At 51.3% G+C, this 57,671-nt stretch carries 51 protein-coding genes and 1 other RNA gene (2 of these 52 running past the window's edge); 47 read left to right on the forward strand and 5 right to left on the reverse strand.

Features of this window, described 5'->3' with window-relative positions; all coding sequences use genetic code 11:
- From glyQ to MHH82_RS09270, 9 genes are all read left to right on the forward strand, one after another.
- A protein-coding gene (gene glyQ, locus MHH82_RS09230) for a glycine--tRNA ligase subunit alpha (RefSeq protein WP_015734204.1) crosses the window boundary here: on the forward strand, window positions 1-770 show its 3' portion. The gene continues 118 nt to the left of window position 1, outside the view; the window shows 770 of its 888 coding nt (coding positions 119-888); its start codon lies beyond the left edge, outside the window; the stop codon is at window positions 768-770.
- Complete coding sequence (gene glyS / locus MHH82_RS09235) at window positions 763-2,838, forward strand: glycine--tRNA ligase subunit beta (protein WP_340965352.1); 2,076 nt, start codon at window positions 763-765, stop codon at window positions 2,836-2,838. The genes glyQ and glyS overlap by 8 nt, the downstream gene beginning before the upstream one ends.
- A gap of 213 nt (window positions 2,839-3,051) precedes the next feature.
- The gene (locus MHH82_RS09240) at window positions 3,052-3,528 is read left to right on the forward strand and encodes a YaiI/YqxD family protein (protein WP_096773049.1); all 477 of its coding nucleotides are present in this window, start codon (window positions 3,052-3,054) and stop codon (window positions 3,526-3,528) included.
- 41 nt (window positions 3,529-3,569) lie between these two features.
- Window positions 3,570-5,387: a DNA primase gene (gene dnaG, locus MHH82_RS09245; RefSeq protein ID WP_015734206.1), complete on the forward strand. Its 1,818-nt coding sequence runs from the start codon at window positions 3,570-3,572 to the stop codon at window positions 5,385-5,387.
- Window positions 5,388-5,429: 42 nt separating this feature from the next.
- Window positions 5,430-6,560, forward strand: a complete 1,131-nt coding sequence (gene rpoD / locus MHH82_RS09250; RefSeq protein ID WP_036666181.1) for an RNA polymerase sigma factor RpoD — start codon at window positions 5,430-5,432, stop codon at window positions 6,558-6,560.
- A gap of 262 nt (window positions 6,561-6,822) precedes the next feature.
- Window positions 6,823-7,581: a tRNA (adenine(22)-N(1))-methyltransferase gene (locus MHH82_RS09255; protein ID WP_340965356.1), complete on the forward strand. Its 759-nt coding sequence runs from the start codon at window positions 6,823-6,825 to the stop codon at window positions 7,579-7,581.
- Window positions 7,557-8,672: a Nif3-like dinuclear metal center hexameric protein gene (locus MHH82_RS09260; protein ID WP_340965358.1), complete on the forward strand. Its 1,116-nt coding sequence runs from the start codon at window positions 7,557-7,559 to the stop codon at window positions 8,670-8,672. The genes MHH82_RS09255 and MHH82_RS09260 overlap by 25 nt, the downstream gene beginning before the upstream one ends.
- Before the next feature lie 88 nt (window positions 8,673-8,760).
- An RNA gene (rnpB, locus tag MHH82_RS09265) (RNase P RNA component class A) lies at window positions 8,761-9,167 on the forward strand.
- A 313-nt stretch (window positions 9,168-9,480) separates the two neighbouring features.
- Complete coding sequence (locus MHH82_RS09270; RefSeq protein ID WP_015734209.1) at window positions 9,481-9,759, forward strand: hypothetical protein; 279 nt, start codon at window positions 9,481-9,483, stop codon at window positions 9,757-9,759.
- 74 nt (window positions 9,760-9,833) lie between these two features.
- On the opposite strand, the gene MHH82_RS09275 is transcribed toward MHH82_RS09270, so the two are convergent.
- A complete protein-coding gene (locus tag MHH82_RS09275) occupies window positions 9,834-11,756 on the reverse strand; it encodes a S8 family peptidase (protein ID WP_015734210.1) in 1,923 nt (640 codons plus the stop codon).
- A 255-nt stretch (window positions 11,757-12,011) separates the two neighbouring features.
- Between MHH82_RS09275 and MHH82_RS09280 the strand changes: the two genes are divergently transcribed.
- From MHH82_RS09280 to thiI, 6 genes are all read left to right on the forward strand, one after another.
- Window positions 12,012-12,518, forward strand: a complete 507-nt coding sequence (locus tag MHH82_RS09280; protein ID WP_009592128.1) for a YpuI family protein — start codon at window positions 12,012-12,014, stop codon at window positions 12,516-12,518.
- Between the two features lie 138 nt (window positions 12,519-12,656).
- Window positions 12,657-12,881, forward strand: a complete 225-nt coding sequence (locus MHH82_RS09285; protein ID WP_006209042.1) for a DUF1540 domain-containing protein — start codon at window positions 12,657-12,659, stop codon at window positions 12,879-12,881.
- 69 nt (window positions 12,882-12,950) lie between these two features.
- A complete protein-coding gene (locus MHH82_RS09290; RefSeq protein WP_009592139.1) occupies window positions 12,951-13,313 on the forward strand; it encodes a hypothetical protein in 363 nt (120 codons plus the stop codon).
- 153 nt (window positions 13,314-13,466) lie between these two features.
- Window positions 13,467-14,156, forward strand: a complete 690-nt coding sequence (locus MHH82_RS09295) for a lytic transglycosylase domain-containing protein (protein ID WP_041621954.1) — start codon at window positions 13,467-13,469, stop codon at window positions 14,154-14,156.
- Window positions 14,157-14,324: 168 nt separating this feature from the next.
- Entirely contained in the window at window positions 14,325-15,485 is a 1,161-nt protein-coding gene (locus tag MHH82_RS09300; protein WP_340965364.1) for a cysteine desulfurase family protein, read from the forward strand.
- Complete coding sequence (gene thiI, locus MHH82_RS09305) at window positions 15,482-16,720, forward strand: tRNA uracil 4-sulfurtransferase ThiI (RefSeq protein ID WP_251493640.1); 1,239 nt, start codon at window positions 15,482-15,484, stop codon at window positions 16,718-16,720. Before MHH82_RS09300 ends, thiI begins: the two co-directional genes overlap by 4 nt.
- A gap of 130 nt (window positions 16,721-16,850) precedes the next feature.
- Here thiI and MHH82_RS09310 read toward each other — a convergent pair whose 3' ends face one another.
- Window positions 16,851-17,543, reverse strand: a complete 693-nt coding sequence (locus MHH82_RS09310; protein ID WP_251493642.1) for a TerC family protein — start codon at window positions 17,541-17,543, stop codon at window positions 16,851-16,853.
- Between the two features lie 128 nt (window positions 17,544-17,671).
- Between MHH82_RS09310 and MHH82_RS09315 the strand changes: the two genes are divergently transcribed.
- From MHH82_RS09315 to MHH82_RS09335, 5 genes are all read left to right on the forward strand, one after another.
- Window positions 17,672-18,334: a TerC family protein gene (locus tag MHH82_RS09315; RefSeq protein WP_036666043.1), complete on the forward strand. Its 663-nt coding sequence runs from the start codon at window positions 17,672-17,674 to the stop codon at window positions 18,332-18,334.
- Between the two features lie 258 nt (window positions 18,335-18,592).
- Window positions 18,593-19,105: a hypothetical protein gene (locus MHH82_RS09320; protein WP_015734216.1), complete on the forward strand. Its 513-nt coding sequence runs from the start codon at window positions 18,593-18,595 to the stop codon at window positions 19,103-19,105.
- Between the two features lie 152 nt (window positions 19,106-19,257).
- Window positions 19,258-21,099: a translational GTPase TypA gene (gene typA / locus MHH82_RS09325; protein WP_009592389.1), complete on the forward strand. Its 1,842-nt coding sequence runs from the start codon at window positions 19,258-19,260 to the stop codon at window positions 21,097-21,099.
- Window positions 21,100-21,138: 39 nt separating this feature from the next.
- Complete coding sequence (locus tag MHH82_RS09330; protein WP_009592386.1) at window positions 21,139-21,432, forward strand: YlaH-like family protein; 294 nt, start codon at window positions 21,139-21,141, stop codon at window positions 21,430-21,432.
- 163 nt (window positions 21,433-21,595) lie between these two features.
- A complete protein-coding gene (locus MHH82_RS09335; protein ID WP_015734217.1) occupies window positions 21,596-22,699 on the forward strand; it encodes an LCP family protein in 1,104 nt (367 codons plus the stop codon).
- 456 nt (window positions 22,700-23,155) lie between these two features.
- On the opposite strand, the gene MHH82_RS09340 is transcribed toward MHH82_RS09335, so the two are convergent.
- Window positions 23,156-23,854 carry a YhcN/YlaJ family sporulation lipoprotein gene (locus MHH82_RS09340; RefSeq protein ID WP_340965371.1) on the reverse strand — a complete coding sequence of 233 codons (699 nt, stop codon included), beginning with the start codon at window positions 23,852-23,854 and terminating at the stop codon, window positions 23,156-23,158.
- A 117-nt stretch (window positions 23,855-23,971) separates the two neighbouring features.
- Here MHH82_RS09340 and MHH82_RS09345 point away from each other — a divergent pair, with 117 nt between their 5' ends.
- Both MHH82_RS09345 and MHH82_RS09350 read left to right on the forward strand, forming a co-directional pair.
- Complete coding sequence (locus MHH82_RS09345) at window positions 23,972-25,303, forward strand: PhoH family protein (RefSeq protein ID WP_036666031.1); 1,332 nt, start codon at window positions 23,972-23,974, stop codon at window positions 25,301-25,303.
- 198 nt (window positions 25,304-25,501) lie between these two features.
- The gene (locus MHH82_RS09350; RefSeq protein ID WP_340965372.1) at window positions 25,502-26,752 is read left to right on the forward strand and encodes an extracellular solute-binding protein; all 1,251 of its coding nucleotides are present in this window, start codon (window positions 25,502-25,504) and stop codon (window positions 26,750-26,752) included.
- Window positions 26,753-26,785: 33 nt separating this feature from the next.
- Here MHH82_RS09350 and MHH82_RS09355 read toward each other — a convergent pair whose 3' ends face one another.
- Together MHH82_RS09355 and MHH82_RS09360 are read right to left on the reverse strand one after the other, a co-directional pair.
- Window positions 26,786-27,898 carry a coiled-coil domain-containing protein gene (locus MHH82_RS09355; protein ID WP_145035305.1) on the reverse strand — a complete coding sequence of 371 codons (1,113 nt, stop codon included), beginning with the start codon at window positions 27,896-27,898 and terminating at the stop codon, window positions 26,786-26,788.
- A 253-nt stretch (window positions 27,899-28,151) separates the two neighbouring features.
- Window positions 28,152-28,388 (reverse strand): DUF2626 domain-containing protein, encoded by a 237-nt coding sequence (locus tag MHH82_RS09360; protein WP_006209059.1) that lies wholly within the window; start codon window positions 28,386-28,388, stop codon window positions 28,152-28,154.
- A gap of 341 nt (window positions 28,389-28,729) precedes the next feature.
- Between MHH82_RS09360 and MHH82_RS09365 the strand changes: the two genes are divergently transcribed.
- The 25 genes from MHH82_RS09365 to ftsA all read left to right on the forward strand — a co-directional run.
- Window positions 28,730-29,380, forward strand: a complete 651-nt coding sequence (locus MHH82_RS09365) for an RsfA family transcriptional regulator (protein ID WP_015734223.1) — start codon at window positions 28,730-28,732, stop codon at window positions 29,378-29,380.
- Between the two features lie 139 nt (window positions 29,381-29,519).
- The gene (locus tag MHH82_RS09370) at window positions 29,520-30,479 is read left to right on the forward strand and encodes a ketopantoate reductase family protein (protein WP_036666025.1); all 960 of its coding nucleotides are present in this window, start codon (window positions 29,520-29,522) and stop codon (window positions 30,477-30,479) included.
- An 11-nt stretch (window positions 30,480-30,490) separates the two neighbouring features.
- A complete protein-coding gene (locus MHH82_RS09375; RefSeq protein ID WP_015734225.1) occupies window positions 30,491-30,877 on the forward strand; it encodes a DUF3397 domain-containing protein in 387 nt (128 codons plus the stop codon).
- Window positions 30,878-31,026: 149 nt separating this feature from the next.
- Window positions 31,027-32,691 carry a peptide ABC transporter substrate-binding protein gene (locus MHH82_RS09380; RefSeq protein WP_015734226.1) on the forward strand — a complete coding sequence of 555 codons (1,665 nt, stop codon included), beginning with the start codon at window positions 31,027-31,029 and terminating at the stop codon, window positions 32,689-32,691.
- 207 nt (window positions 32,692-32,898) lie between these two features.
- A complete protein-coding gene (locus MHH82_RS09385; protein WP_009590847.1) occupies window positions 32,899-33,831 on the forward strand; it encodes an ABC transporter permease in 933 nt (310 codons plus the stop codon).
- 2 nt (window positions 33,832-33,833) lie between these two features.
- On the forward strand, window positions 33,834-34,784 hold the full coding sequence (locus MHH82_RS09390; protein WP_009590830.1) for an ABC transporter permease: 951 nt from the start codon (window positions 33,834-33,836) through the stop codon (window positions 34,782-34,784).
- A 13-nt stretch (window positions 34,785-34,797) separates the two neighbouring features.
- On the forward strand, window positions 34,798-35,793 hold the full coding sequence (locus tag MHH82_RS09395) for an ABC transporter ATP-binding protein (protein ID WP_009590828.1): 996 nt from the start codon (window positions 34,798-34,800) through the stop codon (window positions 35,791-35,793).
- Window positions 35,790-36,728: an ABC transporter ATP-binding protein gene (locus MHH82_RS09400; RefSeq protein WP_009590843.1), complete on the forward strand. Its 939-nt coding sequence runs from the start codon at window positions 35,790-35,792 to the stop codon at window positions 36,726-36,728. Before MHH82_RS09395 ends, MHH82_RS09400 begins: the two co-directional genes overlap by 4 nt.
- A gap of 188 nt (window positions 36,729-36,916) precedes the next feature.
- Window positions 36,917-38,548: a bacillithiol biosynthesis cysteine-adding enzyme BshC gene (gene bshC, locus MHH82_RS09405; RefSeq protein ID WP_340965380.1), complete on the forward strand. Its 1,632-nt coding sequence runs from the start codon at window positions 36,917-36,919 to the stop codon at window positions 38,546-38,548.
- A 40-nt stretch (window positions 38,549-38,588) separates the two neighbouring features.
- Window positions 38,589-39,857: an adenosylhomocysteinase gene (locus MHH82_RS09410; RefSeq protein ID WP_015734228.1), complete on the forward strand. Its 1,269-nt coding sequence runs from the start codon at window positions 38,589-38,591 to the stop codon at window positions 39,855-39,857.
- 207 nt (window positions 39,858-40,064) lie between these two features.
- Entirely contained in the window at window positions 40,065-40,502 is a 438-nt protein-coding gene (mraZ, locus tag MHH82_RS09415; protein WP_009590832.1) for a division/cell wall cluster transcriptional repressor MraZ, read from the forward strand.
- Window positions 40,503-40,581: 79 nt separating this feature from the next.
- Window positions 40,582-41,535 (forward strand): 16S rRNA (cytosine(1402)-N(4))-methyltransferase RsmH, encoded by a 954-nt coding sequence (gene rsmH / locus MHH82_RS09420; protein ID WP_036666015.1) that lies wholly within the window; start codon window positions 40,582-40,584, stop codon window positions 41,533-41,535.
- Between the two features lie 33 nt (window positions 41,536-41,568).
- Window positions 41,569-41,982, forward strand: coding sequence for a hypothetical protein (locus MHH82_RS09425; protein ID WP_036666013.1), 414 nt, complete (start codon window positions 41,569-41,571; stop codon window positions 41,980-41,982).
- A gap of 18 nt (window positions 41,983-42,000) precedes the next feature.
- Window positions 42,001-44,307: a penicillin-binding transpeptidase domain-containing protein gene (locus tag MHH82_RS09430; protein ID WP_145035315.1), complete on the forward strand. Its 2,307-nt coding sequence runs from the start codon at window positions 42,001-42,003 to the stop codon at window positions 44,305-44,307.
- A gap of 86 nt (window positions 44,308-44,393) precedes the next feature.
- Window positions 44,394-46,337: a stage V sporulation protein D gene (locus MHH82_RS09435; RefSeq protein ID WP_015734232.1), complete on the forward strand. Its 1,944-nt coding sequence runs from the start codon at window positions 44,394-44,396 to the stop codon at window positions 46,335-46,337.
- 61 nt (window positions 46,338-46,398) lie between these two features.
- Window positions 46,399-47,883, forward strand: coding sequence for a UDP-N-acetylmuramoyl-L-alanyl-D-glutamate--2,6-diaminopimelate ligase (locus MHH82_RS09440; protein ID WP_145035317.1), 1,485 nt, complete (start codon window positions 46,399-46,401; stop codon window positions 47,881-47,883).
- Complete coding sequence (locus MHH82_RS09445) at window positions 47,883-49,304, forward strand: UDP-N-acetylmuramoyl-tripeptide--D-alanyl-D-alanine ligase (protein WP_036666008.1); 1,422 nt, start codon at window positions 47,883-47,885, stop codon at window positions 49,302-49,304. Before MHH82_RS09440 ends, MHH82_RS09445 begins: the two co-directional genes overlap by 1 nt.
- Before the next feature lie 4 nt (window positions 49,305-49,308).
- The gene (gene mraY / locus MHH82_RS09450) at window positions 49,309-50,274 is read left to right on the forward strand and encodes a phospho-N-acetylmuramoyl-pentapeptide-transferase (RefSeq protein WP_009590845.1); all 966 of its coding nucleotides are present in this window, start codon (window positions 49,309-49,311) and stop codon (window positions 50,272-50,274) included.
- Between the two features lie 3 nt (window positions 50,275-50,277).
- Window positions 50,278-51,711: a UDP-N-acetylmuramoyl-L-alanine--D-glutamate ligase gene (gene murD, locus MHH82_RS09455; RefSeq protein WP_036666006.1), complete on the forward strand. Its 1,434-nt coding sequence runs from the start codon at window positions 50,278-50,280 to the stop codon at window positions 51,709-51,711.
- 49 nt (window positions 51,712-51,760) lie between these two features.
- Complete coding sequence (gene spoVE / locus MHH82_RS09460) at window positions 51,761-52,858, forward strand: stage V sporulation protein E (protein ID WP_009589659.1); 1,098 nt, start codon at window positions 51,761-51,763, stop codon at window positions 52,856-52,858.
- A 5-nt stretch (window positions 52,859-52,863) separates the two neighbouring features.
- The gene (murG, locus tag MHH82_RS09465) at window positions 52,864-53,973 is read left to right on the forward strand and encodes an undecaprenyldiphospho-muramoylpentapeptide beta-N-acetylglucosaminyltransferase (protein ID WP_145035319.1); all 1,110 of its coding nucleotides are present in this window, start codon (window positions 52,864-52,866) and stop codon (window positions 53,971-53,973) included.
- A 157-nt stretch (window positions 53,974-54,130) separates the two neighbouring features.
- Entirely contained in the window at window positions 54,131-55,036 is a 906-nt protein-coding gene (gene murB, locus MHH82_RS09470; protein WP_015734237.1) for a UDP-N-acetylmuramate dehydrogenase, read from the forward strand.
- Between the two features lie 16 nt (window positions 55,037-55,052).
- Window positions 55,053-56,336, forward strand: a complete 1,284-nt coding sequence (murA, locus tag MHH82_RS09475; RefSeq protein ID WP_015734238.1) for a UDP-N-acetylglucosamine 1-carboxyvinyltransferase — start codon at window positions 55,053-55,055, stop codon at window positions 56,334-56,336.
- A gap of 58 nt (window positions 56,337-56,394) precedes the next feature.
- Window positions 56,395-57,150, forward strand: coding sequence for a cell division protein FtsQ/DivIB (locus MHH82_RS09480; protein ID WP_015734239.1), 756 nt, complete (start codon window positions 56,395-56,397; stop codon window positions 57,148-57,150).
- 215 nt (window positions 57,151-57,365) lie between these two features.
- Window positions 57,366-57,671: the beginning of a cell division protein FtsA gene (gene ftsA, locus MHH82_RS09485; protein ID WP_009589690.1), read on the forward strand. 978 nt of this gene lie beyond the right edge of the window; the window shows 306 of its 1,284 coding nt (coding positions 1-306); its start codon is at window positions 57,366-57,368; its stop codon lies beyond the right edge, outside the window.

Genomic DNA, 57,671 nt, shown 5'->3' on the forward strand with positions numbered 1-57,671 from the left:
TGCGTTCGATCGGACCTGAGCCGTGGAACGTGGCTTATGTTGAGCCTTCCCGTCGCCCGGCCGACGGCCGCTATGGGGAGAACCCGAACCGTTTATATCAGCATCACCAATTCCAGGTCATTCTCAAACCTTCGCCTGACAATATCCAGGAGCTGTATTTGGAAAGCCTGAAGCGTCTTGGCATCAATCCGCTTGATCATGACATCCGTTTTGTCGAGGACAACTGGGAAGCGCCAACGCTCGGTGCATGGGGCTTGGGCTGGGAAGTATGGCTCGATGGTATGGAGATCACGCAGTTTACGTATTTCCAGCAGGTTGGCGGCATTGACGCCAATCCGGTGGCTGTGGAGATTACCTACGGCATGGAGCGCCTTGCATCCTACATCCAGGATAAAGAGAACGTGTTCGATCTGGAGTGGGTAGACGGCATTACCTACGGAGACGTGTTCCATCAGCCGGAATTCGAGCATTCGAAGTATACCTTTGAAGTGTCCGACGTGAAGATGCTGTTTACGCTGTTTAACATGTACGAGGAAGAAGCGAATAAAGCGATGAACCAGCATCTGGTGTTCCCCGCTTATGACTATGTTCTGAAATGCTCGCACACGTTCAACCTTCTGGATGCCAGAGGCGCGATCAGCGTAACGGAGAGAACGGGATACATCATGCGCGTGCGCAACCTGGCTCGTCAGGTAGCTGCCACGTATTTGGAGGAGCGCGAGAAGCTGGGCTTCCCGCTGATTAAGAAAGGGGGCGCAGAGCATGTCTAAGGATTTATTGTTTGAAATCGGTCTGGAAGAAGTGCCGGCGAGATTTCTGCGCGCCGCGATGGAGCAGCTTCAGGACAAGTTGGTCAAATGGCTGGATGCTTCCAGAATCGCGCATGGCGAAGTCACGGCATTTGCTACCCCGCGCCGCTTGGCGGTATGGGTTCAGAACGTTGCGGATAAGCAAGAGGACGTCAGCGAGGAAGTGAAAGGGCCTTCCCGCAAGATCGCTCTTGATGACAGCGGGCAGTGGAGCAAGGCGGCTCTTGGTTTTGCCAAAAGCCAGGGCGTTGATCCCGAGAGCTTTATGTTTAAGGAGCTCGGCGGAGTCGAGTATATTTACGTGACGAAGAATAGCGTCGGCGTGGATACGAAGTCCATCCTGTCCGAAGGGTTGCTTGGCATACTGACTTCGATGACATTCCCGAAAAACATGCGCTGGGGAGCGCACGAATTCAAATTCGTTCGTCCGATTAAGTGGATGGTCGCGATGCTGGGCAGCGAGACGGTAGATCTGGAAATTACGGGCGTGAAGGCCGGTAACGTAACTCGCGGGCATCGTTTCCTTGGCGGAGAAGCCGTAATTCCGGAAGCATCTGCTTACCGCGACGTACTTCGCGAACAGCATGTTATCGTCGATGTGAATGAGCGCCAGGAGATGATCGTTTCGCAAATCCAGGCGCTGGCCCAGGAGAAGGACTGGAATATCGCGATCAAGGATGACCTGCTAGAAGAGGTATTGTTCCTGGTTGAGACTCCAACCGTGCTGTACGGATCGTTCGACTCCTCATTCCTTCATATTCCGCAGGAAGTATTGATTACGTCCATGCGTGAGCATCAGCGGTATTTCCCGGTGCTGGATAAGCAGGGACAATTGCTTCCGTATTTCGTAACGGTTCGCAGCGGGGACAGCCGCTCCCTCGACGTGATTGCGAGAGGAAACGAGAAGGTGCTGCGGGCCCGGTTATCGGATGCGAAATTCTTCTATGAGGAAGACCAGAAGCTTCAGATCAAGGATGCCCTGTCGAAGCTGGAGAGCATCGTTTTCCATGAAGAGCTGGGGACGATCGGCGATAAAGTCCGCAGAATCCGACGGATTTCGGATCAGTTGTCCGCGAAGCTTAACGTTTCTGCAGACGCAGCGGATTCCGTGAGCCGTGCGGCCGATATTTGCAAATTCGATCTGGTGACGCAGATGGTCTATGAATTCCCTGAATTGCAAGGGGTTATGGGAGAGGATTACGCAAGAAAAGCCGGTGAGAAGGAGCATGTGGCCAAAGCGGTGTTCGAGCATTACCAGCCTCGCTTTGCCGGCGATTCGGTGCCTTCCACGACGGTGGGTTCCATCGTGAGCATCGCGGATAAAATCGACACCATCGTGGGATGCTTCTCCATCGGCATTATTCCGACTGGCTCCCAGGATCCTTACGCACTCCGGCGTCAGGCTGCGGGCATCGTTCAGATCATCTTGGAGCACAAACTTCCGGTGACTTTATCCGACGTGTTCGGCGTGGCGCTCGAGGTTCACGAGAACATTCGCGTATTGAAGCGATCGACGGACGAAATCCGCAAAGACCTTAAGGAGTTCTTCGGGCTTCGCGTGAAGAAGCTGTTGTCCGAAGACCAGCGTTATGATGTGGTGGATGCGGTCATTACGGCCGGATTCGATCATGTGGTGTCCGTCGTATCCCGCGGCCATGCGCTGATGAATGCCGTGGAGAGCGTCCAGGATTTCAAAACGACGGTAGAGTCCTTCAACCGGGTCAGCAATTTGGCTGCCAAGGCGGGCAAGGCCGCTGTCAACGCCGAACTGTTCACGGAATCGGAAGAAAACAAGCTTTATGAAGCTTGGAACGCGATTCGCGCAGATTACCATGCCGCGCTGCAGGCAGCGGACGGCGAACGTTCGCTGTCCTTGCTGAGTGGACTAAGGGAGCCGATTACCGGGTTCTTTGATTCGGTGATGGTGATGGCTGAAGACGAAGCGGTTCGGGCCAATCGCCTCGCGCTGCTCTCTGGAATCGACGGTGATCTGAAGCGGTATGCCGATTTCACGAAATTGGTGTGGTAGTAGTGACAGCATGATTTTGCAAATGGTATAATGTATTGTTCAGTGAAAGCGACAGCCCGCGGTTCAGCGCGGGATGGCGCTTTCGCTATGAACGGACGGATTCAAGCATGGGCAAGGTCATTGTTTATTTGGGCAGCAGGATTTTAATCGGCCAAAGACGTATATAATAATATACAGCATAATAAGGACCCAAGATTAAGATAAGAGCCGGTGATGCGTATGAACGAAAGCTCCATTTCGATCGTGGTTGACGGGGATGCTTGTCCAGTCAAGAAGGAAATCGCAGAGACTGCTCGTACATTCCGTGTGCCGGTGCTGCTTGTTTCTTCCTATGATCATCTGCTGCAAGCCGAAGAAGGGGTTACGACGATCCAGGTGGACCGGAGTGATCAAAGTGCGGACCTCTACATCGCCAACCACATATCCAGGGGGGATATCGTGGTGACGCAGGATTATGGACTGGCTGCGCTTGCGCTTGCCAAATCATGCCACGTGATCTCCTTTCGCGGCCGTATTTTCCATAATACGGATATCGATTTCATGCTGGATTCCCGTCACCATCAGGCGAAGGCGAGGAAACAAGGAAGGTATGGCAAAGGGCCCAAGAAACTGCTTGACGAAGACCGGAGGTTTTTTCAACATAAACTGACAAAACTTTTGCGTGAATTGCAGGAGAATGTCCACCCGTAGCGAATACTATTTACGTGCCAAAAGAGATGAAGGTGGTTTGGATGAGTACCGGACAAGGCAATATTCCGGATGATGTCATTGAGGAAGTACTGGCCAAAAGCGATATTGTGGATACGGTCAGCAAATACGTGCATCTTACGAAACAGGGGAAATACCTGAAGGGCTTATGCCCGTTTCACTCAGAGAAGACTCCTTCCTTTACGGTTACACCGGAACGCCAAATCTTTTACTGCTATGGCTGCGGTAAGGGCGGAAACGCCATTAAGTTTAGAATGGAAATCGAAGGATTTTCTTTTCCCGAAGCCGTCAAGACAATGGCAGAAGAGAATGATATCTCGTTGCCGGAAGGTCAAGGAGTTCCCGTAATTCCTCGTAATCCGGAAAAAGAACGTTTGATTGAAGCGTATGAGCTTAGCGCCAAGCTGTACCATTTCCTGCTGAAGAATACGGAACATGGTACGGAAGCCATGAAGTATTTAAGAGCCCGCGGAATGAACGACAAGATGATTGATCAGTTTCAAATCGGTTATGCGCCAGATCGTTGGGACACGCTGGTTCAGTTCCTGACCAAACGCTCCTTTGACTTGAAAGAGATGGAAAGAGGCGGTTTATTATCCGCAAGACATGAACAAGAAGGCTATCTCGACCGTTTTCGCGGACGAATCATGTTTCCGATACATGACCGCAGCGGCAAGGTCATCGCGTTTGCTGGCAGAATACTGGGGGACGGTCAACCGAAGTACCTGAATTCCCCGGAGACACTTCTATTTAATAAGAGCCGCACATTGTACAACCTGCACCAGGCCAAAACATCCATACGCAAATTGCGTCAAATCCTGTTATTCGAAGGATACGGCGATGTCATTTCGTCATGGGAAGCAGGACTGCACAACGGCGTGGCAACGATGGGAACCTCTCTAACGGAAAACCAAGTGGCAATCATGAAATCGGTGGCTGAAGAAGTTGTTGTTGTCTATGATGGCGATAAAGCCGGCATGGCCGCCGCGTCAAAAGTCATTCCAATGCTGGAAGGCGTTGGTCTCAAGGTACGAATCGCTTTGGTGAACGAAGGAATGGACCCGGATGATTATATCCGCAAGTTCGGTCCCGAGCGTTTCAGGCATGTGGTAGAAACAGCCGTTTCAACAACAAAATTTAAACTTATATATCTGAAGAAAAACCATATACTGCTAGAAGAAGATGGTAAAATTGCGTACGCCAAAGAGGCACTGCCCATTATCGCCGTACTGGATTCCTCAACCGAACGGGAGGTTTATTTGAGGGAATTATCCTCCGAGCTTCATCTTTCCTACGAAAGTCTTAAGCAGGATTGCAATCTGCTTCGGCAATCGATGCAAAAAAAGATGGGCGATGGGGATAATAAGGAAAAAAGGTGGAATAATGGTAGGCATAAAAAAGGGCGCCAGCCCGCCCCGGCACTTCTGCCTGCTTACCATGCTGCAGAACGGCGGCTGCTGTCGCTGATGCTGCAGGATGCGGAGGCCGCGCGATACGTTGGCGATCGCCTGGGAGAAGCGTTTAATATTGAAGATCATGCGGCAATCGCTGCTTATCTATATGCTTTTTACGCACAGGGCAAATCTCCGGATATCAGCCGTTTCATGTCATCGCTCCAAGACGATCGTTTGGAAATGACGGTCAGCTCGATCATGATGATGGAAGCACCCGCCGAGTGGAACGTTCAAGTGCTCGATGATTGCATACGCGAGGTGCTGAAATTTCCGCAGCAGAGAGAGATCGACCAGAAAAAAGAAGAAATGATAAAAGCGGAGCGCTCTGGTGATTTTTTGCGAGCCGCGCAAATTGCAAGTGAGATTATCGCCCTAGAAAGACAATGAAGCCCCGCGCATTGCTGTTTCTAGGGAGGAGGGAGTCGAATGATGGCGAATGATCAGCATACTGAACTAGAAACGGAATTTACGCTGGATCAAGTCAAGGATCAGTTGATTGAACAGGGTAAAAAGAGATCCGTATTAAGCTATAAAGATATTATGGAGAAATTGTCGCCATTTGATCAGGACACGGAGCAGATGGAAGAGTTCTATGAGCAGCTGGCCGACCTGGGCATCGATGTGGTAAATGAAAATGACGAAGAGGGCCCTCACCGGCAATCGGGAGATTCCGAATCCCATGATAATGAGGATTTTGGATTTGACGACGATCTTTCACTGCCTCCAGGGATCAAAATTAACGACCCGGTTCGGATGTACCTGAAGGAAATTGGACGGGTTCCGCTGTTGTCCGCGGATGATGAGATTGAGCTTGCCAACCGGATTGAACAGGGAGATGAAGAAGCCAAGCGCCGTCTGGCCGAAGCCAACCTGCGTCTCGTTGTAAGTATTGCGAAGCGTTATGTGGGTCGTGGAATGCTGTTCCTGGATTTGATTCAGGAGGGCAACATGGGTTTGATCAAAGCCGTGGAGAAATTCGATTACAAAAAAGGCTTCAAATTCAGTACGTATGCGACTTGGTGGATTCGCCAAGCGATCACGCGCGCGATCGCGGACCAGGCCCGTACCATCCGTATTCCCGTGCATATGGTAGAGACCATCAACAAGCTGATTCGTGTATCCAGACAGCTTCTGCAGGAGCTTGGGCGCGAGCCTTCGCCGGAGGAAATTGCTGCAGAGATGGAACTCAGCGTTGAGAAAGTCCGGGAGATCATGAAGATTGCCCAGGAGCCGGTTTCGCTGGAAACGCCGATCGGCGAAGAGGACGATTCCCATCTTGGGGATTTCATCGAGGATCAGGAAGCACTCGCTCCTGCTGACGCGGCTGCCTACGAGCTCCTGAAGGAACAGCTCGAGGATGTGCTGGATACGCTGACAGAGCGCGAGGAGAATGTCCTTCGCCTTCGTTTCGGACTCGATGACGGCCGCACAAGAACGCTGGAAGAGGTCGGCAAAGTATTCGGCGTTACGCGTGAGCGGATACGGCAGATCGAAGCCAAAGCGCTCCGTAAGCTTCGTCACCCGAGCCGCAGCAAGCGGTTAAAGGATTTTCTCGAATAGCTTAATCCACGGACCTTCTGCAGTAACGCAGCAGGTCCTTTTTTTCGAATGCAAGCAGGGCGAATGAAGTTTCTTGGTTCTGGAATTTCTTCCTGCATTTGTTGTATTGGTCTTTATTTTAGCTCTTTTCCAGACCCATTGCAAATGACCTGGCACCAGGTTGGATTGCCGGATTTGCGGGTTTGCAGTTTGGTATTGTGTCTGTTAGGGTAATGAATAGATCGTGGATTGAACGAAAATATGGAATGTAAGGGTGTCAGCATTGAAATTATCAAGAAGATTAACGAAAATTCTGGAGAAGATTCCGCGCGGCAGCAAACTTGCAGATATCGGTTCGGATCATGCCCTGCTGCCCGTGGCTGCCGTGGAGTGCGGAGCTGCGGTTCAAGCCGTCGCCGGTGAGGTAAATCCAGGACCTTACGATGCTGCTGTCAAGCAGGTCATCGAATCAGGGATGACCGATGTCATCAGCGTGCGAAAAGGGGACGGATTGAATGTGCTCTCGGCCGGTGAGGCGGACGTGATTACCATTGCCGGCATGGGCGGCAGCCTGATTGCAGCGATTCTGGATCGCGGGATCGAGAAGCTGGCCGGCGTTCGCAGGCTTGTTTTACAGCCGAACGTGGGAGAGGACATTTTGCGCAGATGGCTGCATTCCCATGGCTGGGTGCTGATCGAGGAATGGATCCTGGAGGAAGACGGGAAAATTTACGAGGTGCTGGTCGCCGAGCCTTCGGACGGAACGGACCTGACGAATGAACAGGTATACAAGGAAAGGACCATCGGAGATGGTGTCCGGCTTTCCGCTGACTGGCTGTTCCGCATGGGGCCTTGGTTGACGCAATTCCCGAATCCGGTTTTCCACGATAAGTGGACGTCGGAGATGGAGAAGATGGGGCATATACTTCAGTCGTTATCGCGTTCGGATCTGCCCACGGCGGCCGATAAGGCGAGTGAGATTCGATCGGATATCGAGTTTATTCAGGAGGTGCTGGCATGCTTGCCAAAGGACAAACCGTAATTCAATACATGGAGCAATTGGCCCCGAAGCACGTAGCCGAACCCGATGACCGAATCGGGCTCCAGCTTGGAACCTTGCAAAAGGACATTCGGACGGTGCTGGTTGCACTGGACGTGAATGATGAAGTGGTGGATGAAGCCATTGAGCTTGGGGCTGATCTGATTATCGCGCATCATGCGATTATCTACCGTCCGCTGAAGCAGCTGCAGACGGATACGCCGATGGGCAAGGTATACGAGAAGCTGATCAAACACGACATCGCGGTCTATGTAAGCCATACCAATCTGGACGTAACCGAGGGCGGCATGAACGATTGGATGGCGGAGGCGTTGGGCATCGAGGATACGTCGCCCATCCATGACATGCATAACGAGCAGCTGTCCAAGCTGGTGGTGTTTGTTCCGAAGAGCCATCATCAAGAGGTGCTGGATGCCGTGCTCGGGGCCGGCGCAGGCTGGATTGGAAATTACAGCCACTGCAGCTTCAATATCGAGGGTTTCGGTACCTTCGTTCCAAGAGAAGGCAGCACCCCTTTTCAAGGTAAAGAAGGAAAGATGGAACGGGCAGACGAGGTCCGGATCGAAACGATCGTTCCCCACACGATTAAGAACAAGGTCATCCAGGCCATGCTGAAGGCGCATCCTTATGAAGAGGTTGCCTACGATCTGTATAACATGGACCTGAAGGGAAGATCCCTCGGTCTTGGACGTGTCGGGAAGCTGAAGGAGCCCCTGACGCTGGCTGAGCTGGTCGATGTGGTAAAAGAGAAGCTGGAGGTCCCTCATGTTCGCGTCGTAGGAGAACTCGACCGTACCATACGCAAGGCAGCCGTTATCGGCGGCTCCGGAGGACGCTATATGATGAAGGCGCTGTTCCGGGGAGCAGACGTGCTGGTAACGGGTGATGTGGATTATCATACGGCACAAGATGCGCTGGCTGCAGGACTTACCATCATTGATCCGGGCCACAATGCCGAGAAGATCATGAAGGTCAAAGTTGCCGAGTGGATGGAGCAGAAGCTGCAAGAGCATAAGTACGAAACCCGGGTCGTGGCTTCCCGCATCAACACGGAGCCGTTCCAGTTTGTTTGATTTCGGAATGGGAAAATAATCAGCTGTTGTTAATGTTTAATGGTTGTGTACCGCATGGAATCACGATATAATATGTAATGTTGTCCGGAAAGTTTGACAGACAATCGCTGGCGGCCTCAAAGCCGCGAGAGGAAAGTCCGGGCTCCATAGGGCAGGGTGCTGGATAACGTCCAGTCAGCGCGAGTTGAAGGATAGTGCCACAGAAATGGACCGCCGATGGCCGCCTTATGGCGGCACAGGCAAGGATGGAACCGAGGTGTAAGAGACCCCGAGGAACGCTGGTGACTTCGTTCCTGGTAAACCCCACCTGGAGCAAGACCTAATGGGACGCAGTCTCCTTCGAGGAGACAGCCTTAGCCCGAGGCGCGTCCGGGTTGGTCGCTTGAGCCGATTAGTAATGATCGGCCTAGATAGATGATTGTCGCTTATGGTGGCAGGGTAGTTCCCGCTATGACCACGAAGAGCACAGAACCCGGCTTACGGAAAACTTTCCCAACTGCACAACGTTTATGAATATGCTAAGGTACAAACGCGTATTTTCTTTTCACTCCTTGTAGGGGGTGTATAGGAAATACGCGTTTTTTCAAGATATCAGAAAGTTAAACTTCGAAGCTTGGGTCTTCCTGATATCGCAAGAAAAACTTCCTCTAACCGCGGTCTGTCTTCCGAGAAAGTACGTCGATAGACGTTTTTCTTCTGGATTTGTGAAAATATTGGGAGATCATGTGCCCTGTACGGATAATCGTCCATACCAAATAGCCCTTGGGATAATAAGCTATAATCATCAACGGAAAGGAGATGCAAACACATGTCTTGTCATAACGATTATCCATGTCCTCCGGTGTCCCCGATTGTGTGCGATCCGATTGTAGTCGTGAGAGACCACTATGTACCGCAAATCGTACCGGTTATTCATCCTATAAAAGTGGTGGATAAGATTCACTGCGTCCCGGTAGAAAAACATCTGTACACGTACAGCGAAGAAGAAGTCGTAACCGAAAATGGAGGCTACGGCGGCGTTACGGTATCCGGCAAGCGTTCCAAGAAAGCTACAGTGCGTACCAGCCGTACCCGCCGGAAGAAATAAATGTGACGGCATTGTCTCGGATCATGAATAGAGCAGCCAACGCGAGAGGCGGAAGCTGCTTTATTCTTTATCTTTTATTCGTTTGAGCCGTTTAATTTGCGGAGCTCTTGCTCCAGATTGCGAAGGGTATGGCCGGGCCACATTTGAAGAGGCACTTCAGGCGCGCCAACCGCTTTCAAGGACTGGAAGATATCGATCTGACCATGACCGTAATATTTATCCCTTCCCTTGTCGCCGAGATCCACCGCTTGGTTGATCATGACGTCCATGACTTCTTGATTGGTCAGGTCAGGATTAAGGGAACGGATGAGCCCCGCCATGGCGGCTGCATGGGGACTGGCCATGGAGGTCCCGGATAGAGCAGCATATTGATTTCCCGGGAAGGTGCTTGCGATATTGGTCCCTGGAGCGGCCACATCGATGTAATCGCCGTAGTTGGAATATTCGGCCCGCTTCTGATTGGAATCCGTTGCGGCGACAGCCAGCACCTCCGGATAGGCGGCAGGATAGCCTGGGCGCTCCGTGTTGTCGTTGCCTGATGCGGCAACAAGCACAACGTCGCGATCATAGGCGTATTTAACGGCATCATGCAGGAACTGGGAGTCGGCATAGTTGCCAAGACTCATATTGATTACCTTGGCTCCGTGATCCGTGGCCCAAATAATGCCTTCCGCGACAGCATAGGTTGTTCCCGATCCGGATCCGTCGAGCGCTTTGACCGGCATGATTTTGTTGTACCAGCTAACGCCCGCAACGCCTTCGCCGTTGTTGACCAGGGCACCGATGATCCCGGCTACGTGCGTCCCGTGACCCACATCATCCAGCGGCTGTTTGTCTTTCTGGACAATGTTGTATCCTTCTACCAGTTGTCCGTCCAAATCGGAATGCTGAAGATCCACCCCTGTGTCAATTACGGCGATGATGACATCTTCGCTGCCTTTGGACAGATCCCAGCCCCGGTTTGTCTCGATGACGGGCAGATTCCATTGATATTCCGAAAACAGGAGATCATTCGGAATATTGACTTGGGCATTCGTCCCATCCGGGAAATCCGAGTTAACCCGGGATTGAGGGCTGCGATCATTGGTTAAATAAATGTAGTGAGGCTCCGTGTATTTGATTTTCCACTTCTGCTGGAAATAGGAGCGAAGCTTCTGGTAATCCATATCTTTGGAACGGAAAACATAGGCATAACCCAGTTTCCTTGGCGTTTCGCATGATATTTCCTTGGAGATATCCAACAGCTGCTGCTTTGACGGTTCATTTTGAAAGGACACCACGATTTCATTTTCGTAAAAATGACTGGCCTTTTCATTATCATGGCCGGTTTTGACGGTGATGTCGGAGAGGGTATCCGCATGGATGGACTCGACCCGGAATTTTCCTTCCTTCGGATACGGAATTAAGCGGAGATTCCGCTTCTGGTGATTGCTTACCTCTTGGAGCACGGCTTGATTGACCAGGGCGGCAGCGCCATATCTGCCATCCTTGGACGGTTCGGCCACAACAAAATAAGGCTGCCCCGCCGCGTTGAATTTGGGGGAATCATAAGGCTCCCCGCGTTTCAATTTCTGCTGCGCCAGTTGAAAATGATGAGCGATCCGATTTTTGTCGGTTTTGCTCATTTTGGGAAGCTGGCCTTGAATGTCCGCCATCTTGTTTTCCTTGAGGTTATACCAGCGTACTTGCTGAAAATGCTTGTGCATCTTTTGCTCTTTCTGCGTATACGCCTTGACTTGCCCCGCGCTGCGCAAAGAATCATTGTTCAGCATTTTACGGAGGTGTCCCCTGGCATCGAGACGGTTTAATTGATCCGTTGCCTGGATATCGCCCAGCATGGTAAAATGCTTGGCCTTGTTCTCCTGCTGGGGTTTTAAGGGCCGTGACGGTTCAGCCGTTGGAGCAGGCTGTTTCGAGCCGGGGATGAACAGCAAGATCAAAAGCGCGCCAATCACTGACGCTGCCCCTATAATGCTCCAAAAGGTACGAGATTTCACATATTTTCCTCCTCGCCGCATTTCAGGATTGTAAGTAGTCTTAGCGTGGGAAGAGTGTATCCTTTTTATGCGTGCAAGAAATCTTTAGTCAATAAGAGTGAATACGCCAAAAAAATGTACTAAAAATAACCTTGTAAGTGTATTCATGATAGGGATTTCGTTATCCCAAAATTTGTGTTAGGATAGTACATATTAGCATGACCGTCAGGCCATTTTGGCCTGCAGGTCACGACCATTTAAGGGGGATCTATCGTAATGCCAGCAGACAATCTTCAGAAATTATGCTCAGAATCCAGAGAAAAGTTGAAATCTGCTATTTCGATTATGGAAACGTTTTTGAATGAACATGCTTTATCTCAATTGGTAACGGAACAGGACGAGGAAACCGTTCACTTTTACAAAGGATTTCTGTCGGATGTTCGCCATTTGCTCGTATTTTCTGAAGTTTCCTATGAGAAGCTAGGCGTTGTACAGCGTCGCCCTAATTTTGATATCGATTTTGCCGAGAAGGCTTTGTATAATTTGTATCATCGCTGCGTGAACAGCTTCTTCTATCCCAAAAATGAAAGTTATTCCGAAGATGGCCGTTACGCCTACACCGGACAGGATGCCATCCGTTTCCGGAAGAAGCCGGTACGTCCCGCACGTGACGTCATCATGAACATTACCAAGATTTATGAAGAGCTTCGCGACGATCTTGCTTATTACGAGAGCGATTATTTGACGGAGCGCCGGATGCAATCCGAGAGAAGCCACGCTTAGTATAATTATGGAAGATTCAAGAGATGCCAGTCGTTGGCATCTCTTTTTTGCGTTCCGCGCCTAAGGCACCAACTGACAATCGTTATCGTGCATACCGGCCCTAAACATAGGAAAAAATGTTGACGAGGTGATGCTAAAATGGCCAACGAAGCCAAACCATTAGTGAAGTGCAGTGTCAGCAATTGCCATTACTGGGGAGAACAAAATTTATGTCATGCCGAGATGATTATGATCGAGATTGACCGTCATGCGAATGTGAAACTTAACGAAGAGTATGGGGCAGAGCCTTACGTAGACGATCATCAGGATGTTGCTGACAAGTCTTCCGAGACCTGCTGTCTGACCTTCAAGCCGAAGGGCTGACGGGCACAAGCTCCGGATAAAGTCCGCGTGCCGGGCACTTTAGGATGATGGAAATGGAGGAAGCGAGCTATGGATAAAAAACATCGCAAAAATAAAATGAAGGTTGTTCAAGGCAAGCGAAATCGGGTAGACTTCCCGCGGAAGGATCACCGCGAGGAATATGCTGCCGAGGTGGCTCCGCCGATGGAAACTTCGGTACGGCATGCAGACGAGGATAAGACGGATCTCTCCACCGGCCGGGCGGTCGGATACGTAGGCCTGGTATTAGGGATTGCTTCCTTGTTCATGTGGTCGGTCATTCTCGGACCTATCGCGGCTGTCGTGGGTTATTACGCATACAGCAAAGGTAGCAGAACGACAGGTGCTTGGTCCATAGGACTCGGCATTCTGGCGACGCTCAGTTATTTTATCTTGATTCCTTTCAGCAGATAATGATTGATTTATTTATCATCGTTTAATATGGGCGGGTCAACCGGGAAGGGTTGGTCCGCCTATTTTTTTGTCGAATAGGTATAGCAGATTGTTCCAGTTCCGTGATAAAATAAGGACAAGTTTGAAATTTAACGGCAGAAAGTGAGTTAAACGATGCAAATAGATCCGATATCATGGAAGCAAATGACGGATGTATCACAGATGAATACGAATTCCACCGAATCGTCAGCCGGATTTGTCAATGTGCTGAGCAGCCTGCTTAACGAAGAATCCACTTCCAAACCGGTTGAACGTTCCATGACACAGCTGGCGCCCGGCGTCACCTTTAAGGACGGGCTGTTGTGGCAGCAGTTAGGCGTTGTGAATGAATCCGTTTCGTCGAGCACCTCGATAGAAGCAGTGGTCAACGACACCGGGGGAACAAAGCCTACGACTTTTGAGGATTTAATCACGGCGGCAGGGGAACGCTATGGCGTGCCGGTATCGTTGATCAAAGCGGTGATCGACGCGGAATCCTCGTTTAATCCGCATGCGGTCTCGTCTGCAGGTGCCAAGGGACTGATGCAGCTCATGGACGGTACGGCGAGAGGACTCGGGGTAAGCAACCCTTTTGATCCGGCTCAGAACATCGAGGGCGGCACCAAATATTTGTCCAATCTGATCCAACGGTTTGGCGGAGAGATAGCCATGGTGCTTGCTGCCTATAATGCAGGACCGACACGCGTCGCGGGTTTGGGTGTATCCAGCGATGAAGAGCTGATGTCCGTGGCTCATGAATTGCCCAAGGAAACCCAGGCATACATTAGCAAAGTCATGAACGCCCAGTCGAAATACGCATTGTAGTCCGATTGGGGCGAATAGTAATCTGATAGAGGATCAAACGATAAGCGCCGCTTTGTCCAAGGCAAGATGGAGTGCGGCTTTACCGTTTGGTCTTTTTGTGTAAATATAAAGGTCTGGAATCATAAGCTATGCAATCTGCGATGCGTAAGATGGAAAGGGGAAATTACCTTGATATATTGGGATCACGCTGCAACGACCCCTCCTTTTGATGAAGTGGTGGACACGATGGCGGAAGTCATGAAGCTTCATTATGCTAACCCGTCAGCCCTTCACCGTTCAGGCGAAGCGGCCGCCAAATTGCAGAAAAGGGCAAGAGAGGTGTGCGCAGCCGCGCTGGACGTTAAGCCGGATGAGATCGTATTTACGTCCGGGGCAACCGAGGGCAATAACATGGCGATAAAAGGGGCTGCGATGCAGTACAGCAGCCGGGGCAAGCATATCATCACGACGGGAACCGAGCATCCGTCCGTATATGAATGCTGCAGACAGCTGGAAACGCTGGGGTGGGAAGTGACGTACCTTCCCGTGGATGCCGAAGGCATGGTGGATCTGGCTGCCTTGAGCCAAGCGGTCCGTAAAGATACGGTGCTGGTCAGCATCATGCATGTGAATAATGAAACGGGGGCCGTACAGCCGCTGGCGGAAGTGGGGCGTATCGTGAAGGAGCGGAACCCACGCACGCTGCTGCACGTCGATGGCGTACAGGGATTCGGCAAGCTCCCGGTCTCGCTATCCGGGTGGCAGGCCGATTTGTACAGCTTGTCCGCACATAAGTTCAACGGTCCAAGGGGAATGGGGGTGCTGTACATCAGGCAAGGCGTGCAGCTCTTTCCCTTGATATCCGGCGGATCCCAGGAGAGTGGGCATCGGGCGGGCACGGAGAATGTTGCCGGAGCGGTAGCGATGTCGAAGGCCATGCGATTGTCCAGGGAAAATCAGCCTGAGCTTTATGCCAGGATGACGGAGATCAGGGAGCTGCTGTTTCAGGGCATCCGCAAAATTCCGGGCTTGGTGTTAAACAGCAGCGAGCAGAGCGCACCGCACATCATTCATTTTTCGTATCCGGGATTAAAACCCGAGGTGATGGTCCATGCTCTGGAAGAGATGGGCATGCTCGTATCGACCAAATCGGCTTGTTCGTCCAAATTAAGCGAGCCCAGCCGGGTGCTGTTGGCGATGGGAAAAGACATGGAGGCAGCTTCCTCCGGAATTCGTATCAGTCTTGGCAAGGAGCATCAGCTGGGCGATGCAGCGCGGCTGGTCGAGGTATTGGCGAAAGTTTGCGGGAACCTGCGTCCCGTCATAGAAAGAGAGGGTAATCGGAGATGACTTACGATAAACTGCTGCTTCGCTTTGGCGAGTTTACCCTGAAAGGCAAAAACCGCAACCGGTTCGAGAGATCGGTGCTGAATCATATTCGAAGCGTGCTCAGACCGTATCCGGGCGCGAAAATCATCAAGGAATACGGCCGCCTGTACGTCGAGCTTAACGGAGAGTCTCCCGAGGCGCTGATTCAAGTGCTGAAGAAGGTATTTGGCCTGGTTTCGATCAGTCCGGTTCGCGTTTGTTCTTCGGAACCTGAACGCATTATCGAAACAGCGGTTGAATTTGTGGGGCAGAAGGAACTGGAAGGCACGGTAACCTTCAAGGTCAATGCCAGAAGAGTATGGAAGCAATTCCCTCATTCCTCGCAAGAGATGAATCATTTGGTCGGATCGCCATTGCTGCGGACCTATCCCCAGCTCAAAGTGAAAGTGAAGCAGCCCGATATGGAGCTGCGCGTGGAAATTCGGGAGAACGAGACGTATTTGTACTATGAAGTGATTCCCGGCGCCGGCGGTTACCCCCTTGGTACGAACGGGAAGGCGATGCTGCTCCTCTCCGGAGGAATTGACAGTCCTGTAGCGGGCTGGTCAGCGATGCGCAGGGGACTTGAAATTGAGTGCGTCCATTTCTACAGCTTCCCCTACACCAGCCAGCTTGCGAAGGAAAAGGTCATGGAGTTAACGAGGCTGTTATCGGGCTATACAGGAAAAATCAAGCTTCACCTGGTGCCGTTTACCGATGTGCAGACCTCCTTTGTCGGCATCGGCCAGGATAATCTGATCATTACTTTTATGCGCAGAGCCATGTTACGGATTGCTTCCTTGCTTGCTGAGCGGGAAGGGGCACTGGCGATCGTGACCGGGGATAGCCTGGGACAAGTGGCCAGCCAAACGCTGCCGAGCATGAATGTGATCGGAAGAGCTACCGAACTGCCGCTGCTCCGGCCGCTCGTCATGATGGATAAGAACGACATCATCAACATTGCAATGGACATCGGCACATTTGACACGTCGATTCTGCCGTATGAGGATTGCTGCACGTTGTTTGTTCCTAAATCGCCGACCACCAATCCGAATCTGAAGATTATCGAGAAGGTGGAGGCTTCGCTTACCGAGCTGCCTGTCTTGATTCAAGCGGCGGTTGAAGGCACGGAGACCGTGATCATCACGCCGGACAGTAAGATCGGCGAGCTTGGCGAGAAGCGTGAGGAGCCCGTAGTCAACGAAGACTGGTTCTAAATCGTATGAAGCGGCGGCTGCCATGGCGCCGCCGACAGAGCGTCTTATGCTATTCGATTAGATAAAAACCATAAAAACGCCCCGAGGCTTATCATAAGCCTCGGGGCGTTTTTATGATATGTTGAGACCGTTAGGACAGGGTGGACGACTGACGGCGAGCGGCTGATTTTTTTTTCAGATGTCCTGCCGTCAGCACGCCGACGATGATGGCGGCAATGAACAGATACTTTATAATCTGGTGCCCTTCAAAGTACCCCGTAAAATGCTTCTCCTCGGTAATCATGGAGGATGCCGTATATGCAAGCACCGCTGAACCTACATAGATAATCCATGGGAAGCGGTTGATCAGCTTGATGAACAGGGTGCTGCCCCATACCACGATGGGAACGCTGATGAGCAGGCCCAGGGTTACAAGGATCATGTTATGTTTGGCCGCGCCGGCAACGGCAATGACGTTGTCCAGGCCCATGGCGGCATCGGCTACAATGATGGTGCGGATGGCCGCGCCCAGGTTGTTGCCAGCCTTGATATTGCCGTGATCATTATTGTCGTCGGTCAACAGCTTGTAAGCAATGCCGATCAGGAGCACGCCTCCCACAAGCAGAAGCCAAGGGATGTTGAGCAGCCAAACGACAAGGATGGTGGCTATGATGCGGAGAATTACAGCACCTGCCGTACCGTAGATAATGGCTTTTTTCTGGGTTTCCTTCGGAAGATTGCGTGCCGCAAGGCCGATCACGATGGCGTTGTCCCCGGCCAATATCAAATCCAAAAACACAATGTTGATTAGTGCAAGAAAAAATTCAGCGGCTGTGGTTTCCATGAATGTCACTCCTCTTAGAATACGTTCCACCATTAAACAAAGTGGATTTATTATAGGCCTATTTTTCCTGATGTGCAAGCATAGCCTGGACAAAAACCACATATGTGTAGAGTGGGGGTGTTGTTCTGGTGGAGACGATTTTTTTGTTGGGACAAATATTAGTGATCAATCTTGTACTCAGCGGCGACAATGCCTTGGTCATTGCTATGGCCAGCAAGGATCTTCCGGAAATACACCGCAAACGGGCCGTTTGGATCGGGACGGCGGGGGCTGTACTTTTGCGCTGCATTCTGACTTTTGTGGCCGTTCTGCTGTTGAAAATTCCGTTTCTGCAGGCTGGCGGCGCATTGCTGCTCATCTGGATCGCGGTCAAACTGATGATGCAAAAGGAACATGATCCTGCGAGCATGGCCAGGGCTTCCACGATATGGGGCGCGGTCAATACGATTCTGATCGCCGATTTTGTCATGAGCCTGGACAATGTCTTGGCAATCGCGGGGCTTGCCAATGGCGATCTCTCCCTGATTGTCATCGGGATTATATTAAGCATTCCAATTGTTGTATGGGGAAGCGGGATGATCTCCAGGCTGCTTCAAAAGTTTCCCGTACTGCTCTATATAGGTGCCGGTATTCTAGCTTTTACAGCAGGCGAAATGCTCATACAGGATTCTCGCGTCGGCTTGTTGCTGGCTTATTGGATGCCCTATGCGCACAGCTTGCTGCCGATTATCGTTGCGGGTTTCGTTGTTCTCATCGGCGGATTGCAGACGGTAAGACGGACCGGCGCGTAAACGGGGACATTTCTGCAGGCTGCGGTGTTGGACATACTCATGCGGTAGCTGAAACCGGATAGATGGACGACTGTCTCGCGCAGTCGTCCATTTTTTTGTGATGCTAGGCCGATGCCTCGTTGACCGGGCGGGGTAATTTTTAAGCGGAACAAGCTCGGGATATGGTTTTTTTTGTCGGTTTGGGCTAAAATTAACGTAACTGCTTCTGTTAGAAACCGCTGTTTATGGTGATACATATATTGAAGAGAGGGTGATCAAATGTCCTCCAGAAAAGATTTGGCATTGGGTATTTTCATCGTTGTCGCTGGAGTCGTTATTTTGCTCGGCAAGCTTGGCGTGTTCGGATTTCTGGGCAGAACGTTATGGCCGCTCGTCCTGCTGCTGCCGGGTATTTTTTTGCATATCCTGTTTTTTGGTCGCCGGGCTTCTGCCGCCGTTCTGATTCCGGGCGGTATTCTGACGGTATACGGGCTTCTGTTCTTCATATGCAATATGGGCGGCTGGGGACTAATGGCTTCATTATGGCCTGTTCTCATTCTCGGTGTGGCCGTAGGCCTGTTTGAGTATTATCTGTACGAGAGCCCGCGTCCCGGCGCTGCACTGCCGATTGCGCTTGGTTTGACGGCGCTTTCCGTTGTGATATTCATCTTCACCTGGCTTCAGACAGGAGCGTTCTACATTATTGCGCTGATCTTGATCGCTGCGGGCGCTTGGATGATCTTCGGCCGCAATCGTCCGAGACGCAATAATAAATGGAGCCGAGGCTGGTAATCGGGAAGAGGTAAAAGTTGCTGGAAGTTTTCTGAAAAGACTTGATTTTCCCGCTCGTTTACCTATATTATAGGATGTATGTTGAAGCGTCGGCATGTCGTCCGGCGCTTTCTTTGTGGCTCATTCGAATAGAAGGGATTTGAGATATATTTATGCAATCAAGAGATCAGATTCGCAACATTGCCATTATTGCTCACGTTGACCATGGCAAAACAACACTTGTAGACCAACTGCTGCAGCAGTCCGGTATTTTCCGGGAGCATGAGACCCTGCAGGAGCGCGCGATGGACTCCAATGATTTGGAGCGCGAACGCGGTATTACCATCCTAGCCAAAAATACGGCTATTACGTATAAAGATTTCTTGATCAACATCGTGGATACGCCTGGACACGCCGATTTCGGCGGTGAAGTCGAACGTATCATGAAAATGGTCGACGGCGTTCTGCTCGTTGTTGACGCATACGAAGGCTGCATGCCTCAGACCAAGTTCGTTCTGGGCAAAGCGCTTGCCCATAACTTGACGCCGATCGTCGTTGTAAACAAGATCGACCGTCCGGCTGCTCGCCCAGCTGAAGTGATCGATGAAGTGCTTGACCTGTTCATTGAGCTTGGAGCGAACGACGACCAGTTGGATTTCCCCGTAGTATATGCATCTGCCCTAAACGGTACTTCTAGCATGGATCCGGAGAAGCAAGACGATAACATGCTTGCTCTTTACGAAACCATTATCGACCATATCCCTTCCCCTACCGAGAAAGTGGACGAGCCTCTGCAGTTCCTCGTTACCTTGATGGATTACAATGAATATCTGGGCCGTATCGCCGTCGGCCGCGTGAATCGCGGGGTCATTAAGCAAGGCCAACCGGTTGCCGTTATGCTTAGAGACGGTTCCACCAAGAATGCCCGTATCGAGAAGCTGTTCGGTTTCCAGGGACTGAAGCGGATCGAGGTTGCCGAAGCAGGCGCTGGCGACATCGTGGCGATCGCAGGCATCAAAGACATCAACATCGGAGAAACCATTGCGGATCCGCAGCATCCGGAAGCCCTCCCGGTTCTCAAAATTGACGAGCCTACCCTGCAAATGACGTTCCTGGTGAACAACAGTCCTTTTGCCGGACGCGAAGGCAAATGGGTGACATCCCGCAAGCTTCGTGACCGTCTCTTCAAAGAACTGGAAACGGACGTCAGCTTGCGAGTGGATGAGACGGACAGCCCGGATGCCTATATCGTTTCGGGACGCGGCGAGCTTCACCTCAGTATCCTGATTGAGAATATGCGTCGTGAAGGCTATGAGCTTCAAGTATCCAAGCCTGAAGTTATCGTAAGGGAAATCGATGGCGTCAAAATGGAACCGATCGAACGCCTCCTGATTGACGTGCCGGAAGAGAGCATGGGCGCCGTTATGGAAAGCCTTGGAACACGCAAGGCCGAAATGGTGAACATGGTGAACAACGGAAACGGTCAAGTCCGTCTGGAATTCCTGATTCCGGCTCGCGGGCTTATCGGCTACCGCACCCATTTCTTGACGCTGACACGCGGCTACGGCATTATGAACCACGCGTTCGACAGCTATGGCCCGCTGGTTGGCGGCCAAGTGGGCGGACGCCATCAAGGCGTGCTGGTTTCCACGGAAAACGGATCTTCGACGTTCTACGGCATGATGTCGGTTGAAGACCGCGGAACCCTGTTCCTGGAACCGGGGACCGAGATTTATGAAGGCATGATCGTCGGGGAGCATACCCGCGACAACGATATCGTCGTCAATATTTGTAAAGAGAAGCAATTGACTAACGTTCGTTCGGCAACGAAGGACGATACGGTGAAATTGAAAACACCGGTCATCTTCTCGCTTGAGCAAGCTCTGGAATACTTGAACGACGACGAGTATTGCGAGATTACGCCGAAGTCCGTCCGTCTCCGCAAGAAGATTTTGAACAAGAGTGAGCGCGAACGCGCAGAAAAACATCGTAAAATGGCGCAAGCAAATCTATAATAGATAGAGATCTACTTGCCCAAAAGGAGTGAACCTATCATGCAGGAATGGTTTGCCGCGCACCCGCTCGTTTCGTATATCGTCATTTTTGTGCTGATCACCTACGTTTACAACAAGGTATTCCGAGTGAAGCAGAAACTTCCTCTCTTGAAGGAGATTCTCCTGTATATCTTGATGGCCCTGGGTTCGGCGATACTGCTTGTGTTTCAGATCGATAAGCTGCCGATTATCCAATGTTTGTTGGTCGCTGTGGCGTTGATGCTGATGGTGCGTATTCGATACTTTGTTGAAGATCGTCAGAAGAAGAAGGCTCAAGCCGAGCCGAAGTCATAAGGTTTGTAGAAATTTAGCAATTCAGGCAACAACCATACGGCAACTTTTTGTCAGTCCCCATCGTTTATAAGAGAGAGAAGTCAACCATGGTCCGGTAAATGCTTCGAAATGTGAAGCGTTTATCGGACATTCATCTAATTTGAATGAAATCAGGTGTTATGATATGAATCCTACTCATACCAATCTCCCTCCAAGAGCCAAAAGTGGGGGGAAGGGCAAGAAACAGCCAGTTCCTAAAAAGAAAAAAAGTCCATGGAAATCATTTTTTAAATTTATTCTGATCGTACTGCTAATCGCGGTTTTGGCTGCAGCAGGTTATGCCGGATATCTCTTCTTCAAGGGGAATCAGGTCATCGAGAAAAGCGGGATCGACAAGCCGGTAGCTCCGGGCCATTCCGCGAAAGAAAAACCGATTACCGTGCTGCTCTTGGGAACCGATCATCGTCCGGAAACAGGGACGTACCTGACGGACGTGGTGATGGTCGCCTCCATGCATCCGGAAACCAATACGTCGACGCTGGTATCCCTGCCGCGGGATACGCTGATTGAACTTGAAGGATACAAGGCGACGAAGCTGAACGCCTACTACCCAAGATTTAAAGCAGCTTACAAAGCAGCCGAGAAAAAGGAGCCGGGCAGCGGCATTCCGGCAGAAGAAGAAATGAAAGTCATGATGAGCAAGTATCTTGGCGTTAATATCGATTATGTAACGGTCATCGATTTTCAGGGTTTCCGCGACGTCGTGGATACCTTCGGCGGGGTGGATGTTAACGTACAATACAACATGTGCCACCGGGATTCCGTGGATGGAACCGACATCAACCTGACGGTGGGTCCGCAAAAGCTGGATGGCAAGAAGGCGCTAGACTATGTGCGTTACCGCAAATCAATGAACTGTAATCCGAAAACCAAGGAGTCCAACGACTTTGATCGCAATGCCCGCCAAAGCGAAGTGTTGCATTCCTTGCTGGACAAGATGAAATCGTTCGGCGGCGTTACGAAGGTCGGCAATGCGCTGGATGCGGTCAGCGACAATATGACCACCGATTTCGAGCAGGAGCAAATCCGGAACTTGCTCGCGACTTATTATGATATTGGCAAAGAAGACGTTAAATTTATGCCGATTACCGGTGAGTGGAGAAGTCCTAACGTTTACATTAATGCAAATGAACTCAATGCAGCCAAACAAGCGCTGCAAGATGAGCTTGCAGGGAAACACAACGCCGGCGATCAGGGAACAGAAGCGGATTCTGCAACGGCTCCGTGACAATTGAAGGCAAGTTTTATCGTATGTTATAATACAATGTATCAGATGGAGATCATTGTACAGGAGGCCGAAGGAATGTCCTACCTCATGATGCATACGACACACCCATTGATCCATAGTCGGCAGACGGGTTGCCCTGCCCCTGCATTGGTGCGGGCGGATTCCATTAGGGAACGGGGATCCTTCGGATGTCGTCCTTCTGATTCCATGTCGCTCATGACGGGTTCTTTCGACATGGGTGTCCATGTTGCACCGAATAAGCAGTCATACTCCAAATATGTTAACGGTCATGTCCCTAGCGAAGCAGCTATGCCGGTTAGTGGCGTTGTTATGACCTTAAAAAAAGCCCAGTGAGTTTCACTGGGCTTTTTTTGTATGAAATTTGGAGACTTGTGACGGACAAACTCGGGTCATGACGAGATATGTCCGCGCGTAAGACCGAAATCATCCTCAAGTTTATTTCCCGTTTTGTGGATGGGCCGGTGCATGACCGCGATAATTTGGTTTTACCGTTTTAGCACCGTTTTGCTGCACATTTCCGTTTTGCTGCCCATTCCCGTTTCGCTGTGCATTCCCGTCTCGCGGCGTTACGTCTTTCGGCAATTGAGGGATGATACGGCCAACGATGTCTGCAAGTTCACTGGCAAGTCCGGAAACAGGATGTCCCTCCTGAATGTGCCGACCAAGCTCGGCAATCCGGTTGGCTACGTCCAAATCGGCCGTAACCAGTGCATTGGCGCCTGCCGGATCGGTTTGAAGGGCTTCCGCGACCGTGTATTTAATGGTTCCAACTTCTGCACGATCTAAATTTCCATCTACATTCAGCCCGACGACAGCCGTTTTGCCCATGACAACACAGTTCGCGTTTTTAACGCCAGGCACGCTCTCAGCCAGTGATTTCAGGTGATTTGCGGTTGTGGCGTCAACTCGTCCGTTGTTATCATTTACGTTACCGACACGCCCCGTATTGGGGTTATCCGGTGTCCAACCGTCTACATTGTTGGTGGTATAACCTCTGTTCCCGTTCATGTTGCGAACACTGTTAGCAGTGGTTCCATCGGTTTGATTACGAGGAGAGGGTGATGCATTGTTATTGGCGGTTCCGCAGCCTGCGAGCAACAACACCGCCAGCATGATGGATAGAGCAGCTCTCATGGATTGATCTGTCCTTTCGTAATAGAATTCGCTAAATTACTCCAGTCGCTACGCTTATTATGTCCGGGACGGAAAGGTTTATGTGTGTACCTGATGAAGAAGCAGTGGAGGGATAAGATGAAAAAAATATTTGTACTGGATACGAACGTACTGCTGCATGATCCTCAATCGATTTATGCATTCGAGGAGCATGAAGTCATCATTCCTGCGGTGGTTCTTGAAGAGATTGATTCCAAGAAGCGAAATGCCGATGAAATCGGCCGCAATGCCCGTATGGTCTCCCGATTGCTTGATGGGATTAGAGAACAAGGTCATCTTCACGACGGAGTTCTTCTGGAGAACGGCGGGACGTTGAAGGTTGAGCTAAATCATCGCAGCTTCGTCAAGGTACAGGAGTTATTTAGCGAAGCATCGAACGACAATCGTATTTTGGCTGTCGCGTTAAATTATAAATTGGAGGAGGAGCCGAAGGAGGACGGAAGACCCGTTGTTCTTGTCAGCAAGGATGTCCTCGTTCGAATAAAAGCGGATGTGCTTGGGCTAACGACACAGGATTATCTAACTGACCGCACGGCGGATCCAAGCGAATTATATCCGGGATTCTCAACGATCAAGGTGCATCCTTCCGTGATCGATGAATTCTACAGCTATCGTTATTTGCCGATTAAACCACTTCAACTCTCTTATCCGCTTTATCCGCACGAATTCGTTATTCTGAAGGACGAGATGGGATCCGGCAAGTCTGCCCTGCTTCATGTGAATGAAGATGCAACCCGACTAGAGCCGCTTCATCTAAGCAACGAGCCCGTATGGGGCATCAGTGCCCGGAATGCTCAACAGCGCATGGCGATTGAGCTTCTCCTGAATGACGACATTCCGCTGGTTACCATTACGGGAAAAGCCGGAACGGGCAAAACCTTGCTGGCATTGGCAGCAGGACTATCCAAGGTGGAGGATGAACACAAATACAAAAAACTGCTCATTGCGCGTCCGGTCGTTCCGATGGGGAAAGATATCGGATATTTGCCGGGAGAAAAGGAAGAGAAGCTGAGACCGTGGATGCAGCCGATCTATGACAACCTGGAGTATTTGTTCGACACCAAGAAATCCGGCGATATCGATAAAATATTGATGGGTCTGGGAAGCATCCAGGTAGAAGCACTGACTTACATCCGCGGTCGCTCCATTCCAGGTCAGTTCATCATCGTTGATGAGGCTCAGAACTTATCCCGCCATGAGGTCAAAACGATTGTTTCCCGGGCGGGAGAAGGGAGCAAGGTGATACTGATGGGGGACCCGGAACAGATTGACCATCCCTACCTGGATGCCGTTAGCAATGGGCTGACTTATGTGGTTGAACGATTTAAGCAGGAAGGTTTAAGCGGACATATTACGCTAACTAAAGGGGAGCGTTCCAAGCTGGCACAGCTGGCGGCCGATTTGCTGTAGCGTTATATTTCCCGAGAAATGATTTCACAAAGTAACTTGTACGAGAAGGACTGTCCGGAATTCATATGGACAGTCCTTTTAGCGATCGGGTCCTATTAGTAAAATATGGACTGGTAAATTATAAAAAAAGATAGGACAAGAGCACTATAAGTTTGGTAAAATAAGGGCATGCGACTATGGGAGGAGTGAAGAGGGGATATGAAGCGGAAGAAATATTGGTTCTTATTCGCCATTTTATTATTATCCTTATCCAGTTTATCTCCCAGCTTTGACTTCACTCATCATACGAGACGGGAACCGCCCGGGGATGAACCGATTCCTCCGCAGCAGAGGCCGGAGGTGCCAGAGAGCGACCTGGGCCCCATCAAGGTCGGCGTCCAATTGAATCCGGACGAGCTGAGGCACCTGAAAGCGCTCAACGAACGCTTTATGGAAGAGACCGGAGCCGAGATCGAAATCACGCCTCTGGAAACAGCCGGTACGGAGAAAGAATCGTTTTTGCTTCATATGTCCCTTGGCGAAGGACCGGACATTATATTAACGGATTCCCATTACATTAAAGTGCTTGCAATGACGGGATATCTTCTGCCCGTCGATGCATCACAGACAACGGTGACCGGCGAGGATACCCTGAATGGTCTTCTGCCGCAGCTGCAATGGAACGGGTATCAATGGGGAATGCCTTTTGATATAGATCCCTATATCGTGACCTGGCAGACCGAAGGGAAAGACGGCGCCTCATTTAACATGCCGGAGAGCCGTCAGGCTTGGAAGGAATATATGGAGCTTCATAAGACGAGCCCTGTCCTCTCATTTGATCCGAAGGATCCTTACGCATTCGGCGCGGCGGTGCATTTGCTTGAAGGCGATCCTTCCAAGCCGGATCAAGAAGTACTTGAAATGTTAATCCGCAATCACCTTCGAACGCTGGAATCGTCCCAAGGCGCAGCAGATACGATAGAAACGGGGCAGGAACCTTCCTCTGGCATAGAGGAGGCTTCCGTGGCCGTTGAGCCGTATTCGAGCTTCGCGGACCGAGAGGTAAGCGGATTGTCTTCCGCATTGGCCATGGGAAAGAGCCATTTGAATACGCCGGTTGTGCGAGCGAGAAGTTTTGCGGTAGCCGCACAGACGGAGTCGTCCGCGCTTGCCATGAAATGGATTACGTATATGACAAGCAAAGAGATGCAGCAGGAATGGAGCAAAACGTCAGGAACACTCCCCGTTATATCCGAAATGTATGTCACGGGCACGAACCTGAAGGATCGGGGCATTTGGCAAAAAGCAGCGGTTCCCGCCCAGGTGCTGCTCTCTCGGAATGAGCCGGCCGCCTTGGATTTTGGCGATTCGGAAGGTTTCCAGACTTATAGCGAATCAGCATATCGATTGCTGCATGGCGAAATAACGATTGAAGAATATATGAAATTGTACACGCCTGCTCAACCATAACAAGAAAAAAGCTGCCCTCGCGGGCAGCTTTTTCTATAGATCCAGCTCCATTTTGACCACTAATCGTTGATCGTCGCTTGCGACCTCCGTCGCTTTCAAGAAAGAAACCAGCTGCTTGGGATAAAAGTTCATGTCGAATTCTTCCTGCAGCGCTCTGCGCGTTGTGTCGGGCAATTCCAGCCGGTTGAACACAAGTTTGTCGACTTCAAACATAATGGCATTCTCCGGTTCGTTAATGACGGTGTATTTCCCTTCAATCAGCAGCGACAAATTTCCGCTTTCGCCGGAAGCTATTACTTTTCCATCGTCAAAATGAAACGCAAAGCTATTAAAGATTTCGTCTTCGGATCTTAAAAACGTGTTGAGATCATCTTCATGGATGTCGATGGTGTATACCTTGCCGTTGGTCTTCAGTATATTCTTGCTGCCTTGGACGAACGACGGCAGATTTTCCATGGCGCTAGCCAGGGCCTGGAAATGACGCTTCACCTCGTACAGCCCTACATTCTCCCAATAGAGGGTAAACTCCTCGATCAACCTCTTCATGGCATCCGGATTGCCGCTGGCTGTGAGTGCTCCATCTACCTGCTGCTCAAGCGCAAGCACCCGTTCGCGCTGCTCAACCAGGCTGTCCTTTACTTCGGCGAGCCGGGACGCATTCCGTGCTGCTTCAGCCTGAGCGGAAGCAAGGGAGCGGTACTGATTGTTATACACGGTAAGCGTATCCCGGTCGTTCTGAATAATAATATCGTAAAAGTCCATGACGCGGAAAAAGCCGGCTAAGTCTTTTGCAGACAGCAGCATGAAAAATAAGTTATCCCGCTCACCCATATAATATGACCGAAGGACGGCGGCTGCCCGAGCTCGCCGGTCTTCAATGCGCAAGCCCATATCCTGGATTTGGGTTTGCAGCTCATTCTGAAGAGTCTGCAATTCCTCCATGCGTTTGGTTATCCGTTCGATTTCATGATCGATTTCCACGATGGAGAGGCTGTCCTCCAGAAGCTTGCGCGCCTCTTCCGAGTCAGGCATGACGGGGCTGACATCCTGCTGGGAATAAACCGCAGCGGGAGCGCCGATGAAGCAGAAGAATAGGGTTAAACACAGCAAGACCGGGAGGAGTGGGTATTTTATTCGTACTTTCAAACGGGAGTCCTCCTTGCATGGTTGTTAGTCGAAAGGATACCAACCATGGTCTGTCCCTTCATTTTAACCAATATATGACGCGTACGACTCAATTATCAACCTTTAGGCACTAAAAAAGCGATCCGGCAGCTAAAGCACCTGATCGCTCTTTTAAGTACTTGTTCTCTAATCGCAAGGAAAATCCACCAGCGCAGCCTCAGGTTGTCCAGGTTGACCGCCGGCGGATCTCGTTATCGCTTGCATGGTTTACATATTAGAGTGGTTTGCCCATAATGAAGACCGTCCAGTAGCTAAAGCCTGTGAAGGTCACGATCATATAAGCCCAGAAGAGAAGAATATAGGTTCTCTCCGTGAATTTCAAATATCCCAGGATCACGAAAAATGCGGTCTGCAGGAAGAAAAGCAGTGCCATTTCAATATGATCTCCGGCAAAGGCCATCAACCCGATGGTCAGGGTGAAAAAGCCAAGGACTCGAAACATCCGTGCCACGATTATATCCTCCTCTCGTATGTACGCACATAATGCTGCTATGAACATTATAGCGTTATGGGAAAAACGTGTAAACGCCTAACTCAAGAAAACCCTTTATTTTTTATTATTAACCAGAAGCAGGACATTGAATTCGGGAACAATTTGGGTGAAACGCCCCTTTTCCCTCCGTAAGAGTATGATCTGTAATCAAAATGGAAATACATTTTAGTATCAAATAGATTCTATGAACTCTATGAGAGGCATAGAAATGAACTAAGCAGTTTTTATACCCTATTCAGCAGCCGATTTACGGTATTGAAGACGGTTATTTTAGGATGTCGTTAGGAGGGTTTTATGGTATGTCAGCAGTGAGACAGGATGCATGGAGCGCAGAGGACGACCTAATACTGGCGGAGGTAACCCTGCGTCATATTCGTGAGGGCAGCACCCAATTGGCTGCCTTTGAGGAAGTCGGAGAAAGAATAGGCCGGACATCGGCGGCTTGCGGATTTCGTTGGAACAGCTGTGTTCGCAAGAAATATGAGGATGCTATCAGCTTGGCGAAATCTCAGCGTCAAAAGAGAAGTTATTATAAAAAACAGCCTTCCGCCAGCGGACCACAAGTTGCAGGATTGGCAGCTCCGGAAATGGAGCACGATGTTTATAGAAATGATGGCGCAAGCGAAGAGACGCTGTCCATCGATGCGGTGATCCGTTTCCTTCGTCAGTGGAAGGGCGGGCTGCAGGAAAGTTCACGCCAGTACAAACTGCTTGAGAAGAATTTGCGTGAAAAAGAGGATGAGCTTGCAAGGCTCCGCAGCGAGAATCAACGGTTGTTGAAGGAAGTAAGCGAAGTGAAAACCGATTACCATGTGGTCAATGACGATTATAAGGCACTGATTCAGATTATGGATCGGGCACGGAGACTGGCTTTTTTGAATGAAGAGGACGAGGAACTGAAGACCCGCTTCAAAATGGATGCCAACGGTAATCTGGAACGAATCGAATAGATAAAGGTTATCCTGATCCGCCGTAACCCGCACTAGTGCATTTCATGCGCTTTGGCGGGTTATTTGTGCGTATTGAAGATTATTCTGATATATACTAAGACTAGCACATCATGTTTAAAGACAGTAATGGGGGATGATCATGAATATACATATCATCGGGGCCGGCTCTTTGGGCCTGTTGTATGCCGGCAAACTTGCGGCTTCAGGCTGCGGCGTCACGGTATGGTGCCGCAGCGAGGAGCAGGCGAGCAAACTCCGGACTACCGGCATCACGATCGAGAAGACGGAGGGGAAGCCTCAGACCGTTGCCCCCCATGCTTTTTCGGTCCGTGCATGGAATGCCTTTGCCGAGTCGGGAGCGGCAGCGGATGCGGATTATCTCTTTCTCATGTTGAAGCAGCAAGGGATCGAAGAGATGGCCAGGGAAGTGCTGGCACCATTCGGACACCATCGCCGCAATCTCATATGCTTTCAGAACGGTACAGGCCATTTGGAACGGCTTCGGGAGCTGCTGCCCATGTGGAAGCTCTATGCAGCGATTACCACGGAAGGGGCCAAGCGTACAAGCAGTTCCTCGGTTCTGCACGCCGGCCACGGAACGACGACAATCGGCAAAATGATGCCTGCTGCGAGCTTTATAGGGGCAACATCCCGCGAAGATCATGAAATTGAGCTGGTTAAAGAGCTGAATAGAGCAGGATTTGAAGCTTTATTGTCGAATGAGATGGATGAGATGATTTATCGTAAACTGCTGATGAATGCGGTCATTAACCCTTTGACTGCATTGTGGCGGATTCCTAACGGAGCGCTGTTATCCTCCCCTGAACGGGCCGGGCTTATGAAGCAGCTGTATCATGAAGGAATCCTTGTATATGAAGCTGCCGGAATTCCGTATGGAAACAAGCTGTGGGAATGGATTGTAAGCGTCTGTCAATCCACTTCAGGTAACACGTCCTCCATGCTAAAGGACGTGATGGACGGCCGAACGACGGAAGTTGCCTGGATTAACGGAAGCATTGTCCAGCTTGGACACAAATATGGCGTTTCAGTGCCAAAACACGAGCTGATCACGCAGCTCATCGAGGGGATGAATCTATAGGGGGTCTTAGCATGGGGTTTTTGCAGGGTCTGTTTAACACATTGAGTCTTTTTCCGTTCATTCCGTTTCTGATCGTGTATATCATAGTGCTCCAAAGAAATAAGAATCGAAAACAAGCGCTGGAGCTGGCCATGGATATCACCACCTTTTTTATGCTGTTCTCGGTTTCCGCCTTGTTTAATAATACGTTCCAGACCAAATTCGGATTTTATCTGATACTCTTGATGCTGCTGATCGCGGCGGGGCTGATCGGGAGTGCGCAAAACCGCTGGAAAGGCAAGGTAAACGGAAAAAGGCTGCTGCGGGCCGTGTGGAGGCTCGGCTTTGTGACAATGAGTTTTGGTTACATAGTTTTTACATTTTTTGGTCTACTCTCCTACATAATTAAGATGATGTAAGTACAATCTAATAACTAGTATTATATGAGAAATCTGTTTGATCATTGGGTCAGGCAGATTTTTCAATTTATTGATTTCTGGATTTTTTTGACCACTGGTTGTATAATCGATAAGCATATACCTAAAATCTATGAGGGGGATACCGCAAGATGAAGAAACAAAAGAAACTACTGCTTCTCATGACGCTGATTCTTGCCTTCAGTTCAGTGCTGGCAGCATGTGGAGCTAACAAGAATGATCAAAGTGCCAACAATGGGGAAGCGGGTAACAAACCGAAAGAGCAAGTCTTTCGCATGAACCTTGCTTCCGACCCTCCAACATTGGATCCGGGGTTGTCTCAAGACAATACATCGAATACGGTAATCAATGCTGTGTTTGAAGGTCTGGTTCGTAAAGGTGCAGAAGGCACTGAAGAGCCGGGCGTGGCTGAAAAATGGGATATTTCGGAAGATGGACTGAAATATGTCTTCACCCTTCGCCAAGATGCCAAATGGAGCAACGGCGATCCTGTAACGGCCAAGGACTTTGAATACGCATGGAAACGCGTACTTGATCCAAACTTTACTCCTGCATCACCGTACGCATATCAGCTGTACTATATCAAGAACGCTGAAGCTTACAATCTTGGAGAGATCAAAGACGCCAATGAAGTGGGCGTAAAAGCTACCGATGATTACACGCTGGAAGTTACGCTGGAGAACCCAACGCCATACTTCCTCAGCTTGATGTCTTTCCAAACGTACTTCCCGGTTCACAGCTCTGTGGAAGGTAATGCTTCTTGGGCGACCAAACCGGACACTTTGATCGGCAATGGTCCGTTCAAAGTTTCACAAATGACAAAAGGTCAAAAGATCGAGCTTGTTAAGAATGACCAATATTGGGACAAGGACTCCATCAAACTTGAAAAAGTCCAAATGAGCATCGTCAACAGCTCTGCAACTGAACTTTCAAGCTACCGTAACGATGAATTGGATTATGCAGGTCATCCAACAGGCAACATCCCGACGGATCAACTGACGGCGATCAAAAAGGAACTGGGCGATGAACTGATGATCAAAGGGATTTCATCGACGTATTTCTATATCTTTAACACAACGGAAGAACCATTCGACAATGTGAACATTCGTAAAGCATTTTCTATGGCGATTGACCGTAAAGCGATCGTAGAGAAAATTACGCAAGGCGGACAATTGCCTGCTTACGGCTTTGTTCCTCCAGGCATCAAGGGTGAGTCCGATGAGTACCGTAACGAGGTGCCGGATACTTACTTCCAAGAAAATCTTGAAGAAGCCAAGAAACTGCTCGAGCAAGGAATGAAGGAAAAAGGCTATACCACCATGCCTGAAGTTACTCTGATCCACAACTCCGATGACAACCACAAGAAAATTGCGCTTGCCATTGCCGATATGTGGAAGAACAACCTTGGCGTTACTGTGAAGGTTCAAAACCAAGAGTGGGGCGTATTCCTTAAGAATCGTGATGACTTGAACTATCAAGTGGCACGTTCCGGCTGGGGGGCGGACTATAACGACCCGATGACTTATATCGATATGTGGACATCCAACGGCGGTAACAATGACACTGGTTTCAAAAACGAAGAATACGACAAACTTGTGAAGGATGCCTATGCGACAAGCGATAATGCCAAGCGCATGGAGCTGATGTCCCAAGCTGAGAAAATTCTCGTTGAAGACAACCAAGTGGTCATGCCGATCTACTACTACTCCAGTGTGTCCCTGGTTAAACCATGGGTGAAGAACTTGCATCTGGATTATAAAGGTGACATTGATTTCACACGCGCATATATCGAGTAGTCTTTTGTAAACCATTATAAAAGGTTACGTTTCGGGATATATATGTGGGGCATTCTAAACCTCATATATATCCCGATTTTTTATATGAGCGCAAGGTTTCCAAATCTTGTGTCCGTTGGGGAAAGTTAAGGGATGCCCAATCCGTCCTGGAATTATACAATTATAGAGACGGCTTGGTTTAGAAGAACTGATCAGGAGGCTAGCGAAATGCTGAGGTATGTGGCGAGTAAGTTTTTTTATATGCTTGTATCGTTATTCATACTGATCTCAGCCACTTTTTTTCTTATGAAAGCCATACCGGGCGATCCGTTTATGGGAGAGAAAAAGCCATCGCCTGAAATTCTGGCGAGGCTGATGGAGCAGTATGATTTGGATAAACCGGTATTTCAGCAGTATACGAAATACTTGGGCAATATCATCCAGGGTGACTTTGGCTTGTCCATGAAGAAACAGGGACAATCCGTAACAGATATTATTGTAGACACGTTTGGCCCGTCACTACGTTTGGGTCTTATCGCGATTGTGGTATCCGTCATCGTGGGCGTCCTGCTGGGGATGCTTGCAGCCTTGTATCACCGCAAGCTGATTGACAACATCGCCATGATTATCTCGGTTCTGGGCATCGCGGTACCGAGTTTTGTGCTCGCGTCCTTGTTGCAATTCGTTCTCGCGGAGAAAGCAGGCATATTCAACGTCATGGGCTTTGAGGGACCGCTGGACTACGTGCTTCCGGTCATGGCGCTGTCTGCACAACCGATTGCATTTATCGCTCGTTTGACAAGGTCCAGCATGCTGGAAGTTTTGCATTCGGATTATATCAAGACGGCGAAGGCCAAAGGCCTTAACTGGTTTGCGATTATGTTCCGTCATGTTATCCGTAACGGTATTTTGCCGGTCGTGACTTATGTCGGTCCAATGACAGCGAACATTATCACGGGTTCGGTCGTCATTGAACAGATTTTCGGTATCGGCGGCATAGGCAAGCAGTTTGTTGAAAGTATCACGAACCGTGATTATACCGTCATCATGGGAATTACGATTTTCTACGGCATCCTGCTGATGCTGGCTCGTTTTGTCACGGACATCGTGTATGTATTTGTGGATCCACGCATTAAATTGACCGGCGGGAAGGAGAGGTAGACATGGAGAAAGAACAGCGTATGCCTCATCCTGCGGCACTAAACTTGAAGCCTGAAGATTTTCAGAAGATTGGTCCTGATGAGAAGCAATCCGAGGTAATACAGCGTGAAAGCTTGTCTTCCTGGAGAGATTCCTGGGAGAGATTGCGCAAGAACAAGCTGGCAATGACAGGCTTGATTATAATGATCCTGATTGTCATCATGGCCATCATCGGCCCGATGATCTCTAAATATGATTATGAAACGAATGATTTGATGAATACGAATATGCCGCCTTCATCAGAACATTGGTTTGGAACCGACGATCTGGGCCGCGACGTTTTTGTTCGTACCTGGATGGGAGCTCGGATATCCTTGACCGTTGGTCTTGCAGCAGCTGCGATTGACTTGATGATTGGCGTAATATATGGCGGCATCATGGGTTATTTCGGTGGCCGCGTCGATGAGTTCATGAATAAGTTTGCGGAAATTTTGTATTCCATTCCGTACCTGCTCGTTACGATCTTGCTGTTGGTTGTATTCGAGCCAAGTTTAGGCACGATCATACTCGCCTTAACCATTACGGGGTGGATTAACATGTCCTGGATCGTGCGGGGCGAAATCATGCAGCTGAAGAGCAGAGAGTATGTGCTCGCTTCACGCTCGATGGGTGCGGGAACTGCGCGCCTGCTGTTCCGGCATTTGATTCCGAATGCGATGGGGCCGATCATCGTTACCTTGACCTTGTCGGTTCCAAGCGCAATCTTTGCCGAGGCTTTCCTGAGTTTCCTTGGTCTTGGCGTTCAAGCACCGGTTGCATCATGGGGCTCCATGATTAATGATGCCTTGTCCGGATGGATGTATTATCCATGGCGGATGTTGTTCCCTGCTCTATTTATCAGCTTGACGATGTTGGCATTTAACATTTTCGGTGATGGATTGCGTGACGCGCTGGATCCGAAATTGAAAAAATAGGAGGTGGGAAGGTATGGAACCGATCTTGCAGGTGAAGGACCTCAACGTATCGTTTCGTGTTCGCGGCGGTGAAGTAAAGGCAGTCCGCGGCATGAATTTTGAAGTCGGCAAGGGGGAGACGGTTGCCATCGTCGGTGAGTCCGGAAGCGGTAAAAGTGTTACCGCCCAGACCATTATGCGATTGATTCCGTCCCCGCCCTCAGAAATAAAAAAAGGAGAGGTCATTTTCCAAGGACAAGACCTTCTCAAAAAAACGAACAAACAGATGGAAGCGATTCGCGGCAAGGATATCGGGATGATCTTCCAGGATCCGATGACTTCGCTCAATCCAACCATTAAAATAGGAAAACAAATCACGGAAGTGCTGGTCAAGCACCAAGGGATGTCATTCTCGGAAGCCAAGAAACATGCCATCGAAATGCTGAAGCTGGTGGGCATCAAAAACGCGGAAGAGCGCTTCAACCAGTATCCGCATGAATTCTCCGGCGGTATGCGCCAGCGCGCGATGATCGCGATCGCCCTTGCATGTAAGCCGACCCTGCTGATCGCGGATGAACCGACGACTGCCCTTGACGTTACCATTCAGGCGCAGATTATGGACGTGATGAAGGAAATGCAGGAGCGTTTGGGCACATCCATCATTCTGATTACGCATGATCTCGGAGTGGTTGCCGGCATGTGCGACCGCGTGATCGTCATGTATGCGGGCGAAGTGGTGGAAACGGGAACGAAATGGGAGATTTTCAAAAATCCGCAGCATCCTTATACCAAAGGCTTGCTTCGTTCCATGCCGCGCCTGGATCAGAAGAAGGACGAGCCGCTGATCCCGATCATCGGTACGCCTCCCGATCTCATTAAGCCGCCGGTAGGCTGCCCGTTTGCTGCTCGCTGTGATGAGGCTATGCGAATTTGCGAACGGGTCGACCCGGGCGCAACGGAATTCAGCGACACGCACATCGCGCGCTGCTGGAATCTGCACCCGATGGCGAAGGAGGCGCAGGGCTCATGAAGGATAACCATTTAATTGAGGTAAAAGGCCTGAAGAAGTATTTCAACGTTGGCAAAGGCCAAGTGCTTAAGGCGGTTGACGACCTGAACTTCTTCATTCGCGAAGGCGAAACGCTTGGTATGGTGGGTGAGTCCGGCTGCGGCAAGTCAACCGCAGGACGGACGATTCTTCGCCTCTATGAACCTACGGCCGGGAGCGTTAATTTTAACGGAACGGACATTTACAAGCTGTCCCCTGGCAAGATGAAAGCGATGCGCCGCGATATGCAGATGATATTTCAGGATCCGTATGCCTCGCTGAATCCAAGATTCACGGTGTCGGACATTATCGGCGAAGCCTTGGATATTCATGGAATGGCAGGCAGCCGCGCCGAACGCAAGAAGCGGATTGAGGAGCTGCTGGATATGGTCGGCTTGAACAGCGACCACGCGACGCGTTACCCCCACGAATTCTCGGGGGGTCAGCGTCAACGGATCGGGATTGCCCGCGCCCTTGCGGTAAACCCTAAATTCATCATTTGTGACGAACCGATCTCGGCGCTTGACGTTTCGATTCAGGCGCAGGTTGTCAATTTGTTGAAAGATCTGCAGGATCGGCTTGGTTTAACTTATCTCTTCATTGCGCATGACCTGTCCATGGTTAAGCATATCAGCGACCGGGTAGCGGTGATGTATTTGGGCAAAATGGTGGAGCTGGCAGACAGTGAGGAACTGTATGCGAACCCGATCCATCCGTACACGAAAACCCTGCTGTCCGCGATTCCGATTCCGGATCCTGAAATTGAGGCAAACAAAAAGCGCCTCAAGCTGGAAGACGATTCGCAGGGGCCGATTTCGGCAGCCAAAGGCGAAGACGGAACGGTTCAGCTGGACGTGAAGGATTCGGAGCTGGTCGAAGTGTCCAAAGGACACTGGGTTGCCAAAGCTTACGCTTAAGTCATCCATACCTGCTAATAGGAAGCTGCTTCAAGAATAGCCGCTGGCATCGTGCCGGCGGCTATTCTTTTCCTTTGACGCACAATGCCAACATTCGGTACAATCAAGAAAGGCAAAAAATAAAGAAATAAATTTACCTGCATGCACAATCTAGATTTGGTTGCGACGTAGAATAGGAGGCATACCTCATGAATATCGTTCCGGAACCATTATCCCTCGCTTCGCGTCTCGCCCATGATTATATTCACCATTTCGACCGGGTAAGCGGGTTCTACGGTGAAGATCACCGCGGCGAGCACGGCTATGCCGAGCGGGTACAATGGCTGGATCTTTCGGAAGACAAACGAATTCAGCGCAAGTCGCTGGCAGCATGTCTTCGAACGTATAACCAGAAACACAATGATCACCCCGCCGTACATAAATCACTTCAACTGCTGGAACAGCCCGGAACTGTTACCATGGTTGGTGGACAGCAAAGCGGTTTGTTTACCGGCCCCCTGCTTGTCATATATAAAGCCATCACCGTGATTCAGGCTGCCCGCGAAGCGGAGGAACGCTTGAATCGTCCCGTTGTGCCTGTATTTTGGATCGCCGGAGAGGACCATGACTGGGATGAAGTCAATCACACGTATTTCCTGACTCCGGATCAGCAGCTGTCCAAAATCAAGCTGGATGCCAAGGACGTGCTCAGGACATCGGTGAGTTATACCGATGTTCCTGATGAGGACTGGTCGATGATGCTGGCAGAGCTTCAGACGCAGCTGGCGGACAGCGAATACAAGGCAGACCTGCTGAAGCTTGCGTCTCAATCGTTTGACGGCTCGGCCGGATTAAGCGAGGCATTCGCTAAACTCATCGGCTCCATGTTCGGCAAATATGGACTGATCCTCCTGGATTCCGCAGACCCGGGACTTCGGGCGCTGGAAGTGCCCATATTCGAATCGCTGATTACCCGCAACGAGACACTGGGACTTTCGTACCAGCAGGCTGCAAGGGATATCGACGGACTGGGATACGAGGTCCAGGCCGACGTATCCGAGAACGGGGCCAATCTGTTCTACTTGCATGAAGGCAGACGCCTGCTGCTGTACCGGGAAGGAGGCGTGTTCTCCGACCGCAAGGGCATCGTTTCTCTCACGGAGGAAGAATTGCTTCAGGATTTGCATCAGTTTCCTGAGCGCTTCAGCAATAACGTGCTGACCCGGCCGATCATGCAGGACTCGCTGCTCCCCGTGCTGGGGACGATACTCGGTCCTGGCGAAATCTCTTACTGGGCGATTACGCGCTATGCATTTGCCGATATGGGCTTGCAGATGCCGCTAATCATCCCGAGAATGTCTTTCTCCATTGTGGACGGCGCCGTCCACAAGCTGATGGAGAAATACGGATTGTCTTTCGAGGATGTTCAGCTTCGCTTGTCCGAGAAGCGCGAGGCTTGGCTGGCAAGCAAGGACGAACTGAATCTGGAGGAACGCTTCAGCGAAACCCGGAAGCAATTCGAAGCATTATATCAACCTTTAATAGAAGATCTTGGCAAAATGCAGAGCGGACTGTTAAAATTAGGTCTAACCAACAAAGATAAAATATTGGAGCAGATGGATTACCTGTTAAGTAAATCCCGGAATGCCCTGGAACAGCAGCATGAGGCCGCCTTGGCACAGTGGAAGCGCATCGAACAGACGCTGCTCCCGGAAGGGAAGCCTCAGGAGCGGGTATACAACATACTGGAATACATGAATCGTTACGGATTGAATCTGGTGGATCACCTGATGGAAATCCCATACGATGCTTCGGGCATGCACCGCGTCGTTTACGTATAATGATCAGGAATTCAAACATCAGATCCTAGGAGGCTGTTAAATGAGCTCATCATCAATACAAACCAGCAATATTGCCGACCTGAAACTGGCGCCGGAAGGTCATCTCAAAATTGATTGGGTGCAGGCGCACATGCCGGTATTGAACCGGGTACGCGAACAATTCGAGAAAGAACAACCGTTCAAAGGCCTGAAAGTGGCCATCTCGCTGCATCTGGAAGCGAAGACCGCGTATCTGGCGAAGGTCGTCCAAGCCGGCGGAGCCGAAGTGACGATTACCGGCAGCAATCCGCTGTCGACGCAGGATGATGTATGCGCGGCATTGGTGGAAGACGGAATCACGGTGTTTGCCAAGTACAACCCGGATCCGGAGGAATACAAGCAGCACCTCATCTCAACGCTGGAAACGAGACCGGATCTGATCATCGACGATGGCGGGGATCTCGTAACGATCCTTCACTCCGAGCGCACGGATCTGCTAGAAGGAGTGCGAGGCGGTGCCGAAGAGACAACGACGGGCATTCTGCGCCTGAAATCGCTGGAGAAAGAGGGCGCTCTGAAATTCCCGATGGTTGCCGTGAATGACGCGTACTGCAAATACTTATTCGATAACCGTTACGGTACGGGGCAATCGGTCTGGGACGGAATTAACCGAACGACCAACCTGGTGGTTGCAGGCAAAACGGTCGTTGTCGTCGGCTACGGCTGGTGTGGCAAAGGCGTGGCGATGCGCGCCAAAGGTCTCGGTGCCAACGTCATCGTGACCGAGATTGATCCGATCAAGGCGGTTGAGGCTTACATGGACGGCTTCCACGTTATGCCGATGCGCGAAGCGGCTAAACGGGGAGACTTTTTCGTAACCGTCACGGGCAACCGCGACGTCATTAGCGGAGAAGACTTTGATGTCATGAAGGATGGCGCCATTTTGTCCAATGCCGGGCACTTCGATGTGGAAGTCAACAAACCGGATCTGTCGGAGCGATCCCAATCGGTTCGGACGGTTCGTCGCAATATCGAAGAATACCATTTGAAGGACGGCCGCAAGATCTATTTGCTTGCAGAAGGCCGTTTGGTGAATCTGGCGGCAGGGGACGGACATCCGGCAGAAATCATGGATATGACGTTTGCGCTTCAGGCCTTGTCGCTCAAACACGTGAATGATCAGTACCAGAGCATCGGCAACCGCGTCGTGAATGTTCCGTACGAGCTGGATCAACAGGTTGCATTATATAAACTGGAAAGTCTAGGTATCCATATCGACAGCCTGAGCGCTGAGCAGAAATCCTACTTGGACAGCTGGGCCCAGCATTAAACCGCAGCAGCTTCAGATCATTTGCAAACCTCCTTTCCATCCCCCGACGGGATGAAAGGAGGTTTTTTGCGCGGTTGTTCTGAGAGAAAGTTCCAAAAAAACAAATACAGCTCAGAAGGGATTTGATTCTTGACGCCGAATCTATTATCCTAAAGTGGTGGAAAGTGGTGCAAAGTGGGGAATCGGGGTTAAGGAGTGGAATGCCTGATGTTTATGGGGGAGTTTCAGCATAGCATCGACGATAAGGGGAGAATCATCATCCCCGCTAAATTTCGCGACCTCTTGGGCACCTCGTTTATCGTAACCCGCGGTTTGGACAATTGCCTCTTTGTATACCCCAAAGATGAATGGGCCATCATGGAGCAGAAGCTCAAATCCCTACCCCTCATGAAGTCGGATGCACGCGCATTCACCCGGTTTTTTTTCTCCGGAGCGACGGAATGTGAATGGGATAAACAGGGAAGGGTAAATTTGCCGGGCAATTTGCGCGAGTTCGCCAAGCTCGAGAAAGAATGCGTCGTCATCGGCGTATCGAGCCGCGTGGAGATCTGGAGCAAGGAGCAATGGCAGAATTACTATCAGCAGTCGGAGGAAGCGTTCAACGACATTGCAGAGAAGCTGGTAGACTTTGATTTTGACTTATGACCAGCTAGGAAAATCCCGTAATCGAAATGGACAAGTTACACTAAAAATCATGTAAGAGACACAATGGAGGGCTGCAGCTTTGTTCCATCACATCACAGTGCTTAAGCAAGAAGCGACAGAAGGGCTGCGCATCAAACCAGACGGTATATATGTTGACTGTACGCTCGGGGGGGCGGGGCACAGCTCGCTCATTGCTTCCCAACTAAGTTCGGAAGGCCGGTTGATCGCTTTGGATCAGGACGACTGGGCATTGAATAACGCCCGGGAGGCCATGAAGCCTTATGCGGACCGGATCACCCTCGTTAAGACCAATTTTCGCGATTTGGAGGAGGTGCTCCGACGCGAAGTGGGGGCTGGCGAGAACGGGCAGCCGCAAGTTGACGGTATACTGTTCGATTTGGGCGTATCTTCTCCGCAATTTGATGAAGGGGAGAGAGGGTTTAGCTACAATCATGATGCCCCGCTGGATATGCGGATGGATCAATCCGCCGAGCTTACAGCAGCCAAGATTGTAAACGAATGGCCGGAACAGGAAATCGCGCGGATATTGTACCAATACGGCGAAGAGAAGTTTTCAAGGCGGATTGCCAAGGTCATCGTTGAAAGAAGGGCACAGAGTCCTATTCAGACAACCGGAGAGCTTGTCGAAATGATTAAGGAAGGGATACCGGCCGCGGCTCGAAGAACGGGCGGCCACCCGGCGAAGCGAAGCTTTCAAGCATTTCGCATCGCGGTAAACGATGAGCTGGGCGCTTTCGAGGATGCGCTTCATCAAGCCGTAAGATGTCTTGCACCGGGAGGAAGGGTCTCGGTGATTACCTTCCACTCGCTCGAAGACCGGATATGCAAGCAGATTTTTAACAGTTACATTCCCAAGTGCACGTGCCCTCCAGACTTTCCGATGTGCGTATGCGGTGGCGGTCAAGGCGATCTGAAACTGGTAAACCGTAAACCGCTTATCCCGTCGGCGGAAGAAATTGAGAGTAATCCAAGGGCGCGTTCGGCGAAGCTGCGGATTGCGGAGAAACTGTAGAAACATCAAATCCCTGAAGAAGGAGAATCAGCCATGGCTTACACGCGCGGCAATTTAGCCGTACAGGAGAGACAGAAGGAAACGCAGCAGTCCGCTTATCTCGAGAAGACCAAAGTCGTTAAACGTCGTTCCCAGCTTCCGCAAAAAGAAAAGCTGTTGTATTTGTTGTCCGTGGTGTTCGTGGTTGCCGTCATGGGCGTCATCGGCATGAGTCATGTTCATTCCTATGACTTGAACCGGCAAATTCATGATACCGACAATAATATACTCAAAGCGAAGCGAAATATTGATCAACTTCAGGTAGAGAAGCAAACGCTGGAGATGCAGGTATTGGACAAGGCGAAAGAGCTCGGTTATGTGCCGATTGAGGACGATAACACGATCCATCTATCACCTGTCTCGGGATCAACCGGGACACAGGATTCAGACTCGGGACAAAATGATTGAAGTGTGAGGTTTTGACCGATGATAAAAAAAATCAAACTGCGTACCGTGCTAATAGGGGGATGTATAACCCTCTTTTTTGCTTTATTGATTGGTCGGGTGTTTTGGCTGCAGGTGATCGATAACGACTTCTGGAAGGCCGAAGCTTTGAAGAAGTGGTCCAGAACCCAAGATTTGCCGGCCTCCCGCGGTACGATCATGGACCGGGACGGCGACATCCTGGCCATGGACGCCCCTGCCTTCACGGTCATTGTAAACCCTGCGGTCATCCAGGCTAACGGCTTGGAGAACGAGGTCGTTAAAGGGCTGCACGAAACTCTCGGCAAGGATGAGGACAAGCTTCGTGAAATGGTTCAAGCTAAAGGCAAGGATGGGGAATACCTCAAGGGCGTGGAAGTCCGCAACGAAGGATGGAAGATCAGCCAGGAGAAGATGGAAGAGGTCAAAGCGTTCAGCGAAAGCTTGAATGATCGATTGAAGGCCGCAGGCAAAGTTCCCGATTCGGGCATCGGGTTTCAACGCGAGCAAAAACGCTTCTATCCCAAAGAGACATTGGCTGCACATATGCTGGGTTATACCGATCGTCAAGGACAGGGGATCGGAGGCATTGAGCAATACTATGACGAGATGCTGAAGGGGACCGACGGATTCGCTTCTTACAAGAGCGACAAGAAGGGAGTCAAGCTGCCCAGCGAGGATGAATTATACCAGCCTGCAATAAATGGGAAAAATTTAGTACTGACGACCGACGATACAATCCAGTATTATATCGAGGAAGCGATGCGCGACACGTATAACCAATATAAACCAATCAGCATGACGGTGATCGCGGCGGATCCGAACACGATGGAAATACTGGGGATGGCCAACATGCCGACTTTTGATCCCAATACATATTCGAAATGGAATCAAAAGAATTTTATCAATCATGCCGTGCGGTCCATCTATGAGCCGGGATCGACCTTCAAAATTGTAACCCTGGCCAGCGCAGTGCAGGAAAAGCTGTTTAACCCGGGTGCTATTTATCAATCCGGTTCCATAAGGGCGGGGGGAAGAACCCACCGGGACATAAACAGCGTAGGGTGGGGACCGATCACCTACCTGGAAGGCGTGAAAAAGTCGAGTAACGTTGCTTTTGTTAAACTCGGATACGAGATGCTCGGCAAGGAGCGGTTTACCAATTATATTCGGGAGTTCGGGTTTACCGAGAAAACGAATATTGACCTGCCGGGGGAAATTCTCGGTACCTTGAACATGACCTATGATTCCGATATTTCAACCATGACCTATGGTTACGCCGTATCGGTAACGCCTATACAACAGATAGCGGCCATTTCCGCCGTTGCCAACGGCGGCAAGCTAATGGAGCCGCATATGGTGAAGGAGATCGAGGACCCCAACACGGGCGAGGTTCAGAAAATCGAGCCGAAAGTCGTGCGCCAGGTCATATCTCCCGAAGCCGCAAGAGAAACAGGGACTTACCTTGAGCAAGTCGTAGCCGACCAATTAAACGGCACAGGCAAGCTTGCGTATATCGACGGCTACCGCGTAGCGGGCAAAACCGGTACCGCCATTAAATCCGGCGGCGGATATAAAGACCGTTCGAAACAGGTGGTTTCGTTCATCGGGTACGCACCCGTCGAAAATCCGAAGATTGCCGTGCTGGTCATTATCGACGAACCGAACGTGGAGAAGGGCGGCGGTGCGCTGGCGGCACCGATCTTCAAGGAAATCGTCTCCAAGACCTTGAATTATTGGGGCGTTCCCAAAACGACTGAAACTCAGGACAAAGAAAAATCGAATCCGGGAACGGCGCCGAAGGATGCCCTTAAAGCACCGGACTTTACGGGAATGAAGCTCAGCGAAGTAAAGGCCAAGCTGTTGAAGGATGGAGTTGCGTTTGAGACATTGGGCAATGGAAGCACCGTGAAGGAGCAGTATCCGCCCGCAAATTCGATCATTAACGTTGGACAGCGCATTTATCTTCTTACAGAGGACAGCCCATCGATGAAAATCCCGAATTTAGAGGGAGAATCGCTTAGGGATGCCATGGAGGTGCTCACCTTGATGAAAGTAAAGGTGAACGTTCAGGGCGAGGGTTTCGTTGTATCGCAATTGGAAGCCAAAGAGAATGGCCAGCGGATCGTGCAATTAACGCTGAAATCGGCTCAAGAGCTGATAACGGGGAGCAGCAGTACCGATGAAACCTCCTCCGCTGGCAACGAAAATGCGAACGGGGAAGAAACCGGCGACAAAGAGGCGGAAGGAACCCCCGATAACGAAGCAGAAGCAAACGACCCAGGACAAGGCGATACAGGAGGGGAATAGCTTGTTCTAACCCGGGTTTGTCCCGAATACTCATGTGAAGAACGCATATCATGAGCTTTCGGGTTCAAACAGGGAGGGAAGCTTAGGTGAAAGTATCCAAGGTATCGCAGCGGAGAAGGCTGCTCTGGAGCCTGCTGCTGCTGCTCCTGCTGTTCTCTGCGCTGATCATCAGACTGGCCTATGTGCAGATCGGGAAAGGCGCGGAGCTGTCGGCGAAGGCGGAGGACCTCTGGCGCCGCGACATTCCGTTTGCGGCACAGCGGGGCGAAATTCTGGACCGTAACGGAACCGCATTGGTTACGAATATAACGACACCGACCATTTGGGCGATTCCTGTACAAATCAAAGATCCGGACCATACAGCCGAGACGTTGGCCGGACTGATCAGCATGGACAAGGCCGATATCAAGAAGATCATTACGAAACGTTCGAGATTGGAACGGATAAATCCCGGTGGACGAAAAATTACGATGGAGCTGGCTCAGGAAATTCGTGATTTGAAGCTGCCGGGTATCGTTGTTGCTGAGGATAACAAACGGTATTATCCCTACGGCGATCTCGCGGCCCATATTTTGGGGTTTACGGGAGCCTACAGCCAGGGACTCACCGGCCTGGAAGCCATGCATGACGACAAGCTGAAGGGCTTCGAAGGCGGAATATCCTATTTGTCCGATGCGGGCGGAAGAATCATGCCGGGCTCCTCGGAGAAATACGTAGAGCCCCGCGACGGTCTGAATCTGGAGCTGACGATCGATAAATCGATCCAGTCCATCATGGAGCGGGAGCTTGACCAGGCCATGGTGAAATACCAGGCGAATGGAGCATGGTCGATTGCCATGAATCCGAAGACGGGCGAGATTTTGGCGATGGCCAGCAGGCCGGGGTACTCCCCTGCCAACTATCAGGAATTTTCAGCGGAGACATACAATCGCAACTTGCCGATCTGGATGACCTATGAGCCGGGCTCGACGTTCAAGATTATTACGCTTGCCGCTGCCCTCGAAGAGGACAAGGTCGATCTGAAGAACGACCATTTCTTCGACAGCGGGGCGGTAGAGGTCGGCGGAGCCAGGCTGCGCTGCTGGAAGAAAGGCGGCCATGGCAGTCAAACCTTCATGGAGGTTGTGCAGAACTCCTGCAACCCGGGCTTTGTGGCATTGGGCCAGAAGCTGGGCAAGGAAAGCCTGTTCCAGTATATCCGGGATTTCGGCTTTGGTGCGAAGACGGGCATCGATTTGAATGGGGAAGAGAACGGCATTCTGTTCAAACTCGATAACGTTGGCCCTGTCGAGCTGGCCACAACGGCGTTTGGCCAAGGCGTATCGGTTACGCCGATCCAGCAGGTTGCGGCCGTGTCCGCCGCCATTAACGGCGGTAAGCTGTTCAAGCCGCACGTCGCCAAGGCTTGGGTCAATCCGGAGACGGGCGAGACGGTGGAAGAAATCAAACCGGAGCTCGTCAGACAAGTAATCTCGGAGGAAACCTCCAAGCAAGTGCGCGAGGCACTCGAAAGCGTCGTCGCCAAAGGAACCGGACGTCCGGCCTTTATTGACGGTTATCGTGTGGGAGGGAAGACCGGTACCGCCCAGAAGGTGATTAACGGCCGTTACTCGTCAACCGAGCATATCGTCTCCTTCATCGGATTCGCGCCAGCCGATGACCCGGAAATCGTGGTGTACACGGCGGTGGATAACCCGAAAGGCATACAGTTCGGCGGCGTCGTGGCAGCCCCGATCGTGCAGAATATCCTGGAGGATGCGCTGCACTATATGAACGTCCCGCCGCGCAAAGATCAGCTTGCCCGCGAATACAAGTACGGCGAGACGCCGACCGTGACCGTACCGAACCTGGTCGGTGCAACCGTTCAGGATCTGTATGAAGACTTAAATATGAACTTCATGCTGGCCAAGTCCGGAACCGGCAATACGGTAATTTCCCAGGCGCCGAAGCCGGGAAGCCGGGTGGAGCGAGGGTCCACCATTCGGATTTACATGGGCGAAGACCCGGGGGAATCCAAGCACGAACACTAAGGCATCATCCAGTCGGCAAGCGAAGGGCGGATGATGCAGATATATAGAGAGAGGGATAACAATGAACTTAAAGCAATTATCATCCGTATTGGCCGCTGCTGTTATCGAGGGATCCGGAGATGTTGAAATTACGGGGATAGAAACAGACTCCAGACAAGTAAAACCGGGGGATTTGTTCATTTGCCTGCCGGGCCATACGGTGGATGGACACCAGTTTGCAGCCCAGGCCGCCGGCAAAGGCGCCGCGGCGCTGGTCGTTGAACGCAAGCTGGAGGTTGACCTCCCGCAGGTGATCGTGAAAGACAGCCGCTTCGCGATGGCGGGTTTGGCGAATGCCTTTTATCATCAGCCGAGCTCCCGCATGAAGATGATCGGCGTAACCGGTACGAACGGCAAGACAACGACAACGTATTTGATCGAGACGATCATGAACGATTTCGGGTTGAAAACCGGATTGATCGGCACGATTCAGATGAAATACGGCGGCCGGTCCTTCCCGATGCCGAGAACGACGCCCGAGGCGCTGGAGCTTCAGCGTTACTTGAACGATATGGCCAATGCAGGCACCGAGTGCTGCGTGATGGAGGTATCCTCGCATGCGCTCGAACAGGGGCGCGTGAAGGGAACGGATTTCCGGACGGCCATCTTCACGAATCTGACCCAGGACCATCTGGACTATCATCACACGATGGAAGAATACCGCGGCGCAAAAGGGTTATTTTTCTCCCGGCTGGGCAACGCTTTTGCCAAGGACGAATCCGCGCGCAAATATGCCGTCCTGAATGCGGATGACGATGCTTCGGCATATTTCGCCAAGCAGACCGCGGCGGAAGTGATTACCTACGGTTTGGGTGAAGATGCGGATGTGCGGGCGAGCAATATATCGATCACCGCGCAAGGCACCTCGTTCCATGTGGATACGTTCCGCGGCAGTGCGGACATTTCGATTCGAATGGTAGGGAAATTCAACGTGTATAACGCCATGGCTGCGATCGCGGCAGCGCTCCTGGAAGGTGTGCCGCTCGAAGATATCAAGAACAGCCTGGAATCCGTGCCCGGAGTCGATGGCCGCGTAGAGGTCGTGGATGAAGGCCAGCCGTATGCCGTGATCGTGGATTATGCCCATACGCCGGACGGACTTGAAAATGTGCTCCGCACCGTCAATGAATTCGCGGAAGGCCGGGTGCTCACCGTTTTCGGCTGCGGGGGCGACCGGGACCGGACCAAACGGCCGATCATGGGTAAAATCGCTGCGAAATACAGCGACGTTGTATTGGTAACTTCCGATAATCCCCGTACCGAGGATCCGGAGTTGATATTGAAGGATATCGAGGCCGGATTGGTTGAGGACGGTGTGGCAACCGAAAGCTACAAGCTCATCGTCGATCGCCGGAAAGCGATCGAAAAGGCTATTGAAATGGCAAGCCCGGGCGATGTAGTATTGATTGCGGGGAAAGGTCATGAGACCTATCAGCTGATTGCGGGCGAAGTGCTTGATTTTGACGACCGCATCGTAGCCAAAGACGCGATAAGGGGCAGACAATAGTGATCCATAAATCATTAAAGAGCATCGCCGACATGTGCGGCGGAACGCTCTCACGTAACCAAGATGACAACATCATCATTCAAGGAGTCGGCACCGACTCCCGAACCATACAGCCGGGCAACCTGTTTGTTCCGATTGTCGGCGAGAAGTTTGACGGGCATGAATTCGTGGAGAGCGTGCTCGCCGGCGGAGCCGGCGCGGCATTCTGGCAGAGGGATCATCAGCCGGTTCCCGCCGACCTTCCGCTCATTTTCGTGGAGGATACATTAAAGGCGCTCCAGTCGCTTGCGGCGGCCTATTTGTCCGAGAGCAGAGCCAAGGTGGTGGGCATAACCGGCAGCAACGGCAAAACCACCGTGAAGGACATGGTCTCGGCACTGCTTGAAACCACGTATAACGTTCACAAAACGCAAGGCAATTATAATAATCATATCGGGCTTCCGTTAACCGTGCTGGCCATGAAGGAAGACACCGACATTATCGTGCTTGAGATGGGCATGAGCGGACGTCATGAGATCGAGCTGCTCTCGAACATAGCCCGCCCGGATTTGACCGTGATCACCAATGTCGGGGAAGCGCATTTGCTGCAGCTCGGTTCCCGGGAAGAAATCGCACGGGCCAAGCTTGAAATTATCAGCGGCATGAAGCCCGGCGGTTTGCTGATCTATCATGGGGACGAACCGCTGATCCGCCAGGTGCTTGCTGAAGAGGCAACGGTGAAGCCGGAGGGGCTGCGTACGTTTACGTTCGGAAATCAAGATACCAATGACGATTATCCGACGGGACTCATGTTCCATGCCAGAGGAATCATATTTACTTCGAGCCGGCATGCAGGCGAAGGCTTCAGCCTGCCGCTCCTCGGCCGCCACAATGTGGTAAACGCCCTGGCAGCCATGGCCGTGGCGACCCATCTGGGCATCGGCGATGAAGCCATTCGCAGCGGGTTCGCCCATCTGAAGCTGTCGAGCATGCGGATCGAAGCCGTAGAGACCGCGTTCGGGGTAACCGTGCTGAACGATGCCTACAATTCCAGCCCGACGGCGGTGAAGGCGGCTGTAGACGTGCTTGGCGATATGAAGGGTTACCGCCGCCGGATCGCCGTGCTCGGGGACATGCTGGAACTTGGTCAGCGGGAAGAGTCATTCCATGCCGAAATCGGAGAGTATTTATCTCCGGACAATGCGGATCTGGTATTCACCTACGGTCCGTTGTCTCTTCATACGGCGAATAAAGCGAAAGCCCGCTTCCCGGAAGGGGCCGTGCTTTCTTTTACGGATAAAGAAAAGCTGATCGAAGCCCTGCTGGAGCAGGTTACGGAGAAGGATATCGTATTGGTGAAAGCCTCGCGCGGCATGAGGCTGGAGTACGTGGTTGATGCCTTGAAGGCACTGCCGGGCAGCAACAACGGAGTGAGGGGGTGAGCGGATGGACTTTCAATTACTGTTATTGACAATCGGTGTAGCGTTTGTGCTTGCGGTGATATCGGCTCCGCTGCTCATTCCGCTGCTGCGGCGTATGAAGTTCGGCCAGCAGGTCAGGAACGACGGTCCGCAGAGCCACTTGAAAAAAGCCGGGACGCCAACGATGGGCGGCGTCGTCATTCTTCTAGCTTTTACGCTGACTTATATTAAATTTTCGCCTGTCGATACCGATTTCTACGTGCTGATCGTAGCCACGCTCGGTTTCGGTTTAATCGGCTTTCTTGACGATTACATCAAGATCGTGTTTCGCAGATCATTAGGACTTACGGCCCGGCAGAAGCTGTTTGGACAGCTTCTGTTTTCCGGTATTATGTGCTGGCTGTTGATTTCCAACGGCCACAGCACGGCAATCAGCGTACCCGGCATGGATTGGTCCTTTGATTGGGGCCCATGGTTCTATTATCCGTTCATCGTGGTCATGATGCTTGCAATCAGCAACGCGGTCAATTTCACCGACGGATTGGACGGCCTGCTGTCCGGCGTCAGCGCGATTGCCTTTGGCGCCTATGCCATCGTCGCGATTCAGTCCACCTCGTTCGCGGCGGCGTTCTGCGCGGCTGCCATGATCGGCGCGGTGCTCGGGTTTCTGGTATTTAACGCTCATCCCGCGAAGGTGTTCATGGGAGATACGGGTTCTTTAGGCATCGGCGGTGCCATCGGCGCCATTGCCATCGTAACCAAGAGCGAGCTGCTGTTCCTGATCATTGGAGGGGTCTTCGTCATCGAGATGCTATCTGTTGTGCTTCAGGTGATCTCCTTCAAAACCCGGGGCAAACGAATATTCAAAATGAGCCCGATCCACCACCATTACGAATTGTCCGGGTGGTCGGAGTGGCGCGTTGTTTTTACATTTTGGGCCGTGGGACTGGTACTTGCGGGACTCGGACTCTATATCAACAAGGGGTTGTAACATATGAAGCAGCTAGATGATTATCGGGATAAGCTTATCGTCGTGTTGGGTCTTGCCAAAAGCGGAGTGCAGGTGGCCAAGGTGCTGCATCAAGCCGGCGCCTCCGTCATCGTGAATGATCGAAAGGAAAGAGAACAGTGTCCTGAAGCCTCGGAGCTCGAGGCTTTGGGTATTTCTGTTATTTGCGGCGGGCATCCCGATGACCTCATTCATCCCGGCGTGTCGCTCCTTGTCAAAAACCCGGGAATTCCATATTCGGTCCCGCCTGTCCAAAAGGCGATCGAGCTTGAAATTCCTATCGTGACCGAAGTTGAAATCGCCTATCACTTGTGTGAAGCTCCGATGATCGGCATCACGGGCTCGAACGGCAAAACAACCACGACGACTTGGGTAGGCAAGCTGCTGGAAAACGCCGGCCTTTCTCCGATCGTTGCCGGCAATATCGGCACGCCCCTATCCGAGGCCGCTGCGACAGCCACCGAACATGACTGGATGGTCGTGGAGCTGAGCAGTTTTCAGCTAAAAGGAACGGAGGCGTTCCGGCCGCGCATTGCCTGCCTCCTCAACGTGACGGAAACGCATCTGGATTACCATGGCGGAATGGATGATTATGTGGCATCCAAAGCCAAGCTGTTTGCCAACCAGACTTCGGAGGATACCGCTGTGCTCAATTGGGATGATCCCGTGTGCAGAAACCTTGTCCCGTATATCAAGGCGCACATCGTGCCTTTTTCGATGAGCGAGAGCCTTCGTGAAGGGGTTCACATCACGCCGCCATATGCTCCCGGTGCCCAGGATTCGGACGAAGACGATCAGGGGCGCAGAATCATTTATACAGACGGCGAAGGGTTTACCCATGAGATCATCCGTGTGGAGAACATCGGACTGCCGGGAAGATTCAATGTGGGGAACGCAATGGCCGCTTGTGCCATCGCCATAGCGGCGGGCGTTGCCCCCGATAAGCTGGAGGAAGCTTTGTCCAGCTTCCGCGGCGTTGAGCACCGCCTGGAATTTGTGGCGGAGCTTCAAGGCGTATCCTATTACAACAATTCCAAGGCAACCAATTCCAAGGCGACGCACATGGCTTTGACCTCGTTCAAGGAACCTGTCGTTTTGATCGCGGGGGGGCTTGACCGGGGCTCGGATTACGAGGAGCTGATCCCATCCATGCAAGGGCGGGTGAAAGCGGTCGTGCTTCTTGGCGAAACCAGGGAGAAAATCGCGAACGCTGCCGCCAAGGCCGGATTAAAGGACATCATCCTCGTCGATAATGGGGAGGACGCCGCTTCGACATTGACCTCGGCTGTCCGGAAGGCCGCCGGGCTGGCGGAGAGCGGAGACATCGTTCTCCTGTCCCCCGCGTGCGCCAGCTGGGACATGTTTCCTTCCTATGAGACGCGAGGACGCATTTTTAAAGAGGCGGTGCATAACCTTTAAGTAGGGGGGTGGAAAAGCCCCTACTAAGGATGTACGAGGTGGCCTTTCCATGAACAAGAACCGCCAGGCGCCCGATCTGTGGCTGCTTATCTGTATTTTGGCCCTGCTGGCCATCGGAATCGTCATGGTATACAGTGCAGGCTCCGTCCTCGCTTTTCATGACTATGGCGATAAGTTTTATTTTGTGAAGCGTCAGCTGTTTTTTGCCTGTCTGGGGCTTGCTGCCATGTACTTCACATCGAGGATCGATTTTCGGGTTTGGAAGAAATACAGCAAGATTGCGCTGCTGGTCTGCTTTTTTTTGCTGATTATCGTACTAATTCCAGGCATCGGCGTTGTTCGCGGCGGAGCCAGAAGCTGGCTCGGCATCAGCTCGTTCGGCATTCAGCCCTCCGAGTTCATGAAGCTGGGCATGATTCTGTTTCTATCGCGCTGGCTTAGCAAGCAAGACTATGATATTACATCCTTTACCAGGGGGCTGATGCCGCCGCTAGGTTTGATCGGACTGGCATTCGGGCTGATCATGCTCCAGCCTGATTTGGGTACGGGCGCCGTTATGCTCGGTGCTGCGATGATGATCGTATTTACGGCAGGAGCACGGATGAAGCATCTGGGCTTTCTCGCTTTAGGCGGGATAGCCGGATTCATAGGCTTGATTCTGACAGCTCCCTACCGGCTGAAGCGGATAACCGGCTTTCTCGATCCATGGTCCGATCCGCTCGGCGCAGGCTACCAGATCATCCAATCCCTCTATGCGATAGGGCCGGGCGGACTCGGCGGACTCGGACTAGGCATGAGCCGTCAGAAGTACGCTTATGTGCCCGAACCGCAGACTGATTTTATTTTTTCGATCCTGGCCGAAGAGCTGGGGTTCATCGGCGGCTTGATTGTACTGCTCTTGTTCGCCGCCTTGGTGTGGCGGGGCATGAGGGTGGCCATGACGGTCACCGACGGCTTTGGTAGTCTGCTGGCCGTAGGGATCGTAGGCATGGTCGCCATCCAGGTCGTCATCAATATCGGCGTCGTTATCGGTTTGATGCCGGTGACAGGGATTACGCTGCCGCTTATCAGTTACGGAGGCAGCTCGCTGACGCTGATGCTGACGGCGCTCGGCATTCTATTAAATATTTCCCGTTATGCGAGGTGAAGGGTATGCGTGTCGTTTTGACCGGCGGCGGAACGGGGGGGCATATTTACCCCGCCGTTGCCATAGCAAGACAATGTGAGAAGGAAGATCCGAAGACGGAGTTTTTATATATCGGAGGCGAGCGAGGCCTCGAAAGCAAGCTGGTGCCCCAAGAGAAGCTGCCGTTCGAGAGCATCGATATCACGGGGTTCCGGCGCAAGCTGTCGATGGACAACGTGAAGACGATCATGCGTTTTTTCAAAGGCGTGAAGCGATCGAAGGCCCTTCTGAAGGAGTTTAAGCCCGATGTCGTGATCGGGACGGGCGGATATGTGTGCGGCCCTGTCGTTTACGCCGCCGCCAAGCTGGGAATACCGACCATGATTCATGAGCAGAACGCGATTCCGGGCCTGACCAACCAATTCCTCAGCCGATATGCGGATACGGTTGCCGTCAGTTTTGAAGGAACGGAGTCTTCTTTTCCTAAAGCCAAAAGAACGGTATATACAGGAAATCCACGTGCGACAACGGTTTTATCCGCCAATCGTGAACGTGGATTTGCTACGCTCGGCATTCCGGTGGACAGCCAGGTCGTTCTGATCGTCGGCGGAAGCCGGGGAGCCAAGGCGATCAATAACGCGATGATCGGGATGGCGCCGTTCATTCACAAGCTGCCGAACGTCCATTTTGTATTTGTTACGGGCGATACGTATTTCGAGAATACGCGGGAATCCATTCGGTCCCAGCTCGGCACCATGCCGAATCATCTTCATATTTTGCCCTATATTCATAATATGCCGGAAGTGCTTGCGGCTACTTCGCTGATCGTAAACCGTGCGGGAGCCTCATTCCTGGCGGAAATTACATCGCTTGGCATCCCATCCGTCCTTATACCATCACCTAACGTCACCAATAACCACCAGGAGGCGAATGCGAGGCAATTGGAGGAAGCGGGAGCATCCAGCATGATTTTGGAAAAGGACTTGACGGCTGAATCGCTGTTCCGAAAGCTTGAGGAGATCATGACCAACCGCTCTGCAAGAGAGTTGATGTCTGCGGCTTCGAAAAAGCTCGGCAAACCGGACTCGGCGGCCGTCATAACCCAAGAAATCCGCCGGTTAACCGGCAAACGCTAAAACGGCTGGGCGATTGTCACACACCTATGGAGCCTGACATAAGATACTCTATAATCGTGACACACCCATGAGGCCGGCATTACTGACAGCGGCCATCTCTTCATCCAGTTGAAGGAATGGCCTTTTGGTTTTGAAAGTCAAGGGAGGTTTATTTAAAATGCAGCAGTGGAAATCGCTACTATCAGAGGCCAATGTCGGAGCAGTGTTATGGAATGAACCGCTGGCAAAATATACGACATGGAAAATAGGCGGACCAGCCGATTGCCTGATTGTTCCTGAGAACAAGGAACAGCTCAAGGAACTGGTCACTCTTCTCCATGCCCATCACATACCTTGGACACAGCTGGGCCGCGGTTCAAACATGCTGGTTGCCGATAAAGGAATTCGGGGAGCGGTCATCAAGCTGGGCCAGGGTTTTGAGGAGCTTCGTTTTGACGGAGAGACGGTAACTGCAGGCGGCAGTCTGTCTTTTGTCAAACTTAGTGTTCTGGCCGGAAAACAAGGATTATCCGGGCTCGAATTTGCCGGAGGCATTCCTGGATCGGTCGGAGGGGCCGTCTACATGAATGCGGGTGCCCATGGGTCTGATGTGTCACGCATATTCAAGTCCGCTGACATTGTACTGGAAACAGGGGAATTGGTTACGTATGCTGCGAAAGATATGGCGTTTGATTACCGACACTCCATTCTGCATGAACGAAAAGGGATTGTGACTGAAGCGGTATTTGAGCTCCGTCAAGGAGACCGCAAGGAGATTACAGCCGTTATGGCCTCCTATAAGGACCGTCGCCGGCGTACGCAGCCACTCCAATCCGCAACGGCAGGCAGCGTATTTCGAAACCCGCCCGGCGACCATGCGGCGAGGTTGATCGAGGCTGCCGGTCTCAAGGGCCTGCGGATCGGAGGCGCGGAAGTTTCTTTACAGCATGCCAATTTCATCGAGAACACCGGTCAAGCGACAGCAGAGGACGTGCTCGCTTTGATGGAACGCATCAAGGAGACCATATCGGAGAAGAACGGAATTCAAATGGTGCCTGAGGTGTACGTTCTGGGCGAGCGGTAAACTCGGAGGTGATACATTGGACAAATTGGTGATTGAGGGCGGAAGGCCCCTATCAGGAACCATACGTATCCATGGAGCAAAAAATGCAGCTTTACCTATTCTAGCAGCAAGTCTTCTTGCAGAAGGGACTGTAAGATTAAGCAATGTCCCGCATCTGCTGGATATTGAAGTGATGCTCAGCATTCTCGGCCGTCTCGGCTCCAAATGCAAGCATGAGCTGGAGACGGTGACCGTGGATACCTCGTCGGCCAATTCGTTTCATGTCCCGGAAGATTTAATGAAGCAGATGCGATCCTCCATCTTTTTGATGGGACCTCTGCTGGCCCGTTTTGGCGAAGTGACGATCTACCAGCCCGGAGGCTGCGCGATCGGAGAACGCAAGATCGACCTCCATCTTAAAGGATTGCAGGCGCTTGGTGCGGAAATCGAGGAGAGCAACGATAAGATCCACTGCAGGGCCAGCCGTTTGATCGGAACCGATATTCATCTGGATTTTGCCAGCGTGGGGGCGACGGAGAATATCATGATGGCAGCTGCAACGGCGCTCGGCACGACGGTGCTCACCAATGCCGCGAGAGAACCTGAAATTCAGGACCTTCAGCATTTCCTGAACAAAATGGGAGCGAACATTATCGGTGCAGGAACGGATACCATAACGATCCATGGCGTGGAGCGCCTGGAGCCTTGCGAGTATGAGATCATTCCGGACAGGATCGTAGCCGGAACAGTCATGATCGCAGCAGCGGTTACCCGCGGCAGCGTAACGCTTACAAAGACCAATCCGTCCCATTTAACTTCCCTTATACATGTGCTGAAGCGCGCCGGTGTTCAAACCAGTATATGCAATGATATAATAAATATAAGCTGCATGAGCCGTCCTAAAGCTGTGGAACGGATCGTGACTTCGCCGTATCCTTCTTTCCCGACTGATTTGCAATCCCAGGTCATGGTCTTGCTGTCCTTGGCTGACGGGTTTAGCGTGATGAAAGAGACGGTATTCGAAGGACGGTTCAAGCATGTGGAGGAACTCTCCCGCATGGGGGCGGACATTTCTACGGATCTGAACTATGCGTTCATACGCGGCGTTCAGAGAATTTACGGAGCCACCGTGGAAGCAACCGATCTTCGGGCTGGAGCGGCGCTCGTCATTGCCGGTTTGGCCGCGCAGGGAACGACCGTGGTGGAGCAAGTTCACCATATTGATCGCGGTTATGATCGTATTGAAAACATGTTCCAAGGTTTAGGCGCACGGATCTATCGTCAGACGCCGGTGCCAAAGCCGCTTGATTTAGCCAATTGAGGTCCTGAGCATCCCCTCCAAGAGGAGGGGATAACAGGTCTTTATGGAGAGAGTGGATATGTCCAAGACACATATGCCTGTCCTGAAGCAGGACAAGCCCAAACCGAAAACGGCCAAAAAAATCATATGGATTCTTTTGCTGCTGTTTGCAGCTCTGCTGACGATCCTGTTTTTCCGGTCGTCGGTCAGCCAAGTTACCGAGATTCATTTTACAGGTAATACGTTTAATACAAATGAGCAGCTTACCAAGCAAAGCGGACTCCACATCGGAGACCAGTACTTTGGCGTCGATCCCACACTCGTGCAGGAGCGCCTGATGGAGCTGGGCACGATTAAGACGGCCGAAGTGGTCAAGAGCTTTCCCGGCGAAGTCAGTATCGTGGTGACGGAACATCCTACGGTTGCCTATGAGCTGTCCGACAGCGGCGAGCTCCAAGCGATCCTGTCGAGCGGTACCTCGGTTCCCGTAACGGCAAGCGGCATTGCCGTGGAGAAGCCGATTCTGACCAATTGGGAAGCGAACGACCCCAACAAGGCCAAGCTCAGCAAAGTACTTGCCGAGATTCCAGGCAGCCTGACTTCGGACATTTCGGAGATCATGCCATCGCCAACGTTATCTTTTCCCGATCGGATCAAGATGTATACGCGTTCCAAATTCGAGGTCATTACTTCGGTTTCCTTGCTCCGTGACAAGGTAGAGTACTTGAATCAGGTTACCGAAATAGAGCGGCCGGGTGTGATTACGATGCTGGAAGCCGATTCTTACGTGCCGTTTGAAGAAGAAGTTGGAGAAGACGCCGAGGAAGGGCAATAAACCCCTACTCAGGCATAGGAATAAATGGTACAATTGAAAGTATTGACAACTTGTTTCGGCTCTTCTTTTTTGAATGACTTTTACGGCCTGTTATAGCAAATGTTGGCAGTAAAAAAAATGTTGAAAAAAGAGGGAAAGACCCGCGAGTGTTGAATAAGTAGAAATGTATTCTTTATAATCAAAATTAATTTGCTAAAAACAGGAGGTGCCAGGGCTTGAGCAACAATGACATCATTGTTAGTTTGGACATCGGTACATCCAAAGTTCGTGCTATTATTGGGGAAGTTAATAATGGAACCTTTAATATTATTGGAGTTGGATCTGCCGACTCGGAGGGAATTCGCAAAGGTGCAATTGTAGATATCGACCAGACCGTACAATCCATTCGCAGCGCTGTTGATCATGCGGAGCGTATGGTCGGTATTCAAATATCCGAAGTTTATGTCGGCATATCTGGAAATCATATCGGACTTCAATCCAGCCACGGCGTTGTGGCAGTATCGAACGAGGATCGCGAAATT

The organism is Bacillus sp. FSL K6-6540 (assembly GCF_038007545.1).

Excerpts from the sequence above, each read along its gene's own strand:
- glyS (WP_340965352.1), top strand. The coding sequence starts at position 763 with ATGTCTAAGGATTTATTGTTTGAAATCGGTCTGGAAGAAGTGCCGGCG.
- MHH82_RS09240 (WP_096773049.1), top strand. The coding sequence starts at position 3,052 with ATGCGTATGAACGAAAGCTCCATTTCGATCGTGGTTGACGGGGATGCT.
- dnaG (WP_015734206.1), top strand. The coding sequence starts at position 3,570 with ATGAGTACCGGACAAGGCAATATTCCGGATGATGTCATTGAGGAAGTA.
- rpoD (WP_036666181.1), top strand. The coding sequence starts at position 5,430 with ATGGCGAATGATCAGCATACTGAACTAGAAACGGAATTTACGCTGGAT.
- MHH82_RS09260 (WP_340965358.1), top strand. The coding sequence starts at position 7,557 with ATGCTTGCCAAAGGACAAACCGTAATTCAATACATGGAGCAATTGGCC.
- MHH82_RS09270 (WP_015734209.1), top strand. The coding sequence starts at position 9,481 with ATGTCTTGTCATAACGATTATCCATGTCCTCCGGTGTCCCCGATTGTG.
- MHH82_RS09280 (WP_009592128.1), top strand. The coding sequence starts at position 12,012 with ATGCCAGCAGACAATCTTCAGAAATTATGCTCAGAATCCAGAGAAAAG.
- MHH82_RS09285 (WP_006209042.1), top strand. The coding sequence starts at position 12,657 with ATGGCCAACGAAGCCAAACCATTAGTGAAGTGCAGTGTCAGCAATTGC.
- MHH82_RS09290 (WP_009592139.1), top strand. The coding sequence starts at position 12,951 with ATGGATAAAAAACATCGCAAAAATAAAATGAAGGTTGTTCAAGGCAAG.
- MHH82_RS09295 (WP_041621954.1), top strand. The coding sequence starts at position 13,467 with ATGCAAATAGATCCGATATCATGGAAGCAAATGACGGATGTATCACAG.
- thiI (WP_251493640.1), top strand. The coding sequence starts at position 15,482 with ATGACTTACGATAAACTGCTGCTTCGCTTTGGCGAGTTTACCCTGAAA.
- MHH82_RS09310 (WP_251493642.1), bottom strand. The coding sequence starts at position 17,543 with ATGGAAACCACAGCCGCTGAATTTTTTCTTGCACTAATCAACATTGTG.
- MHH82_RS09320 (WP_015734216.1), top strand. The coding sequence starts at position 18,593 with ATGTCCTCCAGAAAAGATTTGGCATTGGGTATTTTCATCGTTGTCGCT.
- typA (WP_009592389.1), top strand. The coding sequence starts at position 19,258 with ATGCAATCAAGAGATCAGATTCGCAACATTGCCATTATTGCTCACGTT.
- MHH82_RS09330 (WP_009592386.1), top strand. The coding sequence starts at position 21,139 with ATGCAGGAATGGTTTGCCGCGCACCCGCTCGTTTCGTATATCGTCATT.
- MHH82_RS09335 (WP_015734217.1), top strand. The coding sequence starts at position 21,596 with ATGAATCCTACTCATACCAATCTCCCTCCAAGAGCCAAAAGTGGGGGG.
- MHH82_RS09340 (WP_340965371.1), bottom strand. The coding sequence starts at position 23,854 with ATGAGAGCTGCTCTATCCATCATGCTGGCGGTGTTGTTGCTCGCAGGC.
- MHH82_RS09345 (WP_036666031.1), top strand. The coding sequence starts at position 23,972 with ATGAAAAAAATATTTGTACTGGATACGAACGTACTGCTGCATGATCCT.
- MHH82_RS09350 (WP_340965372.1), top strand. The coding sequence starts at position 25,502 with ATGAAGCGGAAGAAATATTGGTTCTTATTCGCCATTTTATTATTATCC.
- MHH82_RS09365 (WP_015734223.1), top strand. The coding sequence starts at position 28,730 with ATGTCAGCAGTGAGACAGGATGCATGGAGCGCAGAGGACGACCTAATA.
- MHH82_RS09370 (WP_036666025.1), top strand. The coding sequence starts at position 29,520 with ATGAATATACATATCATCGGGGCCGGCTCTTTGGGCCTGTTGTATGCC.
- MHH82_RS09375 (WP_015734225.1), top strand. The coding sequence starts at position 30,491 with ATGGGGTTTTTGCAGGGTCTGTTTAACACATTGAGTCTTTTTCCGTTC.
- MHH82_RS09380 (WP_015734226.1), top strand. The coding sequence starts at position 31,027 with ATGAAGAAACAAAAGAAACTACTGCTTCTCATGACGCTGATTCTTGCC.
- MHH82_RS09385 (WP_009590847.1), top strand. The coding sequence starts at position 32,899 with ATGCTGAGGTATGTGGCGAGTAAGTTTTTTTATATGCTTGTATCGTTA.
- MHH82_RS09390 (WP_009590830.1), top strand. The coding sequence starts at position 33,834 with ATGGAGAAAGAACAGCGTATGCCTCATCCTGCGGCACTAAACTTGAAG.
- MHH82_RS09395 (WP_009590828.1), top strand. The coding sequence starts at position 34,798 with ATGGAACCGATCTTGCAGGTGAAGGACCTCAACGTATCGTTTCGTGTT.
- MHH82_RS09400 (WP_009590843.1), top strand. The coding sequence starts at position 35,790 with ATGAAGGATAACCATTTAATTGAGGTAAAAGGCCTGAAGAAGTATTTC.
- bshC (WP_340965380.1), top strand. The coding sequence starts at position 36,917 with ATGAATATCGTTCCGGAACCATTATCCCTCGCTTCGCGTCTCGCCCAT.
- MHH82_RS09410 (WP_015734228.1), top strand. The coding sequence starts at position 38,589 with ATGAGCTCATCATCAATACAAACCAGCAATATTGCCGACCTGAAACTG.
- mraZ (WP_009590832.1), top strand. The coding sequence starts at position 40,065 with ATGTTTATGGGGGAGTTTCAGCATAGCATCGACGATAAGGGGAGAATC.
- MHH82_RS09425 (WP_036666013.1), top strand. The coding sequence starts at position 41,569 with ATGGCTTACACGCGCGGCAATTTAGCCGTACAGGAGAGACAGAAGGAA.
- MHH82_RS09430 (WP_145035315.1), top strand. The coding sequence starts at position 42,001 with ATGATAAAAAAAATCAAACTGCGTACCGTGCTAATAGGGGGATGTATA.
- MHH82_RS09440 (WP_145035317.1), top strand. The coding sequence starts at position 46,399 with ATGAACTTAAAGCAATTATCATCCGTATTGGCCGCTGCTGTTATCGAG.
- mraY (WP_009590845.1), top strand. The coding sequence starts at position 49,309 with ATGGACTTTCAATTACTGTTATTGACAATCGGTGTAGCGTTTGTGCTT.
- murD (WP_036666006.1), top strand. The coding sequence starts at position 50,278 with ATGAAGCAGCTAGATGATTATCGGGATAAGCTTATCGTCGTGTTGGGT.
- spoVE (WP_009589659.1), top strand. The coding sequence starts at position 51,761 with ATGAACAAGAACCGCCAGGCGCCCGATCTGTGGCTGCTTATCTGTATT.
- murG (WP_145035319.1), top strand. The coding sequence starts at position 52,864 with ATGCGTGTCGTTTTGACCGGCGGCGGAACGGGGGGGCATATTTACCCC.
- murB (WP_015734237.1), top strand. The coding sequence starts at position 54,131 with ATGCAGCAGTGGAAATCGCTACTATCAGAGGCCAATGTCGGAGCAGTG.
- MHH82_RS09480 (WP_015734239.1), top strand. The coding sequence starts at position 56,395 with ATGTCCAAGACACATATGCCTGTCCTGAAGCAGGACAAGCCCAAACCG.